48 protein-coding genes and 3 pseudogenes (1 of these 51 running past the window's edge) are annotated in these 57671 nt (G+C 58.2%); 22 read left to right on the top strand and 29 right to left on the bottom strand.

Annotated features, from left to right (window positions below):
- Positions 1-84, bottom strand: partial view of an endonuclease/exonuclease/phosphatase family protein gene (locus HMPREF3142_RS07655; RefSeq protein ID WP_008805754.1) — the 5' portion only. Its footprint begins 678 nt before the window's first position; only the first 84 of its 762 coding nucleotides appear in the window; its start codon is at positions 82-84; the stop codon falls past the left edge of the window.
- Between the two features lie 131 nt (positions 85-215).
- Here HMPREF3142_RS07655 and HMPREF3142_RS07650 point away from each other — a divergent pair, with 131 nt between their 5' ends.
- Entirely contained in the window at positions 216-626 is a 411-nt protein-coding gene (locus HMPREF3142_RS07650) for a YbhQ family protein (protein ID WP_012542390.1), read from the top strand.
- Here the strand turns inward: HMPREF3142_RS07650 and HMPREF3142_RS07645 are convergent.
- From HMPREF3142_RS07645 to HMPREF3142_RS07620, 6 genes are all read right to left on the bottom strand, one after another.
- Positions 588-1694 (bottom strand): ABC transporter permease, encoded by a 1107-nt coding sequence (locus HMPREF3142_RS07645; RefSeq protein ID WP_012542389.1) that lies wholly within the window; start codon positions 1692-1694, stop codon positions 588-590. The genes HMPREF3142_RS07650 and HMPREF3142_RS07645 overlap by 39 nt on opposite strands.
- A 129-nt stretch (positions 1695-1823) precedes the next feature.
- The gene (locus HMPREF3142_RS07640; RefSeq protein WP_008805757.1) at positions 1824-2957 is read right to left on the bottom strand and encodes an ABC transporter permease; all 1134 of its coding nucleotides are present in this window, start codon (positions 2955-2957) and stop codon (positions 1824-1826) included.
- A complete protein-coding gene (locus HMPREF3142_RS07635) occupies positions 2947-4686 on the bottom strand; it encodes an ATP-binding cassette domain-containing protein (protein WP_012968663.1) in 1740 nt (579 codons plus the stop codon). Before HMPREF3142_RS07635 ends, HMPREF3142_RS07640 begins: the two co-directional genes overlap by 11 nt.
- On the bottom strand, positions 4679-5674 hold the full coding sequence (gene hlyD / locus HMPREF3142_RS07630) for a secretion protein HlyD (protein WP_008805759.1): 996 nt from the start codon (positions 5672-5674) through the stop codon (positions 4679-4681). Before hlyD ends, HMPREF3142_RS07635 begins: the two co-directional genes overlap by 8 nt.
- Positions 5674-6333: a transcriptional regulator CecR gene (gene cecR, locus HMPREF3142_RS07625; RefSeq protein WP_008805760.1), complete on the bottom strand. Its 660-nt coding sequence runs from the start codon at positions 6331-6333 to the stop codon at positions 5674-5676. The genes hlyD and cecR overlap by 1 nt, the downstream gene beginning before the upstream one ends.
- A 73-nt stretch (positions 6334-6406) precedes the next feature.
- On the bottom strand, positions 6407-7330 hold the full coding sequence (locus HMPREF3142_RS07620) for a LysR substrate-binding domain-containing protein (protein WP_012542386.1): 924 nt from the start codon (positions 7328-7330) through the stop codon (positions 6407-6409).
- 419 nt (positions 7331-7749) lie between these two features.
- Between HMPREF3142_RS07620 and HMPREF3142_RS07615 the strand changes: the two genes are divergently transcribed.
- The 7 genes from HMPREF3142_RS07615 to ybiB all read left to right on the top strand — a co-directional run bounded on the left by HMPREF3142_RS07615 (position 7750) and on the right by ybiB (position 16645).
- Positions 7750-9081, top strand: coding sequence for an MFS transporter (locus tag HMPREF3142_RS07615; RefSeq protein ID WP_023339816.1), 1332 nt, complete (start codon positions 7750-7752; stop codon positions 9079-9081).
- Between the two features lie 50 nt (positions 9082-9131).
- On the top strand, positions 9132-9881 hold the full coding sequence (locus tag HMPREF3142_RS07610; RefSeq protein WP_022065514.1) for an SDR family NAD(P)-dependent oxidoreductase: 750 nt from the start codon (positions 9132-9134) through the stop codon (positions 9879-9881).
- A 13-nt stretch (positions 9882-9894) separates the two neighbouring features.
- The gene (locus HMPREF3142_RS07605) at positions 9895-10740 is read left to right on the top strand and encodes a transketolase (RefSeq protein WP_023339817.1); all 846 of its coding nucleotides are present in this window, start codon (positions 9895-9897) and stop codon (positions 10738-10740) included.
- Positions 10740-11732 (top strand): transketolase family protein, encoded by a 993-nt coding sequence (locus HMPREF3142_RS07600; protein ID WP_023322258.1) that lies wholly within the window; start codon positions 10740-10742, stop codon positions 11730-11732. Before HMPREF3142_RS07605 ends, HMPREF3142_RS07600 begins: the two co-directional genes overlap by 1 nt.
- Before the next feature lie 215 nt (positions 11733-11947).
- Entirely contained in the window at positions 11948-13303 is a 1356-nt protein-coding gene (rhlE, locus tag HMPREF3142_RS07595) for an ATP-dependent RNA helicase RhlE (protein ID WP_008805766.1), read from the top strand.
- Positions 13304-13490: 187 nt separating this feature from the next.
- Positions 13491-15647: an ATP-dependent DNA helicase DinG gene (gene dinG, locus HMPREF3142_RS07590; protein WP_023339818.1), complete on the top strand. Its 2157-nt coding sequence runs from the start codon at positions 13491-13493 to the stop codon at positions 15645-15647.
- A gap of 29 nt (positions 15648-15676) precedes the next feature.
- Positions 15677-16645 (top strand): DNA-binding protein YbiB, encoded by a 969-nt coding sequence (gene ybiB / locus HMPREF3142_RS07585; protein ID WP_070611941.1) that lies wholly within the window; start codon positions 15677-15679, stop codon positions 16643-16645.
- A gap of 108 nt (positions 16646-16753) precedes the next feature.
- Here the strand turns inward: ybiB and ybiJ are convergent, their stop codons facing one another.
- From ybiJ to HMPREF3142_RS07565, 4 genes are all read right to left on the bottom strand, one after another.
- Positions 16754-17014 carry a DUF1471 family protein YbiJ gene (gene ybiJ, locus HMPREF3142_RS07580; protein ID WP_004176772.1) on the bottom strand — a complete coding sequence of 87 codons (261 nt, stop codon included), beginning with the start codon at positions 17012-17014 and terminating at the stop codon, positions 16754-16756.
- Positions 17015-17299: 285 nt separating this feature from the next.
- Complete coding sequence (locus tag HMPREF3142_RS07575) at positions 17300-17566, bottom strand: DksA/TraR family C4-type zinc finger protein (protein WP_002895824.1); 267 nt, start codon at positions 17564-17566, stop codon at positions 17300-17302.
- Positions 17567-17586: 20 nt separating this feature from the next.
- Positions 17587-17847 (bottom strand): YdgH/BhsA/McbA family protein, encoded by a 261-nt coding sequence (locus HMPREF3142_RS07570; protein WP_023322259.1) that lies wholly within the window; start codon positions 17845-17847, stop codon positions 17587-17589.
- A gap of 139 nt (positions 17848-17986) precedes the next feature.
- Entirely contained in the window at positions 17987-18601 is a 615-nt protein-coding gene (locus tag HMPREF3142_RS07565; protein WP_070611939.1) for a flavin reductase family protein, read from the bottom strand.
- A gap of 96 nt (positions 18602-18697) precedes the next feature.
- Between HMPREF3142_RS07565 and rlmF the strand changes: the two genes are divergently transcribed.
- A complete protein-coding gene (gene rlmF / locus HMPREF3142_RS07560; protein ID WP_008805773.1) occupies positions 18698-19612 on the top strand; it encodes a 23S rRNA (adenine(1618)-N(6))-methyltransferase RlmF in 915 nt (304 codons plus the stop codon).
- Here rlmF and ybiO read toward each other — a convergent pair whose 3' ends face one another.
- The 6 genes from ybiO to rhtA all read right to left on the bottom strand — a co-directional run bounded on the left by ybiO (position 19613) and on the right by rhtA (position 26236).
- Positions 19613-21814, bottom strand: coding sequence for a mechanosensitive channel protein (ybiO, locus tag HMPREF3142_RS07555; protein WP_070611937.1), 2202 nt, complete (start codon positions 21812-21814; stop codon positions 19613-19615).
- 112 nt (positions 21815-21926) lie between these two features.
- On the bottom strand, positions 21927-22649 hold the full coding sequence (gene glnQ / locus HMPREF3142_RS07550) for a glutamine ABC transporter ATP-binding protein GlnQ (RefSeq protein ID WP_008805775.1): 723 nt from the start codon (positions 22647-22649) through the stop codon (positions 21927-21929).
- A complete protein-coding gene (gene glnP, locus HMPREF3142_RS07545) occupies positions 22646-23305 on the bottom strand; it encodes a glutamine ABC transporter permease GlnP (RefSeq protein WP_002895837.1) in 660 nt (219 codons plus the stop codon). Before glnP ends, glnQ begins: the two co-directional genes overlap by 4 nt.
- A gap of 125 nt (positions 23306-23430) precedes the next feature.
- Entirely contained in the window at positions 23431-24177 is a 747-nt protein-coding gene (gene glnH / locus HMPREF3142_RS07540; RefSeq protein WP_004886198.1) for a glutamine ABC transporter substrate-binding protein GlnH, read from the bottom strand.
- Between the two features lie 430 nt (positions 24178-24607).
- Positions 24608-25111 carry a DNA starvation/stationary phase protection protein Dps gene (dps, locus tag HMPREF3142_RS07535; protein ID WP_004886200.1) on the bottom strand — a complete coding sequence of 168 codons (504 nt, stop codon included), beginning with the start codon at positions 25109-25111 and terminating at the stop codon, positions 24608-24610.
- Positions 25112-25348: 237 nt separating this feature from the next.
- Positions 25349-26236, bottom strand: coding sequence for a threonine/homoserine exporter RhtA (gene rhtA, locus HMPREF3142_RS07530; protein WP_008805776.1), 888 nt, complete (start codon positions 26234-26236; stop codon positions 25349-25351).
- Between the two features lie 351 nt (positions 26237-26587).
- Between rhtA and ompX the strand changes: the two genes are divergently transcribed.
- Entirely contained in the window at positions 26588-27103 is a 516-nt protein-coding gene (gene ompX, locus HMPREF3142_RS07525) for an outer membrane protein OmpX (protein WP_008805777.1), read from the top strand.
- Positions 27104-27193: 90 nt separating this feature from the next.
- Here ompX and HMPREF3142_RS07520 read toward each other — a convergent pair whose 3' ends face one another.
- Together HMPREF3142_RS07520 and mntS are read right to left on the bottom strand one after the other, a co-directional pair.
- Complete coding sequence (locus HMPREF3142_RS07520; protein ID WP_039102993.1) at positions 27194-28774, bottom strand: phosphoethanolamine transferase; 1581 nt, start codon at positions 28772-28774, stop codon at positions 27194-27196.
- 268 nt (positions 28775-29042) lie between these two features.
- Positions 29043-29168 carry a manganase accumulation protein MntS gene (mntS, locus tag HMPREF3142_RS07515; RefSeq protein ID WP_012542374.1) on the bottom strand — a complete coding sequence of 42 codons (126 nt, stop codon included), beginning with the start codon at positions 29166-29168 and terminating at the stop codon, positions 29043-29045.
- A gap of 185 nt (positions 29169-29353) precedes the next feature.
- Between mntS and mntR the strand changes: the two genes are divergently transcribed.
- The 5 genes from mntR (at position 29354) to HMPREF3142_RS07490 (ending at position 34401) form a co-directional block, all read left to right on the top strand.
- On the top strand, positions 29354-29827 hold the full coding sequence (gene mntR, locus HMPREF3142_RS07510; protein WP_008805779.1) for a manganese-binding transcriptional regulator MntR: 474 nt from the start codon (positions 29354-29356) through the stop codon (positions 29825-29827).
- The gene (locus HMPREF3142_RS07505; protein WP_012542373.1) at positions 29824-30936 is read left to right on the top strand and encodes an anion transporter; all 1113 of its coding nucleotides are present in this window, start codon (positions 29824-29826) and stop codon (positions 30934-30936) included. The genes mntR and HMPREF3142_RS07505 overlap by 4 nt, the downstream gene beginning before the upstream one ends.
- Positions 30937-31043: 107 nt before the next feature.
- Complete coding sequence (locus HMPREF3142_RS07500) at positions 31044-32084, top strand: aldo/keto reductase (RefSeq protein ID WP_008805781.1); 1041 nt, start codon at positions 31044-31046, stop codon at positions 32082-32084.
- 156 nt (positions 32085-32240) lie between these two features.
- Positions 32241-33617 carry a glycoside hydrolase family 1 protein gene (locus tag HMPREF3142_RS07495; RefSeq protein WP_012542372.1) on the top strand — a complete coding sequence of 459 codons (1377 nt, stop codon included), beginning with the start codon at positions 32241-32243 and terminating at the stop codon, positions 33615-33617.
- A gap of 67 nt (positions 33618-33684) precedes the next feature.
- Entirely contained in the window at positions 33685-34401 is a 717-nt protein-coding gene (locus HMPREF3142_RS07490) for a GntR family transcriptional regulator (RefSeq protein WP_016160535.1), read from the top strand.
- A gap of 147 nt (positions 34402-34548) precedes the next feature.
- Here HMPREF3142_RS07490 and ldtB read toward each other — a convergent pair whose 3' ends face one another.
- Positions 34549-35463 carry a L,D-transpeptidase gene (gene ldtB / locus HMPREF3142_RS07485; RefSeq protein ID WP_008805784.1) on the bottom strand — a complete coding sequence of 305 codons (915 nt, stop codon included), beginning with the start codon at positions 35461-35463 and terminating at the stop codon, positions 34549-34551.
- A 200-nt stretch (positions 35464-35663) separates the two neighbouring features.
- Positions 35664-36579 (bottom strand): annotated as a pseudogene (locus HMPREF3142_RS07480) (tyrosine-protein phosphatase).
- A gap of 48 nt (positions 36580-36627) precedes the next feature.
- Between HMPREF3142_RS07480 and HMPREF3142_RS07475 the strand changes: the two are divergent.
- A complete protein-coding gene (locus HMPREF3142_RS07475; RefSeq protein ID WP_008805786.1) occupies positions 36628-38220 on the top strand; it encodes an ABC-F family ATPase in 1593 nt (530 codons plus the stop codon).
- Between the two features lie 376 nt (positions 38221-38596).
- Here the strand turns inward: HMPREF3142_RS07475 and HMPREF3142_RS07470 are convergent.
- Positions 38597-40630: pseudogene (locus HMPREF3142_RS07470) on the bottom strand (TIM-barrel domain-containing protein); the annotation flags it as partial.
- Position 40631: 1 nt separating this feature from the next.
- Positions 40632-41783, bottom strand: a pseudogene (locus tag HMPREF3142_RS07465) (MFS transporter); the annotation flags it as partial.
- 298 nt (positions 41784-42081) lie between these two features.
- Between HMPREF3142_RS07465 and HMPREF3142_RS07460 the strand changes: the two are divergent.
- A complete protein-coding gene (locus HMPREF3142_RS07460; protein ID WP_049156753.1) occupies positions 42082-43155 on the top strand; it encodes a LacI family DNA-binding transcriptional regulator in 1074 nt (357 codons plus the stop codon).
- On the opposite strand, the gene HMPREF3142_RS07455 is transcribed toward HMPREF3142_RS07460, so the two are convergent.
- The 6 genes from HMPREF3142_RS07455 to moeA form a co-directional block, all read right to left on the bottom strand.
- Entirely contained in the window at positions 43152-44417 is a 1266-nt protein-coding gene (locus HMPREF3142_RS07455) for a DUF1479 domain-containing protein (RefSeq protein WP_008805790.1), read from the bottom strand. The genes HMPREF3142_RS07460 and HMPREF3142_RS07455 overlap by 4 nt on opposite strands.
- 140 nt (positions 44418-44557) lie before the next feature.
- Positions 44558-45373: a Cof-type HAD-IIB family hydrolase gene (locus tag HMPREF3142_RS07450; protein WP_016160538.1), complete on the bottom strand. Its 816-nt coding sequence runs from the start codon at positions 45371-45373 to the stop codon at positions 44558-44560.
- Between the two features lie 180 nt (positions 45374-45553).
- Entirely contained in the window at positions 45554-47986 is a 2433-nt protein-coding gene (locus HMPREF3142_RS07445; protein ID WP_070611935.1) for a formate C-acetyltransferase/glycerol dehydratase family glycyl radical enzyme, read from the bottom strand.
- Positions 47987-47990: 4 nt separating this feature from the next.
- Positions 47991-48890, bottom strand: coding sequence for a glycyl-radical enzyme activating protein (locus tag HMPREF3142_RS07440; protein ID WP_008805793.1), 900 nt, complete (start codon positions 48888-48890; stop codon positions 47991-47993).
- A 154-nt stretch (positions 48891-49044) separates the two neighbouring features.
- Complete coding sequence (moeB, locus tag HMPREF3142_RS07435; RefSeq protein ID WP_070611933.1) at positions 49045-49800, bottom strand: molybdopterin-synthase adenylyltransferase MoeB; 756 nt, start codon at positions 49798-49800, stop codon at positions 49045-49047.
- On the bottom strand, positions 49800-51035 hold the full coding sequence (gene moeA, locus HMPREF3142_RS07430) for a molybdopterin molybdotransferase MoeA (RefSeq protein ID WP_070611931.1): 1236 nt from the start codon (positions 51033-51035) through the stop codon (positions 49800-49802). The genes moeB and moeA overlap by 1 nt, the downstream gene beginning before the upstream one ends.
- A 235-nt stretch (positions 51036-51270) precedes the next feature.
- Here moeA and iaaA point away from each other — a divergent pair, with 235 nt between their 5' ends.
- The 5 genes from iaaA (at position 51271) to gsiD (ending at position 57569) form a co-directional block, all read left to right on the top strand.
- On the top strand, positions 51271-52212 hold the full coding sequence (gene iaaA / locus HMPREF3142_RS07425; RefSeq protein ID WP_008805796.1) for a beta-aspartyl-peptidase: 942 nt from the start codon (positions 51271-51273) through the stop codon (positions 52210-52212).
- A gap of 17 nt (positions 52213-52229) precedes the next feature.
- Positions 52230-54089 carry a glutathione ABC transporter ATP-binding protein GsiA gene (gene gsiA / locus HMPREF3142_RS07420; protein WP_016160540.1) on the top strand — a complete coding sequence of 620 codons (1860 nt, stop codon included), beginning with the start codon at positions 52230-52232 and terminating at the stop codon, positions 54087-54089.
- Between the two features lie 32 nt (positions 54090-54121).
- Positions 54122-55663, top strand: a complete 1542-nt coding sequence (gsiB, locus tag HMPREF3142_RS07415; RefSeq protein WP_064180396.1) for a glutathione ABC transporter substrate-binding protein GsiB — start codon at positions 54122-54124, stop codon at positions 55661-55663.
- 72 nt (positions 55664-55735) lie between these two features.
- The gene (gene gsiC / locus HMPREF3142_RS07410) at positions 55736-56656 is read left to right on the top strand and encodes a glutathione ABC transporter permease GsiC (protein ID WP_008805798.1); all 921 of its coding nucleotides are present in this window, start codon (positions 55736-55738) and stop codon (positions 56654-56656) included.
- Between the two features lies 1 nt (position 56657).
- Entirely contained in the window at positions 56658-57569 is a 912-nt protein-coding gene (gsiD, locus tag HMPREF3142_RS07405; RefSeq protein WP_004147729.1) for a glutathione ABC transporter permease GsiD, read from the top strand.
- Positions 57570-57671: the final 102 nt, after the last annotated feature.

Below are 57671 nucleotides of genomic sequence, written 5' to 3'. Positions count from 1 at the left end.
AAAACGCCGATTAAACGCCGTAAAGCCTTTATGGGTGTTAATTGTCAGCACGTTCAACGAAAATCCCGACGTTGGCTCAGCCATAATTCTCCAGTAAATGTCACTTTCCTGAATAAAATAGTGTAGTAGACGTCACAAAAAGATGCGGTGTTACGGAATTTTCCGTAAAGTGCGGTACTCTGAGTAGCAGAGAAAAATCCTTCAGGAGAGAAGCCATGAAGTGGCAACAACGTGTACGCGTCGCAACAGGTCTTAGTTGCTGGCAGATTATGTTGCATCTACTGGTCGTGGCAGTGCTGGTGATGGGATGGATGAGCGGCGCGCTGGTGCGCGTCGGATTGGGGCTGTGCGTCCTCTATAGCGTCACGCTGCTGGCGATGCTGTTTTTGCAGCGTCACCACGAGGCGCGCTGGCGCGATGTGGGAGACTTCCTTGAGGAGCTCACCACCACCTGGTACTTTGGCGCGGCCATGATAGCGCTGTGGCTGCTGTCGCGCGTGCTGCACAACAACCTGCTGCTGGCCCTCGCCGGGCTGGTGATACTGGCAGGCCCGGCGGTGGTCTCGCTGCTGGCGAAAGATAAAAAACTACGCAATCTTTCTTCGGAACATCGCATACGCCGCTGAGCCGGTGGTGGCCGCTATGACCAGTAGCGGCCACAAACTTCCCCACACAATCTTCAGACTCGCATCCTTCAGATAAATTTGCTTGGTGATATCGGTAAAATGGCGGATCGGGTTTATCCAGGTCAGATCCTGCAGCCACTGCGGCATATTTTCCACCGGTGAAACGTAGCCCGAAAGCAGGATCGCCGGCATCATAAAGACGAACACGCCGATAAACGCCTGCTGCTGGGTGGCGCACAGCGATGAAATCAATAAACCGAAGCCCACCAGCGATAAGCCATAAATCACCATCGTGAAATAGAACAGCAGCAGCGAGCCGGCAAACGGGATCTGATAGGCCCAGATACCAATCGCCAGCACGATAGTCGCCTGCAGGGTGGCGACGATCAGCGCCGGCACTGCTTTGCCAACGAAGATTTGCCAGGTGGCGAGGGGCGAGACCAGCAACTGATCGAGGGTACCCTGTTCGCGCTCACGGGCCACCGACAACGACGTCACGATCATCACTCCGATGGTGGTGATCATGGCGATAAGCGACGGCACCACGAACCACTTATAGTCGAGATTCGGGTTGTACCAGTTGCGCACCACCAGTTCGCTGTTGTTCGGCTTCGCTTTCCCCTCCAGCAGCTCCTGCTGATAGTTTTTTACGATCTGCTGCAGGTAGTTGGCGGCGATTTGCGCGCTGTTGGAGTTGCGCCCGTCGAGCAGGAGCTGCAGCGGGGCGGTTTGATAGTTGTCGAGATTACGCGAGAAATCCGCCGGGAAGCGTACCACCAGCAGGGCTTTTTGTTCATCGATGGTCGGCTGGATCGCCTGCGGGCTTTTCAGCAACAGGACGTGGGTAAAGGCTTTGGCGCGGGCGAAGCGCTGAGTGAGTTCCACCGCGTGGCGGCCGCTGTCTTCGTTGTAGATGGCGATGGTGGCGTTGGTCACCTCCAGCGTCGCGGCAAAGGGAAACAACAATACCTGAATCAGCACCGGCATGATTAAAATTGCCCGCGTTTGCGGCTCGCGCAGCAGCGACTGCAGCTCTTTGCGGATCAATGTCCATAAACGGTGAAACATAATTGCTCCTTTGGCCCATTCAACCACGCCGGGCGGCACTGCGTTTGCCCGGCCTGGGGGATCGGCGAACCGTATAATCGATGTTGGTTAAACCGTAGGCCCGGTCAGCGCAGCGCCACCGGGCAAAACCTAATCCAGACGCCGCTTGGTTTTTAACCACGTCAGGCCGATAAACATCACCGCCGACGCAATCAAAAACAGCACATTCACCAGCAGCACCACCGGAATATTGCCCGCCAGAAACAGGCTTTGCAGGGTGTTGACGAAATAGCGCGCCGGGATCACGTAGGTCACCGCGCGGATCACCGCCGGCATACTGTCTATCTGGAAAATAAACCCGGACAGCATAATCGACGGTAAAAACGCGGCATTCAGCGCCACCTGCGCGGCGTTAAACTGGTTGCGGGTAATGGTTGAGATCAGCAGCCCCATCCCCAGGGTGCTGAGCAAAAACAGACTGGTGATGACAAACAGGATCGGCAGCGAGCCGCGATAGGGCACGCCGAGAATAAATACCGACACCAGCATACAGAGCAACATCGCCAGCATGCCGAGGAAATAGTAGGGAATGAGCTTGCACAGCAGCAGTTCGGCGCGGGTGATCTCCGTCGACAGCAGCGCCTCCATGGTGCCGCGCTCCCATTCGCGCGCCACCACCAGCGAGGTCAGGATCGCGCCGACCACGGTCATGATGATGGTAATTGCGCCGGGGATAATAAAGTGCTGGCTAATAGCCGCCGGGTTAAACCAGTAGCGCATCTGCACGTCGATCAGCGGTTCAAAGGTTTCGCCGCGGTCTTCCGCCCGCTGCTGCTGCCAGATCTGCCAGATACCTTCCACGTAGCCCTGAGCGAAGTTGGCGGTATTGGGCTCGCTGCCGTCGGTGATGAGCTGCAGCGGTGCGTCGGCGCCGGCGCGGGCCATCTGGCGGTCGAAGTCCACCGGAATGACCACCATGGCGCGGATGCGCCCGGCCTGCATCATTTGAATCAGTTGCTGGCGATTATCGCTGACCGTGGCGTCGATATAGGGCGAGCCGGTCATGGTATGGACGAAATCCAGCGCCTCTTCGCTCTGTTGCTCCAGCAATACGCCGACCCGCAGTTTGCTGGAGTCGAGGTTAATGCCATAGCCGAAGATAAACAGCAGGAGTAGCGGGATCACCACCGCGATCAGCCAGCTGCTGGGATCGCGGACGATCTGCCGGGTCTCTTTGACGCACAGGGCGCGGACCCGCCGCCAGGAGAGAATGCTATTGCTCATGGCTATTCTCCTTATCCCAGCGGTTAATCAGGGTAATGAACGCCTGCTCCATGGTCGGGTCCGTCTGGCTGTCATCCGCCGCCTGGGCCTTCAGCGCGTCCGGGGTGCCGCTGGCGATAAGTTTACCGTGGTAAACCAGCCCGATACGGTCGCAGTATTCCGCCTCATCCATAAAGTGGGTGGTCACCATCACCGTCACCCCTTTATCGACCATGCTGTTGATATGCAGCCAGAACTCGCGGCGGGTGAGGGGGTCGACGCCGGAGGTTGGTTCATCGAGAAACAGAATATCGGGCTCATGCATCAGCGAGCAGGCCAGCGCCAGCCGCTGCTTGTAGCCGAGCGGCAGCTCGTCGGCGGCGTGACGGGCGATACTTTTCAGGCCAAAGGCATCGCTCATTCGGGCGATTTTTTCATTTTGCGCCCGGCCGCGCAGGCCATAGACGCCGGAGAAAAAGCGCAGGTTCTGCTCGACGCTGAGGTTGCCATACAGCGAAAATTTTTGCGCCATATAGCCCAGATGCTGGCGCGCCTTGCCAGAGCTGACCTTAAGATCCATCCCCAGCACCAGCGCTTTGCCGGAGGTGGGCACCAGCAGGCCGCACATCATTTTGAAGGTGGTGGATTTCCCGGCGCCGTTGGGGCCGAGCAGGCCGAAAATTTCACCGCGCTTAACCTGGAAATCGACGTGGTCGGTAGCGGCGAAATCACCAAACTTTTTCGTTAACGACTGGGCTTCAATGACCGTTTCGTCTTTGCTGCCGTCAACACGATGGATAATCGCTCCCAACGGCGATTCGGCGGTTCCCGCTCCGCCGAGCAGATCGATAAACGCATCTTCAAAGCGCGGCGCGGTGTCGGCCACCTGCAGCGGCGGCATGTCGCCATGCTGCTGGACTTCCTCAATGCGGGCGTCCTTTTTCAGGATCAGGCGCACCGATTTGCCCTGGATCACGCCATCGCTGACCTGCGGCAGCTTCAGCGCCCGCTGCAGCAGACGGCGGTTGTTTTCCTGTGGGCTGGAGACGAGGAAACTGCGCCCGGCCATGGTTTGCGTCAGCGCCGTCGGCTCACCCTGGTAGAGCAGTTTGCCTTCGTTCATCAGCAGCACGTCGCGGCATTGTTCCGCTTCATCGAGATAGGAGGTGCTCCACAGGATCAGCATGCCGTCGCCGGCCAGCTCGTGCACCATCTGCCACAGCTCGCGGCGCGAGATAGGGTCGACGCCGACGCCGGGCTCATCCAGCAGCAGTACTTTCGGGTCGCCCACCAGGGTACAGGCGAGCCCCAGCTTTTGCTTCATGCCGCCGGAAAGCTTGCCTGCCAGCCGTTCGGTAAACGGGCCAAGGGAGGTGAACTCCAGCAGACGGTCGAAAATTTTCTTCCGCGCCTCGCCGGTGACGCTGCGCAGGTCGGCGTACAGGGTCAGGTTTTCCATCACCGTCAGATCTTCATACAGGCCGAACTTCTGCGGCATATAGCCGAGCACCGCGTGCAGGGCGCTGTCGTCTTTTAGCGGGTCGAAGCCGATCACGCTGGCGCGGCCCTCATCAGGCTTGAGCAAACCGGCCAGCATTCGCATCAGGGTGGTTTTCCCCGCGCCGTCGGGCCCCACCAGCCCGGTGACGTAGCCGGCGTGGATCGTGCAGGTGAGCGGCGCCACCGCTGGCCTGTCCATTCCGGGAAAACGGCGGCTCAGACCGTTTAAGGCAATGATGGCCTCACTCATGTCCGTTCCCGTGGTTAAAGGAGACGGTCACCGGCATCCCCTGGCGCAGGGCGCCGTCGGCATCGTTCACCACAATACGCAGACGATAAACGAGGTCGGTACGCAGATCCGGCGTTTCAACGGTCTTCGGCGTGAATTCAGCGCTTGGCGAGACAAAGCCGATTTTGCCGTGATAGGGCTTATCCGGCCGGCTGTCGGTATACAGCAGCACTTCACGTCCCGGCTGCGCCTGACCAAGGTTTTTTTCGTCAACATAGGCGCGGACCCATACCGGATGGGTTAACGACAGCGTCAGTACGGTGCCGCCGGCGTTGAGCATGGTGCCGGGCTCGACGGCGCGGGTCATCAGCGTACCGTCGGAAGGGGCGGTGAGCACGGTATCGTGCAGGTCCAGTTTAGCCTGGGCCAGCGCCGCCTGCGCCTGTTCCAGACTGGCTTTGGCCTGGGCAATCTCCTGCGGGCGGTTACCGGCGCGATACTGACGCAGTTTATCCTGCGCCGATTTGAGCGTTGCCTGCGCCTGGTCGCGTGAGGAGCGGGCGTTCTCCAGATCGTTGGCGGAAATCGCGCTGCTGGCGCGCAGCCCGAGCTGGCGCTGATAAAAGTTTTGCGCATAGTCGTAAGCGGCCTGCGCCTGTTTCACCGCCGCCGCGGCCTGGGCAATCTCTTCCGCGCGGTAGCCGGCCATCATCAGGTCATACTGCGCCTGGGCGGTGGAGACGTTGGCCTGGGCCTGCAGCAGGGCATTTTCATACGGCGCGCGATCAAGCTCGCCGAGAGTTTGCCCGGCGCGGATGCTGTCGCCTTCGTCGACGGTCAGCGAAGCCAGTCTGCCGCCGACGCGGAAGCTCATGTTGACGGTGCGGATATCGACATTGCCATACAGGGTCAGCGGCTGCTGCCGGCTGCTCTGGTACCACCACCAGCCGCCGCCCAGCGCGGCGAGAAGAATCACGATCAGCAGAATGACGACGACGGGTTTTTTCATCAGCCCAAACTCCTTTGCGATAACCCATGCAGAATGAAATCGATATGACAGGTAATGACCTCGAAAATCTGTTCGGTCTTTTGCGCGTCAAACTGCGTCCAGCCGGTGCGTAGCAGGATGGTTTCACGCCCAAGACGGAAAGCCAGCACCTCGCCCAGCAGGGCGTGGGTGTGGAGGATCATTTGCGTATCACCGGCATCGCGGCCTGTCCAGGCGGCAATCAGCCGGGTGAGATAGTGGTGCAGGGGGGCGATCACCTGTTGGTGGATCAGATGGTAGGCGGCGGTCGGCGCCAGCTGCTCACGGGAAATGAATTTGCTTAAGTTGACCGTATCATCCTGGGTCAGCAGCAGGATCATGTTATGGCAGGCGTTGAGAATGAGGGCGCGTATTGCCTGGCGATCCGGCGACTTCCCGGCGAGCAGGGCCTCCGCCGCTTCGGCCTGTGGGCGAAAATTGTCGCCGATAAAATCGGCGATCCATTGGGCACAGGCGAGATATAAGTCGTCTTTCGAGCCAAAATAATAGGTGATAGCGGCGATATTCTGCCCGGCCTGGGCGGCGATATCGCGGGTGGTGGCATGCTGACCATACTCGCCAAACTGGGCGATAGCGGCCGCGATAAGCTGATTTTTTGCCTGTTCGCCTTTACTGGTCATCGCGCTCGGTAAAAGTTAATCAATCGATTGATTAACTTTAGGCCTCGATCGGCGGTTTGTCCACCAGCAGGGATCAAATATGGAACCCTTCCTCCTTCAGCTCCCCGGCGACCCAGGCGAAGAAACGCTGGACCTTCTCCTTCTGTTCATTGGCATGGGGAAGAACGAAGTGGTGCGCGCCGACCGGCATACTCCGCTCGTCGTCAAATACCGGCGTCAGCTGCCCCTGACGCACGTGCCCGCCGGCCAGCAGATTGCTTTCGAGGATCACGCCCATCCCCATTCTGGCCGCCTCGATGCTCATGTACGACCGGTCGAAATTAAAAATGAAGTTTTTATGCCAGCCGCGGACCTTGTGCCACGACAGCCAACTGCTCCAGTTAATTAAGGTGCTGTCGGAGTGGATCAGATCGCAGGCCAGCAGATCTTCCACCGCATGCACAGGATGGCTGGCTAAATAAGACGCTGCGCTGTAGGGCAGGACACACTCATTTTTAATGGTTCTGACCAACAGCGTTGGCCACTGTGATAGCCCGTGACGAATATCGATATCAATATTATCCCGGGAGAACTGGATGCTTTCGTAGGAACAGGTCAGGCTGATTTTTAACTCCGGCCACGCCTGGCGAAATTTATCCAGGCGAGGCATCAACCACAGCAGGCCGAAGCTCGGCGCCGAGTGAATACGTAAATAATCCTGATGGATATCATTGATCACCTGGCTGGTGGCCTGGCCAATCATATTCAGCGCCCCGGAGACCTCTTTGAGATATTTTTCTCCCACCGCCGTTAACATGACGCCTTTACTGCTGCGGGAGAACAGTTTTTTCCCCAGAAAGTGCTCCAGGCTGGCTATCTGATGGCTGACCGCCGAGGCGGTAATATTGAGATTCTCTGCGGCCAGGTTGAGGCTGCCGGTAGCGGCGACTTCAATAAAGGCCTGGATATTGCGTAAAGAGGGCATCGGCAAATTTTTATTGGGCAGCGGTTGACTCATGGCAGCATCCTGGGCAGGGCGTTTCTAAAAGAAAATAGCGAACAGCGTGGCGCAGTCGTGATAGCCAGCATAGGGAAAAGGAAAAAAATGATTTTAATTTGTGATGGGCTTAACAATTTATCTCGTTAAAAGCGCGCGTGTCAGTAAAGACTAAAAATTTGCGGGAAGTCACTAACTCAATTTTTCTCAATCATAATTGAGGTTTTTTGAATACCGTTTCATTTTGGGGTTGTTATATTCCTCTCACAGGCCTGATCACAAACGGCGATGCGTTGAGATCGCCATTATAAAACACCTAACCACCTGTTTAGCTGAGCGAAAAGATATTTATCTTTTGCTGCTGTATGGAAAGTGAAAACGCGGTGATCCGAAGCGGCAACGGGCAGCGAAGTGGATGAGGTATAAGATGAGGAAACCCTATGTCACGTATAGATACACTAGTCTGTACTGACGCCAGGAAAACGAAATATCGTTTCGTGGTTTTGACGATGATTTTCCTGGTGTATGCCATCAATTACGCCGACAGAACCAATATTGGCGCGGTTCTGCCGTTTATCATTGATGAGTTTCATATCAATAATTTTGAAGCCGGGGCCATCGCCAGTATGTTTTTCCTCGGCTATGCGGTAAGCCAGATCCCGGCCGGTTTTTTCATCGCCAAACGCGGTACCCGGGGGCTGGTTTCGCTGTCCATTTTCGGCTTCTCCGCCTTTACCTGGCTGATGGGCACGGTGAGCTCCGTGTTTGGCCTGAAGCTGGTGCGTCTGGGACTGGGGCTAAGCGAAGGGCCTTGCCCGGTGGGGCTGGCTTCCACCATAAATAACTGGTTTCCACCAAAAGAGAAAGCCACAGCAACCGGCGTTTACATCGCGGCGACCATGTTTGCGCCGATTATTGTCCCGCCGCTGGCGGTGTGGATTGCGGTGACCTGGGGCTGGCGGTGGGTCTTTTACTCCTTCGCGATACCCGGGATTGTGGCAGCGATAGCCTGGTATCTATTGGTGAAGTCAAAGCCATCAGAAAGCGGATTTGTTTCACAAAGTGAACTGGCAGAGATTAATGCCGGGCGTGAAAGTCATAATAATAGCGTACGCGAAAATATATTAATTGCCGATCGATTCACCTGGCTGGATAAAATCATTCGGGTAAAGAAGATGGCGCCAATTGATACGGCGAAAGGCTTATTCACCTCAAAAAATATTCTCGGTGACTGCCTGGCGTATTTTATGATGGTTAGCGTGCTGTACGGATTATTAACCTGGATCCCGCTGTACTTAGTCAAAGAGCGTGGCTTTGATGTAATGAGTATGGGTTTCGTGGCCAGTATGCCGTGCATCGGCGGCTTTATTGGCGCGATTGGCGGCGGGTGGATTTCAGATAAAGTTCTGGGCCGCCGACGTAAACCCACCATGATGTTTACTGCCGTGTCAACGGTGGTCATGATGTTAATTATGCTGAATATCCCGGCAAGCACCCTGGCGGTCTGTATTGGATTATTTTTTGTCGGTTTTTGTTTGAATATCGGCTGGCCGGCTTTTACCGCCTACGGTATGGCCGTTTCGGACAGCAAAACCTATCCAATCGCCTCTTCCATAATTAATAGCGGCGGCAACCTCGGTGGATTTGTCGCGCCGATGGCAGCCGGTTTCTTACTTGATAAAACCGGGAGTTTTAATTCTGTATTTACCTATTTTGGTATCTGCGCCGCCATTGGTTTGGTGGTGATTCTTTTCCTCGATGAACCACAATAACGGAAATATATCCTGTTAATTAATATGACGTAATGTCATGGAGTGAAACTATGTTATTAAAAGATAAAGTCGCCATTATTACTGGCGCGGCCTCCGCTCGCGGTTTGGGTTTCGCCACCGCGAAATTATTCGCCGACAACGGCGCGAAAGTGGTCATTATCGACCTCAATGGTGAAGCCAGCAAAACCGCGGCGGCGGCATTAGGCGAAGGCCATCTCGGCCTGGCGGCGAACGTCTCCGACGAAGTGCAGGTGCAGGCGGCCATCGAACAAATTCTGGCGAAATATGGCCGGGTTGATGTGCTGGTGAATAACGCCGGGATTACCCAACCGCTGAAGCTGATGGAGATCAAGCGCGCCAACTATGACGCGGTACTTGATGTCAGCCTGCGCGGTACGCTGCTGATGTCGCAGGCGGTTATTCCCACCATGCGGGCGCAAAAATCCGGCAGCATCGTCTGCATCTCGTCCGTTTCCGCCCAGCGCGGCGGCGGTATCTTCGGCGGCCCGCACTACAGCGCGGCAAAAGCCGGGGTGCTGGGTCTGGCGCGGGCGATGGCGCGCGAGCTTGGCCCGGATAACGTCCGCGTTAACTGCATCACCCCGGGGCTGATTCAGACCGACATTACCGCCGGCAAGCTGACCGACGACATGACGGCCAACATTCTTGCCGGGATCCCAATGAACCGCCTCGGCGACGCGGTAGACATCGCGCGCGCCGCGCTGTTCCTCGGCAGCGACCTCTCTTCCTACTCCACCGGTATCACCCTGGACGTTAACGGCGGCATGTTAATTCACTAAGCGAGGCAAACAGATGAAGATGACCGAATCACAAAAAGTCGCCGCGGCGGCGTGGCGTATTCGCCGTTACGCCCTGCAAATGGGGGAAGTGCAGGGGCAGGGCTATATCGGCCAGGCGCTGGGCTATGCCGATGTGCTGGCCACCGCCTTCAGCCACGCCATGACCTATCGTCCGGAAGATCCCGAGTGGGAGGGGCGCGATCGCTTCCTGCTCTCTCATGGCCATTACGCTATCGCTTATTATGCCGCGCTGCTGGAGGCGGGCATTATCCCGGAAGCCGAGCTGGAAACTTACGGCTCCGACGACAGCCGCCTGCCGATGTCCGGCATGGCGACCTACACCCCGGGGATGGAGATGTCCGGCGGTTCGCTGGGACAGGGGCTGTCCATTGCCGTCGGCATGGCGCTTGGGCTGCGGCAGAAACAGAGCACGGCCTGGGTCTACAACTCCATGTCCGATGGGGAGCTGGACGAAGGGTCGACCTGGGAAGCGGCGATGTCGGCGGCTCACTATGGCCTGAGCAACCTGATTAACCTTGTCGACGTCAACAAACAGCAGGCCGACGGCGATTCACGCAGAATCCTCGGCTTTGAGCCGCTGCATGAAAAATGGGCCGCCTTCGGCTGGTACGTACAGCGCGTGGACGGTAACGATCTGCCGGCGGTGATGGCCGCCTTTGACAACGCGAAAAGTTATTCCGGCAACCAGCCGCGGGTCATTTTATGCGACACGCTGATGGGCAAAGGGGTGCCGTTCCTCGAAACCCGCGATAAAAACCATTTTATTCGCGTCGATGCCGACGAATGGCAAAAAGCGATTGCGGTGCTGGATGCTAACAAACCAGAAGGAGTGCTGTAATGAGCCAGAGTCAACCCCGTTTAAAAACGTCGGCGATGATCGCCTCGATTGCCGATGAGGGCCAGGCGACCATCTCTGCGCCCTTCGGCGTCGCGCTGTCAAAACTGGCGGCGCAGCGTCCGGAAATCGTCGGCATGACCGCGGACCTGTCAAAATATACCGATCTGCATATTTTCGCCCAGGCCTTCCCGGATCGTTTCTTCCAGATGGGCATGGCCGAGCAGCTGCTGATGGCGGCGGCGGGGGGAATGGCGAAGGAGGGATTTATTCCTTTCGCCACCACCTATGCCGCCTTTGCAACCCGTCGCGCCTATGATTTTATTCATCAGGTCATCGCCGAAGAGCATCTGAACGTGAAGATCTGCGCGGCGCTGCCGGGCCTGACGACCGGTTATGGCCCCAGCCATCAGGCCACTGAAGATCTGGCGATTATGCGCGGTATCCCCGGCATGGTCATCGTCGATCCTTGCGATGCGCTGGAGATAGAGCAGGCGGTGCCGGCCATTGCCGATCACCAGGGGCCGGTGTATATGCGCCTGCTGCGCGGTAAGGTGCCACTGGTGCTGGATAAATACGACTATCAGTTCGAACTGGGTAAAGCAAAGCTGCTGGAGGACGGCAACGATGTGCTGATCATCTCCTCCGGGCTGATGACCATGCGCGCGCTGGAGGCGGCTGAAAAGCTGCGGGCCGATAACATCAGCGTGGCGGTCCTGCACGTGCCGACCATCAAACCGCTGGATGAAAAAGCGATTATTGAACAGGCGTCGAAGCCAGGTCGTCTGGTGGTGACTGCGGAAAACCACACCGCGGTCGGCGGCCTGGGGGAGGCGGTGGCCGCGCTGTTGATGCGTAAGGGTGTGCGCTGTGAGCTGGATACTGTGGGGCTGCCCGACGCGTTCCTGTTAGCCGGCGCGCTGCCGACCCTTCACGATCGCTACGGCATCTCCACCGCGAAGATCGTTGAAAAACTTAAGTATCGTCTGCGTTAATCGCTTTGCCATGACGCACCAGGCCGCTGAGCTCGCTCAGCGGCCTTCTCATGCCCGCCAGCCAGGCGCGGTATTCTTTTGCAGATTTTATGCGGCCTGTCACAAAATCTGCTAGACTGCGCCCCTTCATGGCATTGTGGTTTTTGCCATCTCTTATCGCAATAATCTCCCTGAAAACTACGCCCTTCACCGGGCCGGGGCGGTTCGGAGTTGTTATGTCTTTTGATTCCCTTGGCCTGAATCCCGATATCCTGCGCGCTGTCGCTGAGCAGGGCTACGTTGAGCCGACCCCTATCCAACAGCAGGCGATCCCGGCAGTAATGCAGGGGCGCGACCTGATGGCCAGCGCCCAGACCGGTACCGGTAAGACGGCGGGCTTTACCCTGCCGCTGCTGCAGCGCCTGATTGACAAAGAGCCGCACGCAAAGGGTCGCCGTCCGGTACGCGCGCTGATCCTGACCCCGACCCGTGAGCTGGCGGCGCAGGTGGGCGAGAACGTCCGCGATTACAGCAAGTACCTGAATATTCGCTCGCTGGTGGTATTCGGCGGCGTGAGCATCAACCCGCAGATGATGAAGCTGCGCGGTGGCGTCGACATCCTCGTTGCCACCCCGGGCCGTCTGCTGGACCTCGAACATCAGAACGCGGTCAGCCTTGATAGCGTGGAAATCCTTGTGCTGGACGAAGCGGACCGCATGCTGGATATGGGCTTTATCCATGACATCCGTCGCGTACTGGCTAAACTGCCGGCGCGTCGACAGAACTTGCTGTTCTCGGCGACCTTCTCCGACGAGATCAAGGGCCTGGCCGAGAAACTGCTGCACAACCCGCTGGAAGTGGAAGTGGCGCGTCGCAACACCGCGTCCGAGCAGATCACCCAGCACGTCCATTTCGTTGATAAGAACCGCAAGCGCGAACTGTTGTCGCAGCTGATCGGCGAAGGCAACTGGCAGCAGGTGCTGGTGTTTACCCGCACCAAGCATGGCGCCAACCACCTCGCGGAGCAGCTTAATAAAGACGGCATCCGCAGCGCGGCGATCCATGGCAACAAGAGCCAGGGAGCGCGTACCCGCGCGCTGGCCGACTTTAAATCCGGCGGCATTCGCGTGCTGGTGGCGACCGATATCGCCGCCCGTGGTCTGGATATCGAAGAGCTGCCGCACGTGGTGAACTACGAGCTGCCGAACGTACCGGAAGATTACGTCCACCGTATCGGCCGTACCGGTCGCGCGGCGGCCACCGGTGAAGCCTTGTCGCTGGTGTGTGTGGATGAGCATAAGCTGCTGCGCGATATCGAGCGCCTGCTGAAAAAAGAGATCCCGCGCATCGCGATTGCCGGCTATGAGCCGGATCCGTCCATTAAAGCCGAACCTATCCAGAACGGTCGCCAGCAGCGCGGCGGCGGTCGTGGGCAAGGTCAGGGACGCGGTGGCCAGGGTCAGGGACGCAGCGGACAGCCGCGCAGCCAGAACAGCGCCCCGCGCCGTCAGGACGGCGAGGCGCCGAAAGCGCGTACGCAGGACGGCAAACCGCCGCGCCGCCGTCGTCCGCGTAAACCGGCTGGCGAATAACACGCTGATGCCCCGGCCGCGATAACGCGGCCCGGCTCAGGCCCGTCTGTCCGCTACGCGGCGGCGGGCCTTTTTCTTTCCATTACACTATTTGTCGAGCACGCTTCCACACTCAGCAGAAAGCAATACCTCCAGGCGGGCAAAAATGGCACAATAGTGGCTGTTTATACAGTATTCAGGTTTTCTCATGGCTTTGACCGCTGCGCTGAAAGCGCAAATCGCCGCCTGGTATAAGGCGCTTCAGGAACAGATCCCGGACTTTATTCCCCGCCCCCCGCAGCGGCAGATGATCGCCGATGTGGCGAAAACTCTCGCCGGGGAAGAGGGCAGGCATCTGGCTATCGAAGCGCCGACCGGCGTAGGTAAAACGCTGTCATACCTGATCCCGGGCATCGCCATCGCCCGGGAGGAACAAAAAACGCTGGTGGTCAGCACCGCCAACGTCGCCCTGCAGGATCAAATCTACAGTAAAGACCTGCCGCTGCTGCGTAAAATTATTCCCGACCTGCGCTTTACCGCCGCCTTCGGTCGTGGGCGCTACGTCTGTCCGCGTAACCTGACGGCGCTGGCCAGCACCGAGCCGTCGCAGCAGGATCTGCTGGCCTTCCTCGATGACGATCTCACCCCGAACAACCAGGCCGAGCAGAAGCTGTGTGCGACCCTGAAGCAGGACCTCGACAGCTACCGCTGGGACGGCCTGCGCGATCATACCGATAAAGCCATCGATGACGCGCTGTGGAGCCGTCTGAGCACCGATAAGGCCAGCTGCCTGAACCGCAACTGCCACTACTATCGCGAGTGCCCGTTCTTCGTGGCACGGCGGGAAATTCAGGAGGCGGAAGTGGTGGTGGCCAACCATGCGCTGGTGATGGCGGCGATGGAGAGCGAGGCAGTGCTGCCGGAGCCGAAAAACCTGCTGTTGGTCCTCGATGAAGGCCATCATCTGCCGGACGTCGCCCGCGACGCGCTGGAGATGAGCGCTGAGATCACCGCCCCCTGGTTTCGCCTGCAGCTGGATCTGTTCTGCAAGCTGGTCGCCACCTGCATGGAGCAGTTTCGTCCGAAAACCACACCGCCGCTGGCCAATCCGGAGCGGCTCACCGGCCATTGCGAAGAGCTGTTCGAGCTGATTGCGTCGTTGAATAATATTCTCAATCTCTACATGCCCGCCGGTCAGGAAGCGGAGCATCGCTTCCCGATGGGCGAACTGCCGCAGGAGGTGATGGAGATCTGCCAGCGGCTGGCGAAGCTCACCGAGATGCTGCGCGGGCTGGCGGAGCTGTTTCTTAACGATCTCAGCGAAAAGACCGGCAGCCATGACGTGGTGCGCCTGCATCGGGTGCTGCTGCAGATGAACCGCGCGCTCGGCATGTTTGAAAGCCAAAGCAAGCTATGGCGCCTGGCGTCGCTGGCGCAATCCTCAGGCGCGCCGGTAACCAAATGGGCGACGCGAGTGGTGCGCGACGGCCAGATCCATGTCTGGTTCCACTGTGTCGGCATCCGCGTCAGCGATCAGCTGGAACGGCTGCTGTGGCGCAGCGTACCGCATATCGTCGTGACGTCAGCGACGCTGCGCTCGCTAAACAGCTTCTCGCGCCTGCAGGAGATGAGTGGTCTGAAGGAGAAAGCGGGTGACCGCTTCGTGGCGCTGGATTCGCCGTTCAACCACGTGGAGCAGGGGAAAATTATTATTCCTCAAATGCGCTATGAACCGCTGATGGATAACGAAGAGCAGCACATTGCCGAGATGGCGGCCTATTTTCGCCAGCAGGTAGAGAGCAAGAAACATCTCGGGATGCTGGTGCTGTTTGCCAGCGGGCGGGCGATGCACCGCTTCCTGGAGCATGTGACCGATCTGCGCCTGATGCTGCTGGTGCAGGGCGACCAGCCGCGCTATCGGCTGGTGGAGCTGCATCGTAAACGGGTGGAAAGCGGCGAGCGCAGCGTGCTGGTGGGTCTGCAGTCCTTTGCCGAAGGGCTGGATTTAAAGGGCGATCTGCTAAGCCAGGTACATATCCATAAAATCGCCTTTCCGCCCATCGACAGCCCGGTGGTGATCACCGAAGGCGAATGGCTGAAAAGCCTTAATCGTTACCCTTTCGAGGTACAGAGTTTGCCCAGCGCCTCCTTTAATCTTATTCAGCAGGTGGGGCGTCTGATCCGCAGCCATCACTGCTGGGGAGAGGTGGTGATTTACGATAAGCGTCTGTTGACCAAAAACTATGGCGCGCGTCTACTGAACGCGTTACCTGTTTTTCCCATAGAGCAGCCGGGCGTCCCGGAGGTTATAGTAAAACGGAAAGCAAAACAGACAGCAAAACAGTCAGGCCGCAAACGTCGCTGACGCCGGCGCGTGATGCACCAGGGGGAGCCATGGAGTACAGCAAAATTATAAAAGAGGTGGGTCGCGGTAAGAATCATGCCCGCGACCTCGATGAAGAGACCGCCCGTGCGCTCTATGCGCGGATGCTGGACGGCGAGGTGCCGGAGCTGGAGCTGGGGGGAATATTAATCGCCCTGCGCATCAAAGGCGAAGGCGAAGCGGAGATGAAAGGGTTTTACGCGGCGATGCAGCAGCATACGCTGCGCCTGACCCCGCCGGCCGGCAAGCCGATGCCGATTGTCATCCCCAGCTACAACGGCGCGCGCAAGCAGGCGAACCTGACGCCGCTGCTGGCGATGCTTCTGCACAAGCTGGGGTTTCCGGTGGTGGTTCACGGCGTCAGTCACGATCCCACCCGGGTGCTGACCGAGACCATTTTTACCCTGCTGGATATTCCGGCCACCCGGCACGCCGGACAGGCTCAGGCGCAGCTGGAGGGCCATGAACCGGTGTATATCCCGGTGGGGGCTTTCTGTCCGCCGCTGGAGAAACAGCTGGCGATGCGCTGGCGGATGGGCGTGCGCAACAGCGCCCATACCCTGGCCAAGCTGGCTACACCGTTTGGCGAAACGGAGGCATTGCGTCTCTCCAGCGTGTCGCATCCGGAATATGTTCCGCGGGTGGCGAACTTCTTTCGTGAGACCGGTGGCCGCGCGCTGTTGATGCACGGTACCGAGGGCGAAGTGTATGCCAACCCGCAGCGCTGCCCGCAGATCAGCCTGATCGATGAGCAGGGCGTGCGGGTGCTGTACGAACGCCAGACTGAGACGGCAGCGGAGGCGGTGGTCCTGCCGGCCTCGAAAGATCCCGAGGTCACGGCGCGCTGGATCGAGCGCTGCGTCGCCGGCGTCGAACCGGTGCCCCACTCGTTGAAAATTCAGCTTGCCTGTTGTCTGCTGGCCAGCGGGGAAGTCACCACCCTGGAGCAGGGCCTCAGCCGCGTCAACGACTGCTGGTGATCGGATCTGCAGGATAAAAAAAAGCCCGTCCGGTGGCTCGGACGGGCAAGGCAAGGGTATTAAAGGTCTTTTCAGGGTTAATTCAGTGGCTTACAGAGGGAACAGCGATTATTTATAGATAACCGCAGTACCGCTCAGTTTGTTGTTGGTGTTAGCGGAAGTAATGCTGTAGCCGGTCGCGCCAGCGGCTTCGGCTTTAGCAGCCAGTTTTGCTTCCAGACCATCTAAAGTGGTTGCGCCTTGCGCAGACACCACACCGATTTTATTCATGCTTTCTGCCTGAGCGGGGGTGACCGGTTCGGCGGCAAAGGCGCCGAAGGAAAGGGCGGTCAGAGCGATGGCAGCGGCAGCATATTTGATGTTTTTCATAGTTAATCTCTCGCAGGTTGTTCTGTTCAGGGGACGATGTTCCGTCGATGTGATAAGTATCACGCTTTTTTGCGGGAGATAAAATCGAAGGAAATTCACAGTCTTCATCGAATTTTTTGAATGATTAATAATTTACTGATTATTAATAAATTATTTCTCATTCTTTTCGTCACGAAGCGTAGCGAGGAAGACCGACGCGTTTAAGGGCACATATTGCGACTTTTTCCGCCAAAAAATGTGCGCGAAAAGATAATGCGAAAGGCTGTCATGAACGGTAAAGGAAAGTCAGCGTAGCTGGCTATCCTTGGATCCGCGGCGATTATATCCTGAAAATGTATTGTTATGTAAATCTTTCTCCTGCTGGCACTTCACGCAATATCTGACCCCTGGGATGGCCTGTCGACGGGCCTCCGGAATCGGCTCCCCACATTCATCACAAAATTTGTTGCTTTCGCCGCGCGGAAGCTCGCGGCGCGCGCGAGCCACCGCATCGTCAATGGTGCTGTCGATCTGATCCTGAACGGCCCCATCGCCTGCCCAACCTGATGCCATCGTCTGCCTCCTGTGAAAGGTTATTGATAAATTATAGCTGAACCGTGCAGTCGGTTACCGCTACTGGCGGCATTGACCCGCCAGGCTATCGCCCCCTGGCGGTGGGCCTTATCCGCGAGGGCGGCCACCAGATCATCAAGGGTGCTGGCACCGGAGGCGGAGACGGTGCCGACAGGGCGGAGCGGCCCGGCATAGGGCAGTACGGGTGTCGGTGGCAGGGGAGAGGCCGCGGTGGCATGAGCGCTGAGCGCAGCGGCGAATAGCAGCGAGGTGATTTTCATCAGCATATCCTCATAAACAGCATGGGACATAGCTTAAGTGTAGGTCTTTCCCGACCGTGCGATAGGGTATTTTTAATGCAAAACAAGGCGTTTAGTAGGCTACCGGCGCAGGGCAGCGGTACTCTGGCCGGTAGATTATTTAGCGGGCGTCAGGGCGGATCATTTCAAAACGCAGACTATCATCAATACTGTAATAGGCGCTCGGACCTCCGGCGCGCAGGATCGGCTGGGCGCGGGCGGTTTGATAGATGCCGTTGTCCAGCAGTGATTCATCAATATGCACGGCGACCACTTCGCCGAGCACCAGCCACGTATCAACAGGGTTACCGTCGGCGGTGGTGAGTTGAATACATTGCGACAGACGGCACTCAAAGTTCACCGGACTCTCCGCGACTCGGGGGGCGCTGACCAGGCGGCTGGCGGCGGCGGTGAGACCGGCGCGCACGAACTCGTCCTCATGGTGCGGGATCGAGGCAGACGTTTCATTCATCGCCACGGCCAGCGGTCGCGTCGCCAGGTTCCAGACGAACTCCTTTGTTTCGACGATATTTCGCACGCTGTCTTTCCAGCCGCTGCTGGCGAAACCAATGATCGGCGGGCGATAGTTAAAGCAGTTAAAAAAGCTGTATGGCGCCAGATTTCGCTGGCCCTCGGCGTCCTGCGAGGCGATCCAGCCTATCGGGCGAGGCCCGATTATCGCGTTCAGCGGGTCGTGCGGCAGGCCGTGGCCCTGCGAAGGTTGATAAAAGTACATGCTGCACCTGTCACGGACAAAGGAGATATCCAGACTCCCTTATTTACCGCGCCGCCGTCAACGGGTATCTTACGCGGCTGTTCAAAGGAGATTGTCATGAAAGCCCAGAAACCGGGGTTACACCCGCGTAACCGCCACCATCAACGCTACGACCTGCCTGCGCTCTGCCAGGCGCATCCTGACCTGCAGGGATACATTACGCTCAATCCGCTGGGTGAGCAGACCATTGATTTTGCCAATCCGCAGGCAGTAAAGGCGTTGAATAAAGCGCTGCTGGCGCATTTCTACGCGGTCAAACACTGGGACATTCCTGACGGTTTTCTCTGTCCGCCGGTGCCCGGGCGTGCCGATTATATTCATCATCTGGCGGATCTGCTGGCGCAGGATAGTGGCGAGGTGCCGAAGCAAGCCACGATCCTTGATATTGGTACCGGCGCCAACCTCATCTATCCCCTGATCGGCGTTCACGAGTACGGCTGGCGCTTTACCGGCAGCGAAATCAGCCCGGAAGCCTTCGCCAGCGCGCAGGCGATTGTCAATGGCAACCCCGGATTGACCCGGCAGATCCGTCTGCGTCGGCAAAAAGAGAGCCAGGCCATCTTCCACGGCGTCATCCACAAAAACGAGACCTATGACGCCACGCTGTGTAATCCGCCGTTCCATGACTCCGCAGAGAGCGCCCGGGCGGGCGGTGAGCGCAAGCGCCGCAATCTCGGACTCGGCGCCGACAGCGCGCTTAACTTTGGCGGTCAGCAGCAGGAGCTGTGGTGCGAAGGAGGCGAAGTGGCCTTTATCTCGCAGATGATCCGCGAAAGTCAGGCCTTCGCCCGCCAGGTGAAATGGTTTACCTCGCTGGTGTCGCGCGGCGACAATCTGCCGCCGCTCTACCGCCTGCTGACCGAGGTTGGGGCCGTGAAAGTGGTGAAAAAAGAGATGGCCCAGGGTCAAAAGCAGAGCCGCTTTATCGCCTGGAGCTTTATGGACGACGCCAAACGCCGCCGTCCGTTCTAACTACTCGGCGGCCGGGCTGTCTGAGCCCGGCATCGGCATCGGCAGCTGTTGCCAGGTCTGTACCGGGGCGCGAACCCCGGCGCGATCGAAGTGCTTTTTCACCTGAGTGTCGAGGGCAAAGCGCACCGTCCACTGCTTCAGCGGCAGGGTAGTGAAGCTGACGCGTAGCGTAAAGGCGGTATTGCTCAGCCCCACCAGCCCGGCGAACGACGGTTCGCCAATGATCAGGCCGCGGATCTCCTCCTGGGCCAGCAGATCGTCCACCGCCGCCTTCAGCGCCTGGCTGGCTTTATCCAGATCCTCATGACGGTCGACATCATAGTTGGCGACTACCGAGCCAATGCCGCGCACGAAGTTGGCAAAAGTGGTGATCGAGGACCAGGGAATAATGTGATAGGCGCCGGTATCCTGCCGTACCCCCACGGAGCGAATCGACATTCGTTCCACGGTGCCGGTCAAAGGGCCGATGGTGACCAGGTCGCCGGTATTCATCCCGTTCTCAAACTGGATAAATATGCCGGTGATAATATCTTTAACCAGCGTTTGCGCGCCAAACGAAATCGCCAGCCCTAACGCCCCGGCGCCCGCCAGCAGCGGCGCAATGTTAACCCCAATCTCCGAAAGCAGGATCATCACCGTGATGGTGCTGATCACCACCGCCAGCGCGTTGCGAAACAGGGTCAGCAGCGTCCGGGCCCGCGCGCTGGGCAGCGGGCGGCCATGGATATCCGAGGCCAGCCGGTTTTCGATCAGGCTGGCCAGCACCGTCCAGCCGATGGCAGAGAAGAAGAGGATGAGGGCGATGCGGATCAGCACATCCACCGTTTTTTGCCCGGCATCGTTATGCAGCCATTCGCGGAAGTCAAACAGGCCCCAGGCGCTCAGCAGCAGCATGACGGCGACGCAGACGGTGAGAATGCGCGCGGCCTTCAGCGAGGCGGAGATCCAGCCATTCAGCCGCTTTTGCAGCTCAGGATAATTGCGCTGGGTGGCGGGTGACAGGGTGATGGTTTTGGCTATCCAGCGCGACAGGATGCCGGACACCAGCGCCGCGCCGCCGATAATGGCCAGGCTGCGCAGGGTGGCGCCCATCATGAATTTCAGGCTATTGCCCGGGTCGAACAGGGAGAAGAAAAAGAGCACCACAAAGTAGGCGCAGGCCAGCCAGTGCCAGACCAGCGCGAAGGCGCGGATAAACAGGCTAAAGAAGGAGAGCGAACGGTCGGCCAGATGGATTAGCCCCTGCGTAATCAAGGTCTTGTTATGAAAAATCAGGTACAGCGCCCACAGCGTAATGCACAGCATGATGACGACGTTAGCCAGCGCGCCAACCTGAACATTCACCTGATTGGAGATAATCGGCACCGCGACGATCAGGCCATAGCCAATCAGGCTGCTGAGCGCGCTCAGGCGCAGGCTCCAGTATGACGCGGCTTCGTCGCTGAGGTTAAAAGGCCGGAGCGCCGGGATGCGCGGGCAGAAAATGAGCCGCAGAATGGCTTTAAAAAACTCGATCAACGCGAAGGCGTTGAGGAAAAGACTCTGCTGGAAGGCGATGGTGGGGTTATTACCATTCAGGCGATCGCTTAACAACTGGCCGACAAACAGGGTCAGCGCCAGCAGCAGCAGGTCGATAACAAACGCCCCGGCGATGGTCAGGGGCAGCTGGAGCCAGTTTCCGCGATCGCGGTTTTTATGCCGCCCCCATTCACCCATTTTGCGATACAGCGGCAGCGCCGCAAGACGCACCAGCCACCAGAAGGCAAAGACCAGGCCGGCCAGCAGTAAAAAATGCCAGGCCGCGCTGGTGAAGGTTTGCGAATTAAAAGGTTTATGCGGTGAGCCGGTGATATTGCGCCACAGTTGAGAGAAGCGAGACGAGAGCTGCTCGCCGTATTCCCGGCTGATCTGCGTGACGTTCTCCAGCACCGTGGTCTCTTCTTTCACCGCCGGCGGCGTCAGCGTCGGGGTGCTGTCTGGCGGCGGCGTGGCGGCTGCTTTACGCAGCTGGTCAATGAGCTCCTGACGGGCGCTGTCGTTAGCCAGCACGTCAGCCAGCGCGGCGTAGGCCGCTCTTTTCTGTTCCGCATCGGGTTCGCTGGCGCTGGTTTTATCGGCGTTAGCTGTCGGCACGCCGGGCAGGGCGGCGGCGGAAAGCGGGGCAGTAAACAGTGCAGCGAGCAAAAGCAGGATCCACGGCATGGGCACCTCCGTTGCAACGTAAACGGGTAAGTATAGAAGCCGATGGCGGAAGGGGAGGGAAGAGGAATCTGGAAAAGCGGCTCTCTCCGCGGAGGAAGAGAGCCGTTGCGGGTCAGGCGACGTGCTGCAGGAATTCGCGCAGGCGCGGGCTTGGCGGGTTCTTCACCAGCTCCTGCGGGTTGCCGTCTTCAGCAATGCGTCCTTTGTCGATAAAGATCAATCGCGAAGCCACTTTTTCGGCAAAGCCGATTTCGTGGGTTACGATCACCATCGTCATCCCCTCTTCAGCCAGATCCTGCATCACCTTGAGCACTTCATGGCGCAGTTCCGGGTCGAGCGCGGAGGTCGGTTCATCAAACAGCATCATCTTTGGCTTCACCGCCAGCGCGCGGGCAATGGCCACACGCTGCTGCTGGCCGCCGGAGAGTTCAGACGGATAGTGATGCGCGCGCTCGGCCAGGCCGACTTTCGCCAGCAGATCTTTCGCCTGCTTCTCTGCCGCCTGCTTGCTGGCGCCACGTACCCGCAGCGGGCCAAACATCACGTTTTCCAGCGCCGTCAGGTGCGGGAACAGGTAAAACTGCTGGAACACCATCCCGGCTTCCTGACGAATCAGACGTTCGTCCACCTTCGGATCGTTGACCTTTAAGCCATCGACAATCAGATCGCCGCTGGTGATCTCTTCCAGTTTATTGATGCAGCGCAGCATCGTCGATTTACCGGAGCCGGACGGGCCGATAATGACCACCACTTCACCCTGATTAATTTTCAGGGAGATATCGTGCAGCACCTGGGTCGGGCCAAAGTGCTTGGAGACGTTTTTAAATTCAATCACAGGATTTTCATCCTTCTTTCAAGACGACGCAGAATAAAGCTCAGGACCAGGGTGATAATCAGGTAGATAACAGCAACGGCGCTCCAGATTTCCAGGGCGCGGAAGTTGCCCGCGATGATCTCCTGTCCCTGACGGGTCAGTTCGGCGACGCCGATGACGATGAACAGCGAGGTATCCTTGATGCTGATAATCCACTGGTTGCCCAGCGGCGGCAGCATGCGGCGTAGCGCCAGCGGCAGGATCACGTGGCGAATGGTTTCGCGACGCGACAGGCCCAGCGCCAGGCCCGCTTCGCGGAAGCCTTTATGAATGGAGAGCACCGCGCCGCGGGTAATTTCCGCGATATAGGCGCCCGAGTTAATCATGATGGTCACTACCGCTGCGGAGAAGGGGTCGATGCGCAGGTCGCTAAAGGCCATCGGCAGCGCAAAGTAGATGAACATGACCTGCACCACAATCGGGGTGCCGCGAATGATTTCAATAAACACCAGTGCGATGTGGTTGGCGATCCAGCCGCCGAAGCAGCGGGCGAAACCGGCCACCAGACCGATTATCAGGCCGCCGGCCAGGCCGAGGACGGAAATCCACAGCGTCATTTTGGCGCCTTCCAGCAAAATCGGAATGGCAGGCCAGATGGCACTCCAGTCAAACTGCATAATACGTTCCTGTTACCGTGTCGAGAGCAGAGGAAATCCTCCGCCAAAATACGGTCTCCCGCCGAGTCTGTGCCGGAAGACCGTTGTGATGTCGCCGGAGCTGCGTCTGGCGAAGTGTGTTCTTATTATTTTGGTTCAGTGCCGAACCATTTTTTATAAATTTCGTTGTAGGTACCATTCTCGCGCAGCGTTTTCAGCGCACCGTTCACTTTCTCACGCAGCTCGTCGCTGCCTTTCGGGAAAGCGATACCGTAGTTTTGCGCTTCCAGTGATTCGCCTACCGCTTTGAACTTGCCGTTGCCTGCGGTTTTGATGAAGTACAGAATATTTGGCGTATCGTGCAGCACGGCATCAGCGCGGCCGGTACCCAGTTCCATATAGGCGTTATCGATGTTCGGGAACTGACGCAGATCTTTGGTTTTGATATTGGCTTTCGCGTAATCAACGGAGCCGGTACCGCTCTTCACCGCGACCACTTTACCGTTCAGATCTTTCACATCTTTGATGTCGTTATTATTGGCGTTGACCATCACCAGCAGGCCGCTTTTGTAGTAGCCGTCGGAGAAGTCGATCGCTTTTTTACGTTCGTCGGTGATGGTGATCCCGGCCAGCGCCAGATCGATATTTTTAGTTTGCAGCGCCGGGATAATGCCGCTGAAGTCCATTGGCTTCAGGGTGTAGTCGAGCTTCAGCTCTTTGGCGATAGCCGCCCACAGGTCAACGTCAAACCCGACATATTTATCGCCTTGCTTAAATTCGAACGGGACGAACGCCGTATCGGTGGCGACAACCAGGGTCTTATTGGCGGCATGGGAAGAAACCGCAAAAGCCAGGGTCAGTGCAGCCAGTGAAACTTTAAATACAGACTTCATAGCATTTCCTTTTATATCCACGGGACGATCCCCTGCGAGAACGACTAGCCTAATGAAAAAATCGTGCCACTTTTACAAGCTGTTGTTTTTCAACAAACGAAGCGCGAGCGGTTGCACAATTTCGATCATGACAGGCACTCACTGCACCAGGATGGGGCGTCACTTTGGTGCGTTATAGAGTTGCTGAATAACGAGCACATTTTTAGCGCAAACCCTGATGGGAAAACAATCTCAACGTAACGATTGTGTGAGGTGATTATTACAATTGTTTTACTTTTGCGCGCATTTTCATCAATTTGGCGCCCTAAAACAGTGCATGGCCAGCAGGGGGACGAAAAGCATAGAAGGGGAAACTGATAGAACGGAAAACAGAAAGGTGGGCGGGAAAAGTAAAGGCGCCGCCGACCGCGCTGCGGCCGGCGGCAAAGCCTTACTCGATATTCGCTTCAATGAACCACAGGAATTTATCCAGATCGCGGGAGGCCGCGGTGAAAATATCCGCAGTATCCTCGTCTTTAGCTTCACCGATCGCCTTGCGCACATCGTTAGCGACGACGGCATAGCGGTCAGCCAGCGCTTTCAGGTGATCCTGAACGTGATGGATATCGAGCGGGTAGCTCTGCAGCGGCGTTTTGCTGTTAATGACCTGAGTGGTGCCCAGTGCGACGCCGCCCAGCTGCACGGCGCGCTCCGCCATGGTGTCCAGGTGCTCGGTTAGCGCGGTACGGAAGCCATCCAGCATTTCGTGCACGGCGATAAAGTTCGCACCGCGCATATTCCAGTGTGCCTGCTTGGTGATAAGTGACAGGTCAATGAACTGGATCACCTGGCGATTCAACAGCTCAATGGTCGCTTTCTTTTCGCTGTCAGCGACATCGTTGCGGGTATAGACCAGATTAGATGCTTTTGATTTAACCAGTTTTGCGGTACTCATCGTTTCATATCCTCTTGATATTGATGCTCGTCACACTTCAAATCTGAATGATGTGGAGCGTTGTCCCAGGTAACTTCGGGACTAAGTATAGCAAGGGTTTCAAAGAGTGAGGCATCGGCAGGCCATATCACTTCGATAGCGCAAAGTGGTTGGTTATTTTGAAAGTCGCTAAATATCATAGGGTTATATTTAGCTGAACGGCCCGGATTTCTCACGGGCCGGCGGCGTAACAGAATGTTAATTGATATCGACTTGCTCGATTTTACTTTGTCGCTGCATGGTCAGCGTGGCGCCCATCGAGGCGATAATGATCGCGCCCAGCGCCAGGGTCTGGGAGAGCTTCAACGTTTCGCCGAGGAAGACCATACCGGAAAGGGCGGCTAATGCTGGTTCAAGGCTCATCAGCGTGCCGAAGGTGCGCGTCGGCAGGCGCGTCAAGGCCATCATTTCGAGAGAGTAGGGCAGCGCGGTTGAGAGAATAGCAATCCCCAGCCCCATCGGCAGCAGCGACCATTGCCACAGCGTATCCGTAGCCTGCGCCATGCCTAACGGAACAAACACCAGCGAGGCGATGAGCGACCCCATCGCCACCGTGGCTGGCCCATGCTCTTCACCGGCGCGCTGCCCGGTCAGAATATAGACCGCCCAGCAGGCGCCGGCGCCCAGGGCAAAGAGCGCGCCGGTTAAATCGACCTGCGCCACGTTCTGCCCCAGCGGCAGGAGATACCACAGTCCGAGGATCGCCAGCGCCACCCAGACAAAATCCAGCGGTCGGCGCGAACCAAACAGCGCCACCGCCAGCGGGCCGGTAAACTCCAGGGCTACCGCCACGCCGAGCGGAATACGCTGCAGGGATAAATAAAAGAGATAGTTCATCGCGCCGAGCGCCAGGCCGTACAGTAGCAGCGGCACGCGCTGCGCCGGGGAGAAACGTAACCGCCATGGCTTGAACACGACCACCAAAATCAGCGTCCCGAGCGCCAGGCGCAGGGCGGTGACCCCCGGGGCGCCGACCAACGGGAACAGCGATTTGGCGAGCGATGCGCCGCTCTGAATCGAGGTCATGGCGATTAAAATCACCAGAATCGGCAACCATGCCGCCGCTTTTCGGGATGGACCGGGCATCCTTTCTCCTGTCAGGTTTTGTCAAAAGTCGTAAAAGTGCCAGTGTACTGGAATAACCTGCTGACGGTTGAGCTAATGTTGAAAAAAACAGAGGCAAAAACAGTAGAATGGCGCACGTTGCTGAGAAATTCGCCAGGTGATTAAGATTAATCTGGATGCTTGCGAATTTCTTAATGAGCGTTAAGATGTACGTTAACGCCAAAAATTGTTGTTTTCCATATTGTTATAGAAATATGGAAACTTTTGGTTACATGAAAAAGTATGTTAGACAATGTAAACTCCAAAGAGTTTCCCAAAAGTTTTTGATATATTTAAGGCTTAGGACTTATTAGAAACACATTTGAGGTGGTTATGAATAAAATTGCACGTCTTTCAGCACTGGCCGTTGTTCTGGCTGCATCCGTAGGTACCACTGCATTTGCTGCAACTTCTACCGTAACCGGCGGTTACGCGCAGAGCGACATGCAGGGTAAAGCGAACAAAGCTGGCGGTTTCAACCTGAAATACCGTTACGAGCAAGATAACAACCCGCTGGGCGTTATCGGTTCCTTCACCTACACCGAAAAGGATAACACCAGCAACGGTACTTACAACAAAGGTCAGTACTACGGCATCACCGCAGGTCCGGCTTACCGTCTGAACGACTGGGCAAGCATCTACGGTGTAGTGGGTGTTGGTTACGGTAAATTCCAGAACAACAACTTCCCGAACCAGAAATCCGATATGAGCGACTACGGTTTCTCCTACGGTGCTGGTCTGCAGTTCAACCCGATCGAAAACGTTGCTCTGGACTTCTCCTACGAGCAGTCTCGTATTCGTAACGTTGACGTCGGTACCTGGATTGCTGGCGTGGGTTACCGCTTCTAATCACTCCGGTGATATAAAAAATCCGCCTTTCGGGGCGGATTTTTTTTGCCTGTTGCCGGCCAGCCTGAGCGACTGGCCGGGCCTGCACGATTAATTGACGGTGAACTCATCGGTACCGAGGTGAGCGTAGTCCACCTTCTGCAGCTGGAAGTTGGTGATGTACACCGGACCGGCCTTTTGCTCAGAGATAAAACGATAGCGCGGGACGATTTCCGCCGCCTTGATCCCGGTCCACTGGGAGAAGAAACTGAGGAAATCATTCGCTGAGCGCTGCGCTTTAATCACTTTATGCGCTTTGTCATCGCTGGACAGCACCATAAACGGCACCTGGAAGTTCTGCTGGAACTTATCGTCATGCGCCAGATACTGCACCTCTTTTCCCCGCTCCTTGAACGCCAGACCATGATCGGAAAAGTAGGTCAGTGAAAAGGTATCGCCGGAGTTTTGCAACTGACTGTATAGCTTAGCCAGCAGCGAATCGGTCTGCATCATGCTGTAGAGATAACAGGAGGTCTCTTTCGACTGGACGAAAACCGTGTACTTGCCTTTGGTCCGATCGCAGGCCTGCGGGTGAGAGCCCATCAGATGCAGGACAATCAGCTGCGGCTGGGTGCGCTGCGTAGAGAGTACCTGCTCGGTCAGCTTTAATAACTGCTCGTCCTGAGTATTTTTATTGGCCTCGAAATCGCCGTTTTTCAGGAACTGGACTTCATCCGCACGTTTGGCGATGCTGGCGATAGCGGTGTCGTACTCGCCAATCTGCCCCTGGTTGGAGAACCACCAGGTCTGGAAACCCGCGCGGTTGGCGAGGGTGACAAAGTTATCCTGAAACTGCGGTTTGCCGTCGACCACCCGGTTAAGCGTCAGGCCGAGCGATTTCTGCGTCGAGCCGCTGGCGGCGACATAGTTGTTAAACAGATAACCGTTTACTGAGCTGGCAAACGGCGTGTTATCCCAGTGGCCGCCGAAGGCGCCGAGGGCGTCGCGACGGGCGCTCTCGCCAATCACCACCACATAGAGATGGTACTTTGGCTTCACCGCCAGCACGTGCCAGCTGTCTTTCATGCCGGCCAGCTGCGCCATTCGCGCCTGCTCGTCCAGCACCTCGTTATTATTCACCACCACGTCTTTCACAAAACGAAAGGCCGGATAACCGGTGTCAATCACCTTGAACACGCCGCCCCAGGCGAGGTTTTGCACCGGCTGCAGAAAGAAGATCCCGACGCTGAACAGCAGGCCCAGGGTCTCCATTTTTCCCCAGCGGGAGGGCTCAACGATCCTGCGGCGGACCGCAATGATCCCCAGTGCGAAAATGAAGACCGCCAGCAGATAGTTGTACCACGGGAAGATGGTCAGAATTTCCGTAGATTCTTCCACGTTGGTCGCGTGCAGCGCCAGCAAGGTGTTGAAATTGGGGGCGCCGTAAGCCTGGCCAAAGGGGTAATACAGGGCCGCCAGCAGCGAATAGGCGCCGACTACCCCTTTCTGGACGCGCGGAAAAGCGCGCCACAGAAGATGTAACACGCAGGTAAATGCCACGGTATAGAGCAGGCTAAATTCATAGCCCAGCGCCAGGTTAATCAACAGCGATTGTAAAAAGTAGAATCCTGTCCATGGGTTCAGTGCCAGTCGGCGGGCGACCAGCGTATCTTTCAGGGTGGTGACATTCATAGTAAACAATCAAAAAGAGGCCATGCGCATCCCCTGGCGACAAGGGGTAAAACCTGCTGGACAGTGCGTGAAGAGGGTCTCTGCGAGCCGCGAATGTGGCAGGGCTGTGCAAAGATAGGGCTTGTAAATGGTAAGGTCAACTAGGCATAACAGATTGTTTTGCGAGGGCGCTTACAAAACTTGAAAAAAGGTCAGGGAAACGGGGGAAACCGGTCATTTTGCCGGCAGAAGATGACAGAAAAATGAAGCGGCGTACCGCGACGCCGCCTTAGGAATGGGGTTTGCCCTGCTGTGGTTTACCGTTGATCATCTCGCACAGCATACCGATCAGCATTAATCGTACTTTAAAGGGTGAATGGCTAAACACGTTTAAGCACCTCTTGAATTCGTTCATCTGCTCTCCTCCTGCCTGTTCACGCCGTCAATCCATGATGGCTGTTTGCATTACATACAGATATAGCACAGGCTATATTTTATAGCTATGGCTAAAACGTTAATTTTTTGTGCTCTTGGCGCAATCCATTACAATGTGGATCTTTTTATATGATGCTTGACGCGTCACACGAATGAGGAAGCACAATGAACCGTCGCGCAGGTAAGCCAATAACAAAAAAAGTGACGCAGTTAGTAAATGTTGAAGAGCACGTTGAGGGGTTCCGTCAGGTGCGGGAAGCGCATCGCCGCGAACTGATCGATGACTATGTGGAGCTGATCTCCGATCTGATCAACGAAGTGGGGGAGGCGCGCCAGGTGGATATGGCGGCGCGTCTTGGCGTTTCGCAGCCCACGGTCGCCAAAATGCTCAAACGCCTGGCCAGCGTGGGTCTGATCGAACAGATCCCCTGGCGCGGGATCTTCTTAACCCCGGAAGGGGAAAAGCTGGCCCAGGAAAGTCGCGAACGCCACCAGATTGTGGAAAACTTTCTGCTGGCCATTGGCGTCAGTCCGGAAATCGCCCGCCGCGATGCGGAGGGAATGGAGCATCACGTGAGTGAAGAGACGCTGGCCATGTTCCTGAAATTTACCCAGAAACAGGGATCACAGGAAGCATGACTCTTCCCTTTGTTCAGTCGCTGCTGCGCGACCGTTTTTTACACCTGCTGCTGATTATCGCCTGCGTGCTCAGCGCCATCGTGCCGTTTGTCCCGGCAAGCTGGCCGGCGGCCATTGACTGGCATACCATCATCACGCTCAGCGGCCTGATGCTGTTGACCAAGGGCATTGAACTGAGCGGCTACTTTGACGTGCTGGGGCGGAAAATGGCCCGCCGCTTCGTGACTGAGCGCCAGCTGGCCATCTTTATGGTGCTGGCGGCAGCGCTCCTGTCCACCTTCCTGACCAACGATGTGGCCCTGTTTATTGTGGTGCCGCTGACGCTGACGCTGAAAAAGTGGTGTGCGATCCCGGTTAACCGTCTGATTATCTTCGAAGCGCTGGCGGTTAATGCCGGGTCGCTGCTGACGCCGATCGGCAACCCGCAGAACATTTTGCTGTGGGGACGGTCCGGCCTCTCTTTCGTCGGGTTTATCGGCGAGATGTTACCCCTGGCGGCGGCAATGATGTTGACCCTGCTGGTGCTGTGCTGGTTCTGTTTCCCGGCGAACCGGCTCAGCTACCAGAGTAGCGATAAGGCGCCATCGTGGCAGCCTAAGCTGGTCTGGAGCTGTCTGGGATTGTATCTGGTGTTCCTGACGGCGCTGGAGATGAATCAGGCGCTGTGGGGGCTGGCGCTGGTGTTGCTGGGCTTCCTGATTCTGGCCCGGGCGGTGATCGTCCATGTGGACTGGTCGCTGCTGCTGGTGTTTATGGTGATGTTTATCGACGTCCACCTGCTGACCCAGCTTCCGGCGCTGCATCATGTGCTGAGCGGCGTCGGGACGCTTTCCGGCGGCGGACTGTGGCTGACCGCCATCGGCCTGTCGCAGGTGATCAGTAATGTGCCCTCGACCATTCTGCTGCTCAACTATGTCCCGCCGTCGATACTGCTTGCCTGGGCGGTTAACGTGGGCGGCTTTGGTCTGCTGCCAGGATCGCTGGCCAATATCATCGCCCTGCGCATGGCCAGCGATCGGCGGATCTGGTGGCGCTTCCATCTTTACTCCATTCCTATGCTGCTATGGGCGGCCATCAGCGGCTATTGGCTCTTTAAACTCTGCGCCTGATTTCTGCAGAATTGGGCAAGAAACTGACAGAAACACCCCATTCGCACGCCTCGACACAGCGGTATAACTATACCGCTGACGTTAACCATCCTGTTGAGGAGAGTGCTATGCGATATCAAAAACTGGGCAATACCGGTCTGTTTGTCTCTGAGCTGTGCCTGGGCACCATGACCTTCGGCGGCGAAGAAGGGATGTGGGGCAAAATCGGCCAGCTGCGCCAGGCTGAAGCCGAACAGCTGGTCGGCAGCGCGCTGGACGCCGGGATCAACTTTATCGATACCGCCAACGTCTACTCGGAAGGGCGCTCTGAAGAGATTACCGGTCAGGCGCTGAAAAACCTGAAAATCCCGCGTGAAAACGTGGTGGTGGCGACCAAAGTGTTTGGCGAAACCGGCACCGCCGGCGTGAACTCGCGCGGCAGCTCACGGTACCACATCATGGGCAGCGTGAAGGAGAGCCTGCGCCGCCTGCAGCTCGATCATATCGATCTCTATCAATTGCATGGCTTCGATCCGGCGACGCCGATCGAAGAGACGCTATCGGCCCTGGATACCCTGGTACAGCAGGGGCATGTGCGCTACATCGGTGTTTCAAACTGGGCGGCCTGGCAAATCGCCAAAGCGCTGGGCATCGCGGAACGCCTTGGACTCTCGCGCTTTGCTTCTCTGCAGGCCTACTACACGATTGCCGGGCGTGACCTGGAACGTGAGCTGGTGCCGATGCTGCAAAGCGAAGGACTCGGCCTGATGGTCTGGAGTCCGCTGGCGGGCGGCCTGCTGAGCGGGAAATACCGCCGCGACGGCGAGGCGGAAGCGGGTGGTCGTCGCCTGGCGTTCGACTTTCCGCCCGTGGATAAAGCGCGCGCATTTGATTGCATCGACGTCATGCGGGTGATAGCTGAAGCAAAAGGGGTATCGGTGGCGCAGATTGCCCTGGCGTGGCTGCTGCATCAGCCGGCGGTGACCAGCGTCATTATTGGCGCCAAACGGGCCGAGCAGTTGCAGGATAACATCGCTGCGACCGCTATCCGCCTGAGCGATGATGAGTTGCGCCAGCTTGACGCGGTCAGCGCCCTGCCGCGCGAATATCCGGGCTGGATGCTGGAGCGCCAGGGGGAATATCGTCGTCATCAGCTTGACGCGCAGTAACGCCGTTTTTTCCGTGCCTATAAAGATCGCCGCTTGCGGCGATCTTTTTTGTTTGCCTGGCTCACAGAAAACGATCCGACTTTTGCTTCGGTGGCGGATCTTTTGTATATGACTAGTCATTATAGTTAAATGACTAGTCATATACCGAGGCGCAGCATGAAGAACACACTACCGGCAGATTTTTTATGGGGTAATTCCGTCTCCAGCATGCAGACGGAGGGGGCGTGGAACGAGGGGGGCAAGGGGATGTCGGTGTACGATATTCGTCAACCGGCGGAATTCGCCTCGGACTGGAAGGTCGCGACCGACTCCTATCATCGCTTTCGCGAAGATTTCGATCTGATGCAGGATCTGGGCATGAACTGCTACCGCTTCCAGATCGCCTGGAGCCGGGTGTGCCCGGAAGGGGACGGCGAATTCAATGAAGAGGGGATCGCGTTCTACCATCAGTTTATCGATGAACTCATTGCCCGCGGTATTGAACCGATGATCTGCCTGTATCACTTTGATATGCCGCTGTCGCTGGCGGAGCGTTACAACGGTTTTACCGACCGCCGGGTCATGGACGCCTTTATCCGCTATGGCCAGAAGATGATCGACTGTTACGGCGATAAGGTGAAGTACTGGCTGACCTTCAATGAACAGAACCTCTACCATTCGCCGGAAGCCTTCCTGATCACCGGCTATTTGCGTGGCGATAAAACGCTGCGCGAACTCTACCAGATCCAGCACCACGTGATGATGGCGCATGTCCATCTGACCCACTATCTGCATCAGACGAAGCCGCAGTGCCTGATGGGCGGAATGCTGGCCCATGCGCTGGTCTATCCGGCTACCTGCAAACCACGCGATATTCTCTGCGCCCAGCAACTGGACGAGTTTTTAAACCAGAACCTGCTGCGCGCCTACGCCGGCGAGGGTTATAGCCCGGAAGTGATGCATTTTGTCGCTCGCCAAGGCTTTGACGATATTTATCGCCCTGAAGATATCGCGCTGATGGCGACGGTGAAGGTCGATTATCTTGCGTTCAGCTATTACGCCAGCCGTGCGCTCAATAGCGACGCGATCCCGCCGGGAACGGCGGTCAACAATTACATGCTATTCGGTAATCAGGATAACCCGTACCTGAAAGCGACGGAATGGAACTGGCAGATCGATCCGCTGGGATTTCGCATGATCATCACCCGCTATTACAATGACTGGCGGCTACCGGTGTTCCCGATTGAAAATGGTATCGGGGTGATCGAATCCTGGGATGGCGAACATCCCATTGCCGATGATTACCGCATCGCCTACCATCGCGACCATATTAACGCCATGAAAGCGGCGATATTTGAGGACGGCGCGCAGGTGATTGGCTATCTCGGCTGGGGATTAATCGATATCCTCAGCTCTCAGGGCGATATGCGTAAGCGCTACGGCGTGGTGTACGTCAATCGTGAGAACCATGACCTCAAGGATCTGCGGCGGGTGCCGAAGAAGAGCTATGCGTGGCTAAAGCAGGTGATCCACAGCAACGGCGAAGCGATGTAACAGTGTCCTGGCGGTCAGGTCAAGTATGCTGTCCGCCAGCCACACACAGAATGTAAAAGGACCGGGAATGACGGCGAAGTATCTGCAAATCGCGCGGGAAATAAAAAAACGCATCATCAGCCAGCAGTATCCTGCCAGCGCGCCGCTACCCGACCAGTTTGCGCTGGCGGCGGAGTTCAACACCAGCCGGATGACGATCCAGCAGGCGATGCGTCAGTTAATCGTCGAAGGGCTTATCTATACCCGCAAAGGACTGGGTACCTTTGTGCGGAAAAATTTTCTCCAGCTGTCGCAGTGGGAGTTGCCCGGCAGCGACTATTTTGGCGCCACCAAAACCTGGGAGCATCTTGGCGAGGTACAAAGCGAAGTGGTGCGCTTTGAGGTGCGTTTTCCCAGCGACAAAGAGCAGAGTTCGCTGCTGATTGACGCCGATGCGCCGGTGTATGACTTCGTTCGCCTGCGGTTGCTCAACGGGGAACCGGTGTCGCTGGATCTGACGGTCATGCCGGTGGGGCTAGTGCCGGGGCTCAATAAAAGCCATCTGGAAAGCTCGGTGTTTCGCTATATCCAGGAGACGCTGGGGCTGAAGCTGATGGGATCTTACCGCGTGGTGCGTGCGATGAAGCCGGATGAACTGGATAAATTACATCTTCACTGCGACCTCACCGACCCGGTGCTGGAGGTTGAACAGGTGATCTACCTCGAAGACGGTACGCCGCTGGAGTATGCCCACTGTCACTATCGCTACGATCACGGCGGGATTATTCTGGTGAATAACGGCTAGACCGGGGACCCCTGTTTGCGCAGCGCTTAGCAGGCCCAGGGTGTTGTCAGGTTTGGTAACCCAGGCAAGGCGTCAGCCGCAGCCCGGGGAAATGCAGATAAAAAAACGGCGGGCATCAGGCCCGCCGTTTTTCTTGTCATGCAGAACTTAGTTCAGACGCACCGGCATACCGGAGCGGTTCTGGATAGCCTGCTCAACCACGTTCTGATCGACATCAGACTGGCTGGTGATCGCCTGTACCGGCTGAGTCAGGGTGATCGGCACGATTTCGCCGCCCTGGAACTGCGCTTCGGTGGTCGACAGCGGGTTGTGAACCTCAATGTAACGGCTGCCGTCCGGCTCGGTGGTCGCTTTTACCGGCTCATCGATAAACTGCACGCGGGTGCCGACCGGCACATTCTCAAACAGGAATTTGATGTCATCGTTGCGCAGACGCACGCAGCCGTGGCTCACGCGCAGGCCAATACCAAAGTTAGCGTTGGTGCCGTGGATGGCGTACAGACGGCCAATATATAACGCGTACAGACCCATCGGGTTATCCGGACCGGCCGGTACGACGGCTGGCAGCGGGTTGCCGGCAGCGGCGTATTCAGCGTGCATCTTGGCGGTCGGCGTCCAGGTCGGGCCGGCCTTCTTGCGTTCGACTTTGGTGGTCCAGTTAATCGGCGTATCTTTACCTAACTGGCCGATACCGATCGGCAGAACGATCACGGTGTTGGTGCCTTTCGGATAGTAATACAGACGCATCTCGGCGCTGTTGATGACGATGCCTTCGTGGACGGTGTCCGGCAGGATCAGCTGCTGCGGGATGTTCAGGACGCTACCGCCTTTTGGCAGATAGGTGTCCACCCCCGGGTTGGCTTCCAGCATGTTGGACAGCCCCATCTGATATTTCGCCGCAAAGTATTCCAGCGGCTGCTTGTTATCATCCGGAATGGTGATGACCTGATTCTGACCAACCAAACGGCTGCCGTCGGTCGGCAAAGGATAGGTGACAGCAGACGCTGTATTGCAAAAGCCTACGAGGGCGAAGGCTGCCGCTAAGAGTGTAGATAATTTCATAGTCTTTAATGTCGTGTGCGAAATCAACGCCACACAGGCCTTTGTTAATGATTGAGACAGTAGATGGGAGCGCATTATATGTGCATTCCGCTAAACAGGTAAATCAGATGTGTACGAAATCACATTTTTTTCCCTGTCGCCTCGGCTGACGGGGCTGGCGGATGATGCAATCGCCGCCTCTCACGCGGGTGACAGGGAGCTTATCCTTCCAGTAACCGGTCCTGTAGCGAAGCGCGTGCCGGGGCGGTGAGCTGGTACTCTTCTGCCAGCCAGGCGTCGACCGTGCCATAGCGCTGGTGGATGGCTGACAGCGCGGCGGCGAGATAGGACTCTTTCACCGTCAGGATATCCGCCAGACTCTGGCGTCCCTGGGGCGTCAGGTCGTTGCCCAGCATCTCCAGCATCCAGGCTTCCACTTGTGTCAGCATGCCGTGGGTGAGCAGATACTCCTCCATGACCGTCTCGCTGTCGCATCCGACGGCAAACAGGGTTAACGCGCAGCCGACGCCGGTGCGATCTTTGCCGACGGCGCAGTGTTGCAGTAAAGCGCCTTCAAAAGGCGTGGTCAGCCAGGCGGCGAGCTGGCGATAGGCCGGGTTATTAAAGGGCAACTGGCGATACAGTTGCAGCATAAACTGCTCCCCGTTCAGCGCGTTAAGGGTGGCAGCATTCAGCTCGGTGACTTTCGCATTCACATCGCCGAGCGGCGGATTAGCGGGCGCGTTTAAATAGTGAGTGAGCGGGCTAAGCTTGTCAGGGGTGCGCTGCACTTCGCCGGGGTCGCGATAGTCGAGCACCCGACTGAGCGGCAGCGTCGCCAGATGGTTGAGATCGTCCGCCGTCAACCGATTTAGCGCGCCGGAGCGTAGCAGCTTGCCGCTGCGTACCGTGCGTCCGTCGGCGGCGCGCTGGCCGCCGAGGTCGCGAAAATTGATACCGCCCTGCAGGGATAAAAAAGCCGGGTGTCGCGGTAGGCTGGTGGTCATGGGGTTCCTCATAATGACGTACAGAATAACCGTTTGAGCCCTGGTCTGCGGCTCATCTGACAAAGACCTTAGCACAAGCGCCGCGGCGGAATTTACCGCAGGCCGTGAAAAGTGTGTCATTTGCTGGCATAATGTCTGTTGTGTCACACCCCTCATTCTCTTTTTTCAGGATATCCCCGTGCTAGTATCCAGCAACGTTACCATGCAGTTTGGCAGTAAGCCGCTGTTCGAAAATATCTCCGTTAAATTTGGCGGCGGCAACCGTTATGGTCTGATCGGCGCCAACGGCAGCGGTAAATCGACCTTTATGAAGATCCTCGGCGGCGATCTCGAGCCGACGCTGGGCAACGTTTCTCTCGACCCGAACGAGCGTATCGGTAAGCTGCGCCAGGATCAGTTCGCCTTCGAGGCATTCACCGTGCTGGATACGGTTATCATGGGCCACGGCGAGCTGTGGGAAGTGAAGCAAGAGCGCGATCGCATCTACGCGCTGCCCGAAATGAGCGAGGAAGACGGCTATAAAGTGGCCGACCTGGAAGTCAAATACGGCGAGATGGACGGTTACTCCGCCGAAGCGCGCGCCGGCGAACTGCTGCTCGGCGTCGGCATTCCGGTTGAACAGCATTACGGCCCGATGAGCGAAGTCGCGCCGGGCTGGAAACTGCGCGTCCTGCTGGCGCAGGCGCTGTTCTCCAATCCGGATATCCTGCTGCTCGACGAACCGACGAACAACCTGGACATCGACACCATCCGCTGGCTGGAGCAGACGCTGAACGATCGCGACAGCACCATGATCATCATCTCGCACGACCGTCACTTCCTGAACATGGTCTGCACCCACATGGCGGACCTCGACTACGGCGAGCTGCGCGTCTATCCGGGCAACTACGACGAATACATGACCGCGGCCACCCAGGCGCGTGAGCGTCTGCTGGCGGACAACGCCAAGAAAAAAGCGCAGATTGCGGACCTGCAGTCCTTCGTTAGCCGCTTCAGCGCCAACGCTTCTAAATCACGTCAGGCCACCTCGCGCGCGCGCCAGATTGACAAAATCAAGCTGGAAGAGGTTAAAGCCTCCAGCCGTCAGAACCCGTTTATCCGCTTCGAACAGGACAAGAAACTGTTCCGTAACGCGCTGGAAGTGGAAGCCCTTACCAAAGGCTTTGATGAAGGTCCGCTGTTCAAAAAGGTCAACCTGTTGCTGGAAGTGGGCGAGAAGATTGCCATTCTGGGCGCCAATGGCGTGGGTAAATCCACCATGCTGAAAACTCTGGTAGGCGAACTGCAGCCGGACAACGGCACCGTGAAATGGTCTGAAAACGCGCAAATTGGTTACTACGCGCAGGATCATGAGTACGAGTTCGAAAACGACCTGACGGTCTTCGAGTGGATGAGCCAGTGGAAGCAGGAAAGCGACGACGAGCAGGCGGTACGCAGTATCCTCGGCCGTCTGTTGTTTAGCCAGGACGATATCAAAAAGCCGGCGAAAGTCCTTTCTGGTGGTGAGAAAGGGCGCATGCTGTTCGGTAAGCTGATGATGCAGAAGCCAAACATCCTGATCATGGACGAACCGACCAACCACCTGGATATGGAATCGATCGAATCGCTGAACATGGCGCTGGAGATGTATCAGGGCACCCTGATCTTCGTTTCTCACGACCGCGAGTTCGTCAGCTCGCTGGCGACCCGCGTCCTGGAGATCACCCCAGAACGCGTGATCGATTTCAGCGGTAACTACGAAGACTACCTGCGCAGCAAAGGTATCGAGTAATCCCTGTCCGTTACCCGGGTAGCGGCTACGCCTTACCCGGGCTACGCCTGGCATGTGATCTGTAGGCCCGCGCAAGCGTAGCGCCGCCGGGCAATAACTGCGGGTAAAGAGCCACTTTCGCGCCGGATGGCGGCTGCGCCTTATCCGGCCTACGGTCCGTGCCATTGTGAGCTTAAGAGCGCTATCTTGTACCCATGGTTACTGAAACTGTCCGTTACCCGGGCTACCAAACCGCACAGTGCTGTAGCCCCGGTAAGCGGTAGCGCCACCGGGGATTTTGAGGCCACCCGTTTGTAGCCCGGATTAGCGTAGCGCAATCCGGGAACATCATTAAATCCAGGCCGGGCAAGGCGTAAGCCGCCGCCCGGCATATCACTTAGCGCCTCCACTCGGTCCCTTCAACGCCATTCACCAGCAGTTGCCGTTTTTCTCCCGCCGGTAATGACAGCTTCAGCGCTTTCCACGCCGGACGGTAGCTGCCGCGAGCGTTGATATTCAGGTTTATGCTGTTGGCGCTGCAGATCATTTCCCACTCCAGCCATAGCGCATCCCCCTCTTTATAGCCCCAGCTTTCGCCGTCGTCTTCAAACAGCAGACCGCGGGTTGAGCCGGTACCTTTCAGCGGGAACAACTGCAGTTCGCGACGATCGTCTTTTTGCGCATCGACGTGGCTAATACGTTCACTAAGCGGCAGACCGGCGCCGGCGCGGACCAGCAGCGGCAGTTTTTCCAGCGGCGCGTCCAGCGTCACCCACTGGCCGCCGGCGAACCACTGGTGGCTGTAAAAATCGTACCAGCCGTCCTGATTATCGGGCAGCCACAGCTGGCGTTGACGGGCGCCGGGCTCGACCACGCTGGCCACCAGCAGATCGCGACCCAGCAGGAAGTCATCACACTCGGCGAAAGTCTGGGTATCGTGCTGGTGATCGAGGAAGGTCGGGCGCAGCATCGGTTCGTCATCGGCATGCGCCTGCCATAACAGGGTGTACAAATAGGGCAGCAGACGGTAGCGCAGCTCGATGGCTGAGCGGATCGCCGGGGTGATTTCCGGGTACATCCAGGCTTCATTGACCGTCTGGTCGTCATTCCACGAATGAATGGTAAAGCGCGGATGCATCACGCCGTTTTGTACCCAGCGCACGAACAGCTCCGGCTCGGGTTTATCGCCGGAGAAACCGCCGACGTCGTGGCCGACGTTAAACAGCCCGGAAAGGCTCATGCCCAGCCCCATGCGGATGTTATAGCGCAGCGTATCCCAGTTGGTGCGGTTGTCGCCGCTCCAGGTCTGGACGTAGCGCTGCATCCCGGCGCAGCCGGAGCGGGAGATCAGATACGGGCGCTTTTGCGGCGCAAAGCGCTGCTGGGCTTCCATGGAGGCGCGCATCATCAGCAACGGCATCACCGGGCGAATATGTTTAATGGCGATTTCGCGGCCAAAGCCGTAGCAGCGCGCCTCGCCGTCCCACACCTCATACTCGTTATTATCGTTCCAGGTCGAATCGATACCCATCTCCAGTAGCTGGGTGGTCACGCCTTCCTGCCACCAGGCCACGGTGTGCGGGTTGGTGAAGTCGAGATGCGACCCTTCATCATCCCAGAAGCTGGAGCGCTCCGGCGCGTCGGTTTGCGAATCGCGAATAAAAAGACCGCGCTCCGCCACTTCGCCATAGCGCGGATGATCCTGCAGCAGGCAGGGTTTGATATTGGCGGCCAGCTTCAGCCCGGCATCATGGAACGACTGGCTCATCACTTTTGGCTGCGGCACCTTGTCGTAGTTCCAGTTAAAGACGTAGCGCTTGCCGTTGATCGAGGTATAGCCGGAAGAGAGCTGGAACGAGTCGCAAGGGATCGCGTGCTGCTCGCACAGGCGGATGAAGTTCATCAGCTGATTTTGCGCATCCGGCGCGTCGGTGTAGTGCATGGTGGAGCCGCTGTAGCCGAGGCTCCATTTTGGCCCGAACAAGGTTTTACCGGTCAGGCGGACGAAGGCTTTGGTCACATCCAGCACCTGTTTACCGGTAAACAGGTAATAATCGATATCGCCGGCCTCCGCCTGCCAGCGGCGATAGGCGGTGTGGTAGTTGTCGATTTCATTGCCCAGATCCAGCCAGCAGCTGCTCAGGTTGTCATAGAACAGGCCGTAGCTGATATCGCTGCGCTGCGTGATGGTAAACGGAATATGTTTATACAGCGGGTCGGTGCTGACGGCGTTGTAGCCCATGGCATCGAGGTTACGCATTTCGTAGCGTTTGCCGTTACGCTGCAGGTCGCCGGCTTTTTCACCCAGCCCGTAGAAACGTTCATCTTTGCGACGGCTAAGATAATGGGCGACGCCATCCCCGTGGGCGTTTGCCAGATAGGCGCTGGTTGGGCGGTCATTGGCGAGCGTCTGCCACTCACCGGCCTCGTCGCCACGCCGCGGAGCCGCGCATACCGTTGACCGTCGCCATTTGTCCCTTGTCGAAAGACTCCACCACCAGCGCGCTGAGCATGCAGGAGATGATCTGATGGCCGAAACCACCAATGGAGATCAGGATGATGGTGATATAGGGATCGCGAGTAATGGCGACCAGGGCCAGCGAGATCATCAGAAACGCGCCGGTTACCGAGCTGGCGATAACCGAGTTGACTCGCGTGCAGCCGAACCAGCGAACGTACAGGCGGGTGAGATAGCCGCTGACCACGCTGCCAAGATCGGCGGCGAGGAACGGCAGCCAGGCGAACATCGCGATCTGCTTCAGATCCATGCCGTGCTCTTTCGCCAGGTACAGCGGCACCCAGAAGCTCAGTACCGCCCAGGCAGGCTCGGCCATAAAGGCGGGGATGGCGATACCGTAGAAACGTTTATTCTTCGAGACGGTTTTGAGCGCGGTAAAGAAGGGCTGTTTCACCGGCGGGGCTTCGTTATCCTGCTTGATGTACTCCAGCTCGCTTTTGCTGAGGTTCGGGTGCTTTTCCGGGCTCTGATAGAAAGCCCACCACAGCACCACCCACAGCAGCGCCAGCGCGCCGGTAAACATAAACGCCCCCTGCCAGCCGAAGGAGGCGTGGGCGAAGTAGATAATCGGCGGGGCCAGCATTGCGCCGATAGAGAAGCCGACGCCAGCCCAGCCGGCGGCGATTGGCCGTTCAGATTTCGGGAACCACTCGCCGATGGTTTTGGCGTTCGCCGGCGTGGCGGCCGCCTCGGCGCCGCCCATAAAGAAGCGCAACATAGCCAGGTGCAGCCAGCTGCCAGCCCCGGCGTGGGCGATACAGGCCAGCGCCCACAGGGTAGCGCAGATCATAAACCCGAGCTTCAGGCCGATGACGTCGATAAGCCAGCCACAGAGCGGCTGGAAAATCGTGTAAGCCAGCTGAAACGCGCCGACGATCCAGGAATATTGTTCGGTGGTAATACCGAGCGTCGCTTTCAGTTCCGGGGCGATAATCCCCAGCGAGTTACGTGTGATGTAGTTGACGGTGACGCCGAGTAAAAACAGGACCAGCACCCACCAGCGCAGGTTTTTTACCACCCGGCGCGTTTTACTGACCGCGATATCATTGTTGAGGCCTTGACTCATAGCACACTCCACAAGACGTTGTAGGGGGAAAGTGACGGCCTCTTTCCCTGAGTGGTCACATAGTTTTTTTAACTATTTGAATAGTCTATTTTTTATCTCAACATCATTGGTATAACTAGTATGGGAGATGTTGGACCAATTCAGGCTAAGGGAGAAAAAACGTCGGGCAAAGTGCTATTTATGCAACTTTTTTCATGAAATGACCGAGATCTCAAATTTCGCTCTGTCATTTGCTTACAGGAAGCGCTTTGGCGATTATGAAAATTCTTTCATTTTCCAATCGGAGCTGGATCACAAAATGGATAAAAAGCTGCGCGTCGCCGAAATCGCCGCCCGCACCGGGCTGTCGGCCAGCACCGTTTCGCGCGTCCTGGCCGGAAAGGCGAATACCAGCGATAAGGCGCGCCGGGCGGTGCTGGAGTGCGCCCGCGAGCTGGGGGTCATGCAGGGACTGGCCGCCGGGCGTCTGCTGCTCAATAATCTGCTGGTGTTTGCTCCGCAGCGCGCCTTCGATGAGCGATCGGATATCTTCTACTACCGGGTGATCCAGAGCATCAATAACGCGCTGGCGGCGCATGAAGTGCGCCTGCGCTACTGCGCACTGGACGAGAACGACAGCGACGCCAATCTGTTTCTTGCCCGCATGAACGAAGCGGAGACCCAGGCCGCGGTGCTGCTGGGGATCGACGATCCGCATATTCATGGCCTGGCGGCGGATGTGGGCAAACCCTGCGTATTGATCAACTGTCGGGATGAAGGGATGCGGCTGCCGTCCATTGCCCCGGACCATCGTCTGATTGGCCAGTGCGCCGCCCGCTATCTGTTTGATATGGGCCATCGGGCGGTGATGAACGTGATGTGCCTGCGCCGCTATACCATGGAGCTGCGGCTGGGCGGGATCCAGGAAGCATGGCGCGCGCGCAATCTGCGCTTTACCGCCAGCCGGGATCTCATCAGCGTCGCCAACTTTAGCGCCAGAGAGACGGAAGAGCAGGTAGGGGCCTGGCTTGACGGCTTACAGGGGCGCCCGATGCCCAGCGCCTTCCTGGTGGGCGGCGATTTTATGGCCGCCGGCACCGTCAGCGCGCTGCAAAAACGAGGCCTGCGGGTGCCGCAGGATGTTTCGGTAATGAGTATCGACGGGTTTAATCTGGCGGCGATCCAGGAGGTGCCGTTGACCGCGGTGCATGTGCCGCGAGATGAGCTGGGCAGCGAGGCGGTGCATCTCCTGCAGCAGCGCCTGCTGCGCCCGGAGGCGCCGCACGGCTCGCTACTGTTGCACGGCACGCTGGTGGTACGTGATTCGGTACGGCGGATCCGGCCGGGCAAAGGCCATACCGCCGTGGAGCCGCAGGGGCTGTATGACGATTAAACCGGGATACCCAGCGCCCGTTTCCCGTGAATATTCAGATCTTCCAGGGTGAAGCGCCCCTGCCAGCTGGCCTCATAGTCCTCGCGCGGGAAATCCCCCGGCGAGGCCCCTTTTTCCAGAGCAATTTTCACTTTCTGCGCGTAGGCGAGGTTCTTTTCGCACATCGGCGCGGCCGGGATGTACATCACGTTGCCCCAGCCCTGTTGATTTTCCACCGGCGCCACTGAGTGAATAACATCGCAGTGCCACCAGACGGAATCGCCAGCGTTCAGCGCCGGAATCGAGCTTAACGCTTTAATTAAGAGTGGGTGCCATTGCTCAGAGATCGGCAGCACTCTGCCCGGCGCGACGCCGCACAGCTCATCTTCCGGCACATCGTCGAGCAGGGGGCGCAGCAGCACATAAGCCATCGCCTCCGGGATCGGCACCACGTGTAGCAGCCCCTGACCCGGGATCATGTCCGACAGCGCGGTCCAGCCCTGGAAGGTGCGGAACACCGAGCATTTGGTGGTGTTGTCGACGGTGTACTCTTCCACTTCGGTACGGTGCGCGGCGTCCCACGGATCGTAGGCGTCGATATTGCCATTAAAAACGTTGGCGAAAACCTGCTGATAGGCGGGAAGCAGCCAGCGCTCCAGCGCGCCAGAATCGGTATGCGCCCCCAGCCCCTTTGACGTGGTTCCCGGCGGGCGGCGGCGGATACGGTCAGGGTAAATCACGCTGACATCCGGATCGAACCAGCGCTTGCCATTCTGTTCAAAGCGCCACAGGCGATTGAGGAAGGATTGCACCGCCGCCATTTCATCACTCTGTCGCGCCTGCATTTGCGAGGGGGACCAGTAGATCGGATAGATTTCCGGACGCGAAGCCTCCAGCGAACCGAAGAAGCTGTCGCCAGGTCCTTTGTAAACATCATCGAAGTGGTTCAGATCGAGGTATTCCAGCATCGCGTTGTCCCAGGCCAGCGCCTGTTCGCGCGGGTAGTGTCCTTTGATCACTGCGCAGCCCCGGCGCTTAATCGCCGCGCGCTGCTCATCGCTCACTTTTCCTTCGGCGATATCGCTGAACGGGATCGTCGGCCAGACCTCCTGGCCTGTGGCTTTCAGGGCATTAATCTCGTCCAGGCGCTCGCTGATACGCGCTGAGAGTTTATCGAACACTGCCTGGACATCGCCAATTTGTGCCCGTAAGGCCTGTTTCATCTGGCGAATTGCCGCTTTGTGGTCGGCAGGTAATGTTTCGTGGGTCGGGAGAGCAGCCATAATAACCTCGCTGTATCTTTCATTCGAAAGTATTAAATCTTACAAACGTTAATTTAAGTTAAAATGGAGTTAATGCAAGTTTAAAATCTTGCTACGGCGCACAAAATGGAAAAACCGGGGCGCGATGCCCCGGCGAAGGGTCACGCGTTGAAGGGAGCGGTGTTATCGAGGACGGCCTGAATGACGTTCAGCGCGCCGTCATGGTTATTATCGTCGGTAGCGTAGCCGGCGATAGCCTTGATGCTGTCGGCGGCGTTACCCATGGCGAAAGCGTATTTCACCAGCTTCAGCATTTCGGCGTCGTTGCCGCTGTCGCCGATGGCCACGCACTGCTGGGGCGAAAGGTTCCAGCGTTTGAGCAGGCGGCTGATGCCGTTGGCTTTATGCAGGCCGGGGATAATCAAATCGACAAAGCCAAAGCCGCTGGTGACCGGCTTCATGATCCCGTCGAGCGACACGTGCAGTTTATCGATCAGCTGTGGGATCTCGCTGTCCGGCAGGTTGAGGGAGAATTTGAACAGCGTGTCGTCGATGCGATGGTAATCGCTTACCCGCTGCAGACGGTGGTAGTGCTTTGACATCAGGTCGACGAAGGCATCCGGAGCTTTATCGCTCACATACGCGCTCTGCAGGCCGCAGGCGACAAAGTTGAGCTGCGGATCTTTGAGCAATTCGCCAATCACCACCTGTGATTCGTGGCGGGTCAGTTCGCCGTGGAACAGCTGCTTGCCATGCTCAAAGACCAGCGCGCCGTTTTCGGCGACGAACGAAATCTGCTCGCGGATCTCCGGGAAGAAGGAGATCAACTGATAGTACTGGTTGCCGCTGGCGACAACAAATTCAATGCCGCGCTGCTGCAGCTGGGCGAATTGCGCCAGAAACCGTGAGCGATCGTAGGTTTTGGCGTCATTGAGAAAAGTTCCGTCCATATCGGTGACGATAACTTTAACGGTCATAAGGGGATGCTCCTGGCTTAACTTCGACCAGTAACATTCTAATTACAATGTGATGGGGAGCACAAATTTATTTCGAATGAAAGTTCACTCAGCGCAGAAAATGCCGGGTGGCAACGTTGCCTTACCCGGCCTGCAGAACAGGGTAGGCCCGCTAAGCATAGCGCCAGCGGGCACGAAGGGTTACAGCGTATGTTCGGTTCGGGCGATGATATCGTCCTGGGTATCCGGCGACAGGGCGGTGAAGAACGCCGAGTATCCGGCGACGCGGACCACTAAATCGCGGTACTGGTCAGGGTGTTTCTTCGCCTCCAGCAGCGTGTCGCGTGACACGATGTTGTACTGGATATGCCAGCCTTTGTGCACTTCAAAGAAGGTGCGCAGCAGCACCATCAGCTTCTGCTTGTCGGACTCATTCTCCAGCGTGGACGGATTCAGCTTCTGGTTAAGCAGCACGCCGCCGAGGATCGCGCCGGTGGGGAGTTTGCCCACCGAACTGATGACCGCTGTCGGCCCCAGATGGTCGGTACCGGAGGCCGGGCTGGCCCCTTCCGCCAGCGGGGTGTGCGCTTTACGGCCATCCGGTGTCGCCATCGTCTGGGCGCCGAACGGAACGTTGGCGGAGATAGACGACGTGCCGGCGTAATAGTTGCCGCCGATTGGGCCGCGGCCATAGCGCGGGTTGTGATACTGCTTCAGCTCGTCGATATAGGTCTGGTAGGCCCGCGCCAGCAACTCGTCGACGCTGTCATCATCGTTACCGTACTTCGGCGCGCCGTTGATCAACCGCTGGCGCAGCTGCTCGTGGGTCAGACCGTCGAAATCTTCCGCCAGCGCCTTCGCCAGTTCCTGCTGGCCGATGGCGCCCTGATCGAAGACCAGTTTTTTCACCGCCGCCAGGCTGTTGCCGAGGTTGGCGATACCCACCTGCAGGCCGGAAACCCAGTCATATTTCGCGCCGCCTTGCTTGATGCTTTTCGCCCGTTCGATACAGTCATCCACCAGCGCCGAACAGAGAATATCGTGGACGTTTTCCTCCAGCATGGTATCGACCACATACTCAATCTCAATGGATTTACGGGTGTAGTAGCGGATCTGGTTATCCCAGTCTGCCAGCACCTGGTCGAAATTAGCGAAGTTGCCTTTCGACAGGGCATGCTCCTGGGGCAGGAATACCTGACCGCTGGTGGCATCGCGGCCGCCTTCCAGCGTCGCCAGCATCACCCGCGCGAAGTTGATAAAGCTCATGCCGGTGCAGCGGTAGCCCCATTTGCCGCCAACCGCGGTTTCGATGCAGCCGATAGCGGCATAATCGTAGGCGTCCTGCGGCTCGATGCCGAGTTTGATAAATTCCGGGATGACGATTTCGTCGTTATTAAACGCCGGCATGCCGAAGCCGCAGCGGATCACCTGGACGCAGGCGTCGAGGAAGTCGTTGCTCATCCCGGCATGGTAACGCACGCTGAGGTTCGGCTGGGTAGAGCGCAGACGACCACAGGATTCCAGGATGGCATACGACAGCGGGTTGACGGCGTCCTGCGGCTTGCCGTCGACCAGGTTCTGGCCGCCAATGGTGACGTTCTGGTACAGCGGGCTGCCGGCAGAGGCCTTGGAGTGCGAGCCGGAGCGAATTTTGTTGACCTCCAGCAGCTTCAGCCAGCAGCTGTGCAGCAGCTCAATGGCCTGTTCGCGATCCAGCGACTGCTGCAGTTCAACGTCGCGACGGTAGTACGGATAGAGGTACTGGTCCATACGGCCAAAGGAGACCGAGTGGCCATTAGATTCAATCTGCAGGATTAGCTGAATGAAGTAGCACAGCTGCAGCGCCTGCCAGAAGGTTTTCGGCGGCTCATGGGCGATGATGTCGCAGTTTTCGGCTATCGTCAGCAGTTCGTGGCGGCGTGATTCACGGGATTCTGCTGTCGCCATCTCGCGCGCCAGCGCGGCGAAGCGTTTGCTGTGGTCGCTGACCGCTTCCAGAACGATATCAATCGCTTTCAGGAACTGCTCGCCGTGCAGATCTTCCAGCACCGTCAGGTTAATGCGCGACCGGCGTTCGGCGACCTTGGCGCGCATACCGTCGAGGCCTTTCTCCAGCAGCAGCGGGTAGTTGACCGCCAGGTGGGCGTCACCGGAAGTCATGTTGCCTTCCGCCTTGATAATACCGGTGGCGAGGAGCGCCTTCTGCTCATCGGTAAACATACCGTAGCAGCGGTCCTGTACGGTCTGCCCGCGCCACCATGGGCACACTTCATGCAGCACGCGTTTGTTCTCTTCGCTGACCGAGAAGCCGGCGCCGGGGCGGTCGGCAAGATCGTCGATCTCTTTCTCAATCCAGCTGACGGTGTATTCCGGGAAAATCGGCGCGGCGCGCACTTCGCTGGCCTGGTTGCCGACGATCAGTTCGTCGTGCTTGATCCAGATGGTGCGCTCGGCAAGGTGATGTGCCAGCGCCAGGGCGCGACGTACCGGGATTGGCTTATCAAGATGCTGCTGATACATCTCGGTGTAGTGGCGGGCGCGTTCGGTACAGACCGGCGGTTTGACAATATGCACCAGTGCCATTTTATGGGCCTGGATGCGGGCGCTGAGGGTATTGAGTTTGAGAGTCGTCATAAGGTTATCCTCGTAAGATCGCCGTTAGCCCCTTGCTCCGCGCATAATCCTGCGCGAAGGCGAGCAGCTCAGGAGCATCCAGCGGTTTGTCCGGTGCGGTGTAGGGCTGACTGAGTAACTGGTATTTGTTCATTCCCAGCGTGTGGTACGGCAGGAAATGGATCTCGCTGACCTGCAGGCGGTCGGCGGCAAAATCGGTGATCGCGGCAATGTCGGCTTCACTGGCGTTGAATCCCTGGATCAGCGGCACGCGAATAATCATTTTTTTCCCTGCCTGCGCCAGTCGCTGCAGGTTATCCAGCACCCGGCGGGCGCTGCCGTCGGTCCACTGCTGGAAAACGGCCTCGTCGACGTGTTTCAGGTCGGCGAGAAACAGGTCGACAAAGGGTAAAGCCGGTTCAATGTATTTCCACGGCACGTGCAGGCAGGTTTCCACGGCGGTGTGAATACCTGCCTGATGGCTGGCTTCGAAAAGCGCCTGCGCCAGCGTCGGGTTCATAAAGGGTTCGCCGCCGGAAAGGGTGATGCCGCCGCCGCTGCGATCGTAGAACGGTTTATCACGCAGCACCGTCGCCATGATCGCTTCGACGTTTTTCTCCTCGCCGCAGACCGTTAGCGCGGTGGTGGGGCAGCAGTCACGCAGCGCAGTAATATGCTTGTCGTTAACGTTTTGCCGATCAATGATCAAACCATCGAGGGTACGGGTGATAACCTCCGGCGCCGCCTGCTGGCACAGATCACAGCCGGCCAGGCACAGCCGCGAGTCATACAGCAGATCTTCGCTGCGGGCGCGGCTTTCCGGGTTCTGGCACCAGCGGCAGCCCAGCGAGCAGCCTTTCAGGAAGACGACGGTACGGATCCCTGGGCCGTCATGGGTGGAGTAGCGCTGGATGTTGAAGATCATGGCTTATCCTCTTGTTTGCGTATGAATATAAAAACACTTTCGAATGAAAGTTATATTGACGCAAATCAACAAGCGGGATGGGGCTAAGCTCCTGGGGATAAAAAAACGAGAGAGGTCACAAAACCACCGACGACCCTCGTCGCCGGTGTGGGGGTTAGTGCGAGCCGCATACCTCGCACTGCGGATGACGCATCAGCTTCATTTCACGAAACTGGCAGGTCATGGCGTCGTACATCACGATTTTTCCGCTGGCAGGGGTGCCGTAGCCGGTCAGCAGTTTAATGGCCTCCATCGCCTGCAGCGAACCGATGGTGCCCACCAGCGGGGCCATTACCCCGGCTTCGACGCAGGTGAGGGCATTTTCGCCGAACAGACGGCTCAGGCAGCGGTAGCAGGGTTCGCCATCCTGATACGTGAAGACGCTGATTTGCCCCTCCATGCGGATCGCCGCCCCGGAGACCAGCGGGGTGGTGTGCTGGAAACAGCCGGCGTTGAGCTGGTTACGAATGGCGACGTTGTCGGTGCAGTCCAGCACCAGATCGTGATCGGCAATCTGCCCCGACAGCGCGGTCTCATCCAGCAAGGCATTGAGCGGGACCAGCCGGACGTGCGGGTTAATGCGCGCCAGCGCCTCGCGGGCAGAATCCACCTTCGGTTGGCCGATGGTCGCGTCGCTGTGCAGCGTCTGGCGTTGGAGGTTGGACAGCGAGACGGTGTCGAAATCGAGCAGGGTGAGCTGACCCACGCCGGCCGCCGCCAGATATTGAGCGGCGGCGCAGCCGAGCCCGCCGAGGCCGACCACCAGTACGCGAGCGGCTTTTAGCCGCTCCTGACCGTCGAAATCAAAACCGCGCAAGACGATCTGCCGGTTATAGCGCAGCATCTCCTCGTCGCTCAGCTCAACGGCCATTACAGCCCCCCAAACAGATGATTAAAGGGCTCGACTTCGACCCATTCGCCCGCTTCGACGTGGCCGCGTTCGCGCTCCAGTACGATAAAGCAGTTACCGAGGCTGAATGAGCTGAAAATGTGCGAGCCCTGATGGCCGGTGGTGGTCACCACCAGCTCGCCGTCGGGGTTGCGCTGCAGAATACCGCGCTGGAAGTCGAGACGGCCCGGCGACTTCTTCAGTCGCGTGGCGGCGCGTACCCGCAGGCGGGTTGCCTGAAGCGGGCCGTGCTTGCCCGAGAGTTTCGCCAGCAGCGGCTGCACCAACTGACAGAAGGTGACGGTGGCGGAAACCGGGTTACCCGGCAGGCCGCAGAACCAGCTGCTGCTGAGTTTGCCGAAGGCGAAGGGTTTCCCCGGCTTGATCGCCAGTTTCCAGAAGCCGATCTCCCCCAGCTCTTCAAGAATGGTTTTGGTGTAGTCGGCTTCGCCCACCGAGACGCCACCGGAGCTGATGACCACGTCGGCCCGCTGGTCGGCGGCGATAAACGCGTCACGCAGCTTCGCCGGGTCGTCAGGAATAATGCCGAGGTTAATGACCTCGTAGCCCAGCTGCTGCAGCATCAGGTGCACCGCCAGGCGGTTGGTATCGTAAATCTGGCCGTCGCCGAGCGGTTGACCCGGCAGCTGCAGCTCATCGCCGGTTGAGAAGACCGCGACGCGGACCTTGCGCACCACCTCGACCTCGGCAATGCCCAGCGAGGCCAGCACCGGCAGCTCGGCCACCGTCAGGGGCGTCCCCGCCGGGAAGACCACCGCGCCGTGGGCGATATCTTCTCCGCGACGGCGAATGTGCTGCCCGGCTTTCACCGGCGCGGTAAAGTGCACGCCGGCGTCGGTCTGTTCGGTCTCTTCCTGCATGACCACCGCGTCGCAGCCCGCAGGCACCGGCGCGCCGGTCATGATGCGAATACAGGTGCCGGTGGGCCAGGTCTCGTGAAACGGTTGGCCGGCAAAGGCCTTACCGGCGACCGGCAGCGCCGCGCCGTCGCGAAGGTCGCTTAGCCGGACGGCATAGCCATCCATCGCGGCGTTATCAAAGCCGGGCACATCCAGCGGGGAGACGATGTCATGGGCGGTCACACGCGAGAAGGCCTGCAACAGCGGTACAGTTTCCGTCGCGTTCAGCGGCGTAATACGATCGAGCATCTGGGCGAGGGCTGTGTCGAGCGGCATCAGTCCGGCGGTAAAATCCATGGGTCACTCCTGCGGGCAAAACAGCGAAAACGCCTATTATGGCAGAAAAGCGGCGCGGGCTGTATGCCACCTGGGTACGAGGCTTTACATCGCCCGCCGCTCTTTCTATATTCAAAAATTGTATAAGACATTCAGCAATATAATGATATCAATACCCTTATTCCTGACGTGACCGGCGCCGCGCCGCGGTACGACGGGGCAGGGGCGATCCACTTCATCGTTAAGGACTGGCGAAATGGGCAAGGCGGTTATAGCAATTCACGGCGGCGCAGGGGCGATTTCTCGCGCGCAGATGACGCCGGAGCGGGAGCGAGAGTATGTGGCGGCGCTGTCGACTATCGTCGAAAGCGGGCAGAAGATGTTGGCTGCGGGCGCCAGTGCGCTGGATACCGTGACCGAGGCCGTTCGGCTGCTGGAAGAGTGCCCGCTGTTTAATGCCGGGATGGGCGCGGTATTTACCCACGATCAAACCCACGAGCTGGACGCCTGCGTAATGGATGGCTACAGCCTGCAGGCGGGCGCGGTGGCCGGGGTCAAACATTTGCGTAATCCGGTGCTGGCGGCGCGTCTGGTACTGGAGGAGAGTCCGCACGTGCTGCTGATTGGCGAGGGCGCGGAAAATTTCGCCTTCTCCCGGGGGATGGAACGCGTGGAAAACGATCTCTTCTCCACGCCCGAGCGCCTGCTGCAGCTGCAGGAGGCGAAAGCGGGCGGGGAGATTATCCTCGACCACCACGCCGCCCCGCTCGATGAACGCCAGAAAATGGGCACCGTCGGCGCGGTGGCGCTCGACCTGGCTGGCAATCTGGCGGCGGCAACCTCCACCGGCGGCATGACCAACAAACTGCCCGGACGCGTCGGCGACAGCCCGCTGCCGGGCGCGGGATGCTATGCCAACAATGCCAGCGTGGCGGTCTCCTGCACCGGCACCGGCGAAGTTTTTATGCGCACCCTGGCGGCCTACGATATCGCCGCCCTGATGGAGTATGGTCAGTTGAGTCTCTACACCGCCTGCGAGCGGGTGGTGATGGAGAAACTGCCGGCTCTCGGCGGTAGCGGCGGGCTGATTGCCGTCGATCGCGAAGGTAACGTCGTTTTACCGTTTAACAGTGAAGGCATGTACCGCGCCTGGTGCTATGCCGGCGATACGCCGACCATTGGCATTTATCGCGAATAGAAGAAGGGAGAGGGAGAGTGTCGCAAACTCACGAAACCGATACCTGCGAAGTGCTGGTAGTGCGCAACCTGAACGTGGCCTTTCGCCAACAGGATGCGCCAGAGGTGCAGGCCGTGCGTCAGCTATCCTTCAGCCTGCGTCGCGGCGAGACGCTGGCGATAGTGGGTGAGTCCGGTTCGGGAAAATCGGTGACCGCGCTGGCGCTGATGCGTTTGCTTGACGCCGCCAGCAGCGAAGTGAGCAGCGAGGGGCTGTGGCTGCGGCGGCGTAACCGGCAGGTGATCGCGCTCAATGAGCAAACGGACGCCGAGATGCGCCGGGTGCGCGGCGCGGATCTGGCCATGATTTTTCAGGAGCCGATGACCTCGCTGAATCCGGTTTTTACCATCGGCGAACAAATCGCCGAATCCCTGCGCCTGCACCAGGGGCTGGGGCGCGAAGAGGCGCTGCGCGCGGCGAAAAAGATGCTCGACCAGGTGCGGATTCCCCAGGCGGAAGAGATGCTCTCACGCTATCCGCACCAGCTCTCCGGCGGCATGCGCCAGCGGGTGATGATCGCCATGGCGCTCTCCTGTCGGCCGGCGGTGTTGATAGCCGATGAGCCGACCACAGCGCTGGATGTCACCATCCAGGCACAAATTTTGCAACTCATTGCCGTCCTGCAAAAGGAGATGGCGATGGGGGTGATCTTTATTACCCACGATATGGGCGTCGTAGCCGATATCGCCGATCGGGTGCTGGTGATGTATCGCGGTGAGGCGGTAGAGACCGGCAGCGTTGAGGAGATCTTTCGTTCGCCGCAGCACCCTTATACTCAGTCGCTGCTGGCGGCGGTTCCGCGGCTGGGGGAGATGCGGGGTCAGGATCTGCCGCGCCGTTTTTCGCTTCCCGGTCAGCCGCAGGCGGAGACCGAAACGCCAGACACGGTGGCGGCGGGGGAGCCTATCCTGCAGGTGCGCGACCTGGTGGCCCGTTTTCCGGTGCGCGGCGGGCTGCTCAATCGCGTGACGCGCGAAGTGCATGCGGTGGAGAAGGTCAGTTTTGATCTCTGGCCGGGAGAGACCCTGTCGCTGGTGGGAGAGTCTGGCTGCGGCAAGTCGACCACCGGCCGGGCGCTGCTGAGACTGGTCGAAACCCAGGGTGGCACCATTACCTTCGACGGCCAACGGATTGATACGCTCTCCGGCAGCAAGCTGCAATCCCTGCGCCGTAATATTCAGTTTATTTTTCAGGATCCTTACGCTTCGCTTGACCCGCGTCAGACGGTCGGCGATTCGATTATGGAGCCGCTGCGGGTGCATGGCCTGCTGCACGGGGAAGCCGCGCGTGAGCGGGTTTCCTGGCTACTGAAGCGCGTGGGGCTTCAGCCGGAGCATGCCTGGCGTTACCCCCATGCCTTTTCCGGCGGCCAGCGGCAGCGGATCTGCATTGCCCGCGCGCTGGCGCTGAATCCGAAGGTGGTGATAGCCGATGAGTCGGTGTCGGCCCTGGATGTCTCCATTCGGGCGCAGATTATCAATCTGATGCTCGACCTGCAGCGCGAGATGGGTATCGCGTTTCTGTTTATTTCCCATGATATGGCGGTGGTGGAGCGCATCAGCCACCGCGTGGCGGTGATGTATCGCGGTCGCATTGTCGAAATAGGCCCGCGCCGTGCGGTGTTTGAAAACCCGCAGCACCCCTATACCCGTAAGCTAATGGCCGCCGTACCGGTGGCCGACCCGGCCTACCGTCATCCGCAGCGAGTCCTGCTGTCTGATGACGTCCCGGGCAATATCTATAAGCGGGGCGAGGAGATGGCCAGCGTGCCATTGCAGCAGGTTGGGCCGGACCACTTTGTCGCCCGCGAATCCGCCGATGTGCTGGGCAGAGCATAACAACACATAACGCACCTTTTCAGGAGAATACGATGACACAACCTGTTTCACGCAAATGGTGGCTGGCGCTGAGTATCGCGGCGGCCCTGGCGAGCGCCCCTGCCTTTGCCGCCAAAGATGTGGTCGTGGCGGTCGGGTCTAACTTTACGACGCTCGATCCCTATGATGCCAACGATACCCTGTCGCAGGCGGTGGCGAAGTCCTTTTATCAAGGCCTGTTCGGCCTTGATAAAGAGATGAAGCTACAAAATGTTCTTGCCGAGAGCTATACCGTGTCACCGGACGGCCTGGTGTACACCATCAAGCTGCACAGCGGGGTGAAATTCCAGGATGGCACCGACTTTAACGCCGAGGCGGTCAAGGCTAACCTCGACCGCGCGAGTAACCCGGATAACCATCTCAAGCGCTATAACCTGTATAAAAATATCGCCAGCACCGAGGCGGTCGATCCGACCACGGTCAAAATTACCCTGAAGCAGCCCTTCTCGGCATTTATTAACATTCTCGCCCATCCGGCGACGGCGATGATTTCGCCGGCGGCGCTGAAAAAATATGGCAAGGATATTGGCTTCCATCCGGTGGGTACCGGGCCGTATAAGCTCGACACCTGGAACCAGACCGATTTCGTGAAGGTCAGCAAGTTCGATGGTTACTGGCAGCCAGGCCTGCCGAAGCTGGACTCCATCACCTGGCGTCCGGTGGTGGATAACAACACCCGGGCGGCGATGCTGCAGACCGGCGAAGCGCAGTTTGCTTTCCCGATCCCTTACGAACAGGCGCCGCTGCTGGCAAAAAACAACAAACTGGAGCTGGTGGCCAGCCCGTCGATCATGCAGCGCTACATCAGCATGAACGTGACGCAGAAGCCGTTCGATAATCCGAAGGTGCGTGAAGCCATCAACTATGCGATTAACCGTCAGGCGCTGGTCAAGGTGGCGTTTGCCGGATACGCCACCCCGGCGACCGGGGTGGTGCCGCCGTCGATTGCCTACGCCCAGACTTACACCGCCTGGCCCTACGATCCGGCGAAAGCTCGCCAGTTGCTGAAAGAGGCCGGCTACCCTAACGGTTTCAGCACCACGCTGTGGTCATCACATAATCACAGCACCGCGCAGAAAGTACTGCAGTTCACCCAGCAGCAGCTGGCGCAGGTGGGGATTAAGGCGCAGGTGACGGCGATGGACGCTGGTCAGCGGGCGGCGGAAGTGGAAGGTAAAGGGCAGAAAGAGAGCGGGGTACGGATGTTCTATACCGGCTGGTCCGCCTCCACCGGTGAAGCCGACTGGGCGTTGTCGCCGCTGTTCGCCTCGCAAAACTGGCCGCCGACGCTGTTTAATACCGCGTTTTACAGCAACCCGCAGGTGGATAACGCGCTGAGCGAGGCGCTGAAAACCACCGACCCGCAAGAGAAAACCAAACTCTATAAAGAGGCGCAGGATATTATCTGGAAAGAGTCGCCGTGGGTACCGCTGGTGGTCGAGAAACTGGTCTCCGCCCACAGCAAGAACCTCACCGGTTTCTATATCCAGCCGGATACTGGCTTTAGTTTTGAACAGGCAGATTTAACACCGTGAAGGATGGGATGATGCTCTCCGGCGCCAGCGCGCGGGGGGCGGTTTTTCCGCGGGGCGGGTTGCGGAGGTATGATGCTCAACTATGTGATTAAGCGCCTGCTGGGGCTGATCCCCACCCTGCTTATCGTCGCAGTACTGGTGTTTCTGTTCGTCCATATGCTGCCCGGTGACCCGGCGCGGCTGATTGCCGGACCGGAGGCCGATGCCCAGGTGGTGGCGATGGTGCGCCAGCAGCTGGGGCTTGACCAGCCGCTGCATGTCCAGTTCTGGCACTACATCACCAACGTGCTGCGCGGCGATTTTGGCATTTCCATGGCCTCGCGGCGTCCCGTTTCCAGTGAAATAGCCAGCCGCTTTATGCCCACGCTGTGGCTGACGCTGGCCAGCATGAGCTGGGCGGTACTGTTCGGGATGGCGGCGGGGATCGCGGCCGCGGTGTGGCGCAATCGCTGGCCCGACCGTCTGGGAATGGCGCTGGCGGTGAGCGGCATTTCGTTTCCGGCTTTTGCTCTCGGCATGCTGCTGATGCAGGTGTTTTCGGTTGAGCTGGGCTGGCTGCCGACGGTGGGGGCCGACAGCTGGCGGCACTATATTTTGCCATCGTTGACCCTTGGCGCGGCGGTAGCGGCGGTCATGGCGCGCTTTACCCGCGCGTCGTTCGTTGATGTGTTGCATGAAGACTATATGCGTACCGCGCGGGCGAAAGGGGTGAGCGAAACGTGGGTGGTGCTCAAGCATGGCCTGCGCAATGCGATGATCCCGGTGGTGACCATGATGGGGCTACAGTTCGGCTTTCTGCTCGGTGGGTCGATCGTCGTGGAAAAGGTGTTTAACTGGCCGGGACTTGGGCGCCTGTTGGTCGATTCGGTAGAGATGCGCGATTACCCGGTAATTCAGGCGGAAGTCCTGCTCTTTTCGCTGGAGTTTATTCTTATCAATTTAGTGGTGGATGTGCTGTACGCGGCCATTAACCCGGCTATCAGGTATAAGTAAGGTGCGATTGCTCAACTGGAGAAGGCAGGCGGCGCTGAACGCCATGCCGGGTATCAGACCCGGCGAGATCCATACCCCATGGCATGAGTTCTGGCGGCGCTTTCGTCGCCAGCCGGTGGCGATGGGCGCTGGTATTTTCGTGCTGTTGCTGATTGCGGTAGCCATCGTTGCGCCATGGATAGCGCCGTACGATGCGGAAAATTATTTCGATTATGACCGGCTTAACGAGGGGCCCTCGCTGGTGCACTGGTTCGGTGTCGACTCGCTGGGGCGCGATATTTTCAGCCGGGTGCTGGTCGGGGCGCAGATCTCGCTGGCTGCCGGGGTACTGGCGGTGCTGATTGGCGCGGCTATCGGCACGGTGCTTGGGCTGCTGGCCGGCTACTATGAGGGCTGGTGGGACCGGCTCATTATGCGACTTTGCGACGTGCTGTTCGCCTTTCCGGGGATCCTGCTGGCGATCGCGGTGGTCGCTGTCATGGGCAGCGGGATGGCCAACGTGATCATCGCCGTGGCGATCTTCTCGATCCCGGCGTTTGCTCGTCTGGTGCGCGGCAATACGCTGGTGTTAAAGCAGCAGACCTTTATTGAATCGGCGCGCAGCATCGGCGCCAGCGACGCCACCATTCTGTTCAACCACATCCTGCCGGGGACGGTGTCATCGATCGTGGTTTACTTCACCATGCGTATTGGGGTGTCGATTATTTCGGCGGCCAGTCTGTCGTTTCTCGGCCTCGGCGCGCAGCCGCCCACCCCGGAGTGGGGCGCGATGCTCAACGAGGCGCGGGCGGATATGGTGATGTCCCCGCACGTAGCGCTGTTTCCGGCGGTGGCGATTTTCGTGACCGTGCTGGCGTTTAATCTGCTGGGAGATGGCCTGCGCGATGCGCTGGATCCGAAGTTAAAGGGGTAGGGTGAGGGAAAGCACCGCCGTGCGGTGCTGCGGCTTCAGCGCACATTGCGCTCCCGGTTAATCTTCTGCGTTATGCCTGGCATGGCGCAGGGAGCGCACAGG

The organism is Klebsiella sp. HMSC16C06 (assembly GCF_001808325.1).
GTDB classification, from domain to species: domain Bacteria; phylum Pseudomonadota; class Gammaproteobacteria; order Enterobacterales; family Enterobacteriaceae; genus Klebsiella; species Klebsiella variicola.
Note: the sequence above shows the minus strand (reverse complement) of the source record. Positions and strands in the feature narration are given on the sequence as shown.

Bases quoted from the DNA above. Each gene is read 5' to 3' on its own strand.
- HMPREF3142_RS07650 (WP_012542390.1), top strand. From the start codon at position 216: ATGAAGTGGCAACAACGTGTACGCGTCGCAACAGGTCTTAGTTGCTGG.
- HMPREF3142_RS07645 (WP_012542389.1), bottom strand. From the start codon at position 1,694: ATGTTTCACCGTTTATGGACATTGATCCGCAAAGAGCTGCAGTCGCTG.
- HMPREF3142_RS07640 (WP_008805757.1), bottom strand. From the start codon at position 2,957: ATGAGCAATAGCATTCTCTCCTGGCGGCGGGTCCGCGCCCTGTGCGTC.
- HMPREF3142_RS07635 (WP_012968663.1), bottom strand. From the start codon at position 4,686: ATGAGTGAGGCCATCATTGCCTTAAACGGTCTGAGCCGCCGTTTTCCC.
- hlyD (WP_008805759.1), bottom strand. From the start codon at position 5,674: ATGAAAAAACCCGTCGTCGTCATTCTGCTGATCGTGATTCTTCTCGCC.
- cecR (WP_008805760.1), bottom strand. From the start codon at position 6,333: ATGACCAGTAAAGGCGAACAGGCAAAAAATCAGCTTATCGCGGCCGCT.
- HMPREF3142_RS07620 (WP_012542386.1), bottom strand. From the start codon at position 7,330: ATGAGTCAACCGCTGCCCAATAAAAATTTGCCGATGCCCTCTTTACGC.
- HMPREF3142_RS07615 (WP_023339816.1), top strand. From the start codon at position 7,750: ATGTCACGTATAGATACACTAGTCTGTACTGACGCCAGGAAAACGAAA.
- HMPREF3142_RS07610 (WP_022065514.1), top strand. From the start codon at position 9,132: ATGTTATTAAAAGATAAAGTCGCCATTATTACTGGCGCGGCCTCCGCT.
- HMPREF3142_RS07605 (WP_023339817.1), top strand. From the start codon at position 9,895: ATGAAGATGACCGAATCACAAAAAGTCGCCGCGGCGGCGTGGCGTATT.
- HMPREF3142_RS07600 (WP_023322258.1), top strand. From the start codon at position 10,740: ATGAGCCAGAGTCAACCCCGTTTAAAAACGTCGGCGATGATCGCCTCG.
- rhlE (WP_008805766.1), top strand. From the start codon at position 11,948: ATGTCTTTTGATTCCCTTGGCCTGAATCCCGATATCCTGCGCGCTGTC.
- dinG (WP_023339818.1), top strand. From the start codon at position 13,491: ATGGCTTTGACCGCTGCGCTGAAAGCGCAAATCGCCGCCTGGTATAAG.
- ybiB (WP_070611941.1), top strand. From the start codon at position 15,677: ATGGAGTACAGCAAAATTATAAAAGAGGTGGGTCGCGGTAAGAATCAT.
- ybiJ (WP_004176772.1), bottom strand. From the start codon at position 17,014: ATGAAAAACATCAAATATGCTGCCGCTGCCATCGCTCTGACCGCCCTT.
- HMPREF3142_RS07575 (WP_002895824.1), bottom strand. From the start codon at position 17,566: ATGGCATCAGGTTGGGCAGGCGATGGGGCCGTTCAGGATCAGATCGAC.
- HMPREF3142_RS07570 (WP_023322259.1), bottom strand. From the start codon at position 17,847: ATGAAAATCACCTCGCTGCTATTCGCCGCTGCGCTCAGCGCTCATGCC.
- HMPREF3142_RS07565 (WP_070611939.1), bottom strand. From the start codon at position 18,601: ATGTACTTTTATCAACCTTCGCAGGGCCACGGCCTGCCGCACGACCCG.
- rlmF (WP_008805773.1), top strand. From the start codon at position 18,698: ATGAAAGCCCAGAAACCGGGGTTACACCCGCGTAACCGCCACCATCAA.
- ybiO (WP_070611937.1), bottom strand. From the start codon at position 21,814: ATGCCGTGGATCCTGCTTTTGCTCGCTGCACTGTTTACTGCCCCGCTT.
- glnP (WP_002895837.1), bottom strand. From the start codon at position 23,305: ATGCAGTTTGACTGGAGTGCCATCTGGCCTGCCATTCCGATTTTGCTG.
- glnH (WP_004886198.1), bottom strand. From the start codon at position 24,177: ATGAAGTCTGTATTTAAAGTTTCACTGGCTGCACTGACCCTGGCTTTT.
- dps (WP_004886200.1), bottom strand. From the start codon at position 25,111: ATGAGTACCGCAAAACTGGTTAAATCAAAAGCATCTAATCTGGTCTAT.
- rhtA (WP_008805776.1), bottom strand. From the start codon at position 26,236: ATGCCCGGTCCATCCCGAAAAGCGGCGGCATGGTTGCCGATTCTGGTG.
- ompX (WP_008805777.1), top strand. From the start codon at position 26,588: ATGAATAAAATTGCACGTCTTTCAGCACTGGCCGTTGTTCTGGCTGCA.
- HMPREF3142_RS07520 (WP_039102993.1), bottom strand. From the start codon at position 28,774: ATGAATGTCACCACCCTGAAAGATACGCTGGTCGCCCGCCGACTGGCA.
- mntS (WP_012542374.1), bottom strand. From the start codon at position 29,168: ATGAACGAATTCAAGAGGTGCTTAAACGTGTTTAGCCATTCACCCTTT.
- mntR (WP_008805779.1), top strand. From the start codon at position 29,354: ATGAACCGTCGCGCAGGTAAGCCAATAACAAAAAAAGTGACGCAGTTA.
- HMPREF3142_RS07505 (WP_012542373.1), top strand. From the start codon at position 29,824: ATGACTCTTCCCTTTGTTCAGTCGCTGCTGCGCGACCGTTTTTTACAC.
- HMPREF3142_RS07500 (WP_008805781.1), top strand. From the start codon at position 31,044: ATGCGATATCAAAAACTGGGCAATACCGGTCTGTTTGTCTCTGAGCTG.
- HMPREF3142_RS07495 (WP_012542372.1), top strand. From the start codon at position 32,241: ATGAAGAACACACTACCGGCAGATTTTTTATGGGGTAATTCCGTCTCC.
- HMPREF3142_RS07490 (WP_016160535.1), top strand. From the start codon at position 33,685: ATGACGGCGAAGTATCTGCAAATCGCGCGGGAAATAAAAAAACGCATC.
- ldtB (WP_008805784.1), bottom strand. From the start codon at position 35,463: ATGAAATTATCTACACTCTTAGCGGCAGCCTTCGCCCTCGTAGGCTTT.
- HMPREF3142_RS07460 (WP_049156753.1), top strand. From the start codon at position 42,082: ATGGATAAAAAGCTGCGCGTCGCCGAAATCGCCGCCCGCACCGGGCTG.
- HMPREF3142_RS07455 (WP_008805790.1), bottom strand. From the start codon at position 44,417: ATGGCTGCTCTCCCGACCCACGAAACATTACCTGCCGACCACAAAGCG.
- HMPREF3142_RS07450 (WP_016160538.1), bottom strand. From the start codon at position 45,373: ATGACCGTTAAAGTTATCGTCACCGATATGGACGGAACTTTTCTCAAT.
- HMPREF3142_RS07445 (WP_070611935.1), bottom strand. From the start codon at position 47,986: ATGACGACTCTCAAACTCAATACCCTCAGCGCCCGCATCCAGGCCCAT.
- HMPREF3142_RS07440 (WP_008805793.1), bottom strand. From the start codon at position 48,890: ATGATCTTCAACATCCAGCGCTACTCCACCCATGACGGCCCAGGGATC.
- moeB (WP_070611933.1), bottom strand. From the start codon at position 49,800: ATGGCCGTTGAGCTGAGCGACGAGGAGATGCTGCGCTATAACCGGCAG.
- moeA (WP_070611931.1), bottom strand. From the start codon at position 51,035: ATGGATTTTACCGCCGGACTGATGCCGCTCGACACAGCCCTCGCCCAG.
- iaaA (WP_008805796.1), top strand. From the start codon at position 51,271: ATGGGCAAGGCGGTTATAGCAATTCACGGCGGCGCAGGGGCGATTTCT.
- gsiB (WP_064180396.1), top strand. From the start codon at position 54,122: ATGACACAACCTGTTTCACGCAAATGGTGGCTGGCGCTGAGTATCGCG.
- gsiC (WP_008805798.1), top strand. From the start codon at position 55,736: ATGCTCAACTATGTGATTAAGCGCCTGCTGGGGCTGATCCCCACCCTG.